The organism is Schaalia odontolytica (assembly GCF_002847525.1).
GTDB classification, from domain to species: domain Bacteria; phylum Actinomycetota; class Actinomycetes; order Actinomycetales; family Actinomycetaceae; genus Pauljensenia; species Pauljensenia odontolytica_B.
In genome coordinates this window covers 1-55,642 of sequence record NZ_PKKM01000011.1, presented here as the reverse complement: position 1 = coordinate 55,642, position 55,642 = coordinate 1, and the positions used below count along the sequence as shown (strand labels likewise).

The 55,642-nt window shown below is 65.7% G+C and carries 52 protein-coding genes and 1 pseudogene (1 of these 53 cut by a window edge); 31 read left to right on the top strand and 22 right to left on the bottom strand.

What is annotated here, in order from left to right:
- Positions 1-544 carry the 5' end (the start) of an exodeoxyribonuclease VII large subunit gene (xseA, locus tag CYJ22_RS08190; RefSeq protein WP_243390483.1) on the bottom strand. It extends 785 nt beyond the left edge of the window, so the window shows 544 of its 1,329 coding nt (coding positions 1-544); it begins with the start codon at positions 542-544; its stop codon lies off the left edge, out of view.
- A 129-nt stretch (positions 545-673) separates the two neighbouring features.
- Here xseA and CYJ22_RS08185 point away from each other — a divergent pair, with 129 nt between their 5' ends.
- Positions 674-1,741, top strand: a complete 1,068-nt coding sequence (locus CYJ22_RS08185) for a 4-hydroxy-3-methylbut-2-enyl diphosphate reductase (RefSeq protein ID WP_101602262.1) — start codon at positions 674-676, stop codon at positions 1,739-1,741.
- Positions 1,742-1,778: 37 nt separating this feature from the next.
- Positions 1,779-2,861: a redox-regulated ATPase YchF gene (gene ychF / locus CYJ22_RS08180; protein ID WP_009054517.1), complete on the top strand. Its 1,083-nt coding sequence runs from the start codon at positions 1,779-1,781 to the stop codon at positions 2,859-2,861.
- Positions 2,862-2,977: 116 nt separating this feature from the next.
- Here ychF and CYJ22_RS08175 read toward each other — a convergent pair whose 3' ends face one another.
- Genes CYJ22_RS08175 through CYJ22_RS08160 form a run of 5 tightly spaced genes read right to left on the bottom strand, consistent with a single transcriptional unit; the run spans position 2,978 to position 5,255 of the window.
- Positions 2,978-3,625 (bottom strand): hypothetical protein, encoded by a 648-nt coding sequence (locus tag CYJ22_RS08175; RefSeq protein WP_101602261.1) that lies wholly within the window; start codon positions 3,623-3,625, stop codon positions 2,978-2,980.
- A 13-nt stretch (positions 3,626-3,638) separates the two neighbouring features.
- Complete coding sequence (locus CYJ22_RS08170) at positions 3,639-4,187, bottom strand: DUF6286 domain-containing protein (RefSeq protein WP_101602260.1); 549 nt, start codon at positions 4,185-4,187, stop codon at positions 3,639-3,641.
- A complete protein-coding gene (locus tag CYJ22_RS08165; protein ID WP_101602295.1) occupies positions 4,184-4,597 on the bottom strand; it encodes a hypothetical protein in 414 nt (137 codons plus the stop codon). The genes CYJ22_RS08170 and CYJ22_RS08165 overlap by 4 nt, the downstream gene beginning before the upstream one ends.
- 5 nt (positions 4,598-4,602) lie before the next feature.
- Entirely contained in the window at positions 4,603-4,779 is a 177-nt protein-coding gene (locus CYJ22_RS10195) for a hypothetical protein (RefSeq protein ID WP_009057414.1), read from the bottom strand.
- A gap of 32 nt (positions 4,780-4,811) precedes the next feature.
- Positions 4,812-5,255: an Asp23/Gls24 family envelope stress response protein gene (locus tag CYJ22_RS08160; protein WP_101602259.1), complete on the bottom strand. Its 444-nt coding sequence runs from the start codon at positions 5,253-5,255 to the stop codon at positions 4,812-4,814.
- A 439-nt stretch (positions 5,256-5,694) separates the two neighbouring features.
- Here CYJ22_RS08160 and CYJ22_RS08155 point away from each other — a divergent pair, with 439 nt between their 5' ends.
- Together CYJ22_RS08155 and CYJ22_RS08150 are read left to right on the top strand one after the other, a co-directional pair.
- Entirely contained in the window at positions 5,695-6,552 is an 858-nt protein-coding gene (locus CYJ22_RS08155) for a DUF6318 family protein (RefSeq protein WP_101602258.1), read from the top strand.
- 361 nt (positions 6,553-6,913) lie between these two features.
- On the top strand, positions 6,914-7,480 hold the full coding sequence (locus tag CYJ22_RS08150) for a hypothetical protein (protein ID WP_101602257.1): 567 nt from the start codon (positions 6,914-6,916) through the stop codon (positions 7,478-7,480).
- Positions 7,481-7,499: 19 nt separating this feature from the next.
- On the opposite strand, the pseudogene CYJ22_RS08145 reads toward CYJ22_RS08150, so the two are convergent.
- Positions 7,500-8,371 (bottom strand): annotated as a pseudogene (locus CYJ22_RS08145) (EamA family transporter).
- A gap of 146 nt (positions 8,372-8,517) precedes the next feature.
- On the opposite strand from CYJ22_RS08145, the gene CYJ22_RS08140 reads away from it, so the two are divergent.
- The 3 genes from CYJ22_RS08140 (at position 8,518) to CYJ22_RS08130 (ending at position 12,366) form a co-directional block, all read left to right on the top strand.
- Complete coding sequence (locus CYJ22_RS08140) at positions 8,518-9,606, top strand: hypothetical protein (protein WP_101602256.1); 1,089 nt, start codon at positions 8,518-8,520, stop codon at positions 9,604-9,606.
- A 149-nt stretch (positions 9,607-9,755) separates the two neighbouring features.
- Positions 9,756-10,748 (top strand): hypothetical protein, encoded by a 993-nt coding sequence (locus CYJ22_RS08135; RefSeq protein WP_101602255.1) that lies wholly within the window; start codon positions 9,756-9,758, stop codon positions 10,746-10,748.
- Positions 10,749-10,878: 130 nt separating this feature from the next.
- Positions 10,879-12,366: an alpha-amylase gene (locus CYJ22_RS08130; protein WP_101602254.1), complete on the top strand. Its 1,488-nt coding sequence runs from the start codon at positions 10,879-10,881 to the stop codon at positions 12,364-12,366.
- A gap of 62 nt (positions 12,367-12,428) precedes the next feature.
- Here the strand turns inward: CYJ22_RS08130 and CYJ22_RS08125 are convergent, their stop codons facing one another.
- Positions 12,429-13,247, bottom strand: a complete 819-nt coding sequence (locus tag CYJ22_RS08125; protein WP_009054521.1) for a YbjN domain-containing protein — start codon at positions 13,245-13,247, stop codon at positions 12,429-12,431.
- 108 nt (positions 13,248-13,355) lie between these two features.
- Between CYJ22_RS08125 and CYJ22_RS08120 the strand changes: the two genes are divergently transcribed.
- Positions 13,356-14,441, top strand: coding sequence for an EcsC family protein (locus tag CYJ22_RS08120; RefSeq protein WP_243390482.1), 1,086 nt, complete (start codon positions 13,356-13,358; stop codon positions 14,439-14,441).
- Between the two features lie 65 nt (positions 14,442-14,506).
- The gene (locus tag CYJ22_RS08115; protein WP_101602253.1) at positions 14,507-15,583 is read left to right on the top strand and encodes an EcsC family protein; all 1,077 of its coding nucleotides are present in this window, start codon (positions 14,507-14,509) and stop codon (positions 15,581-15,583) included.
- 15 nt (positions 15,584-15,598) lie between these two features.
- Here CYJ22_RS08115 and CYJ22_RS08110 read toward each other — a convergent pair whose 3' ends face one another.
- Positions 15,599-18,349 (bottom strand): hypothetical protein, encoded by a 2,751-nt coding sequence (locus tag CYJ22_RS08110; RefSeq protein ID WP_101602252.1) that lies wholly within the window; start codon positions 18,347-18,349, stop codon positions 15,599-15,601.
- A 242-nt stretch (positions 18,350-18,591) separates the two neighbouring features.
- On the opposite strand from CYJ22_RS08110, the gene CYJ22_RS08105 reads away from it, so the two are divergent.
- Both CYJ22_RS08105 and CYJ22_RS08100 read left to right on the top strand, forming a co-directional pair.
- On the top strand, positions 18,592-19,218 hold the full coding sequence (locus tag CYJ22_RS08105) for a GNAT family N-acetyltransferase (protein WP_007588475.1): 627 nt from the start codon (positions 18,592-18,594) through the stop codon (positions 19,216-19,218).
- A gap of 137 nt (positions 19,219-19,355) precedes the next feature.
- Entirely contained in the window at positions 19,356-19,820 is a 465-nt protein-coding gene (locus CYJ22_RS08100; protein ID WP_101602251.1) for a MerR family transcriptional regulator, read from the top strand.
- Between the two features lie 92 nt (positions 19,821-19,912).
- On the opposite strand, the gene CYJ22_RS08095 is transcribed toward CYJ22_RS08100, so the two are convergent.
- Positions 19,913-20,977 carry a family 20 glycosylhydrolase gene (locus CYJ22_RS08095; RefSeq protein WP_007588510.1) on the bottom strand — a complete coding sequence of 355 codons (1,065 nt, stop codon included), beginning with the start codon at positions 20,975-20,977 and terminating at the stop codon, positions 19,913-19,915.
- Between the two features lie 274 nt (positions 20,978-21,251).
- Here CYJ22_RS08095 and CYJ22_RS08090 point away from each other — a divergent pair, with 274 nt between their 5' ends.
- Positions 21,252-22,745, top strand: coding sequence for a glutamine synthetase family protein (locus tag CYJ22_RS08090; protein WP_007588425.1), 1,494 nt, complete (start codon positions 21,252-21,254; stop codon positions 22,743-22,745).
- A 61-nt stretch (positions 22,746-22,806) separates the two neighbouring features.
- Here the strand turns inward: CYJ22_RS08090 and CYJ22_RS08085 are convergent, their stop codons facing one another.
- Genes CYJ22_RS08085 through CYJ22_RS08075 form a run of 3 tightly spaced genes read right to left on the bottom strand, consistent with a single transcriptional unit; the run spans position 22,807 to position 25,230 of the window.
- Positions 22,807-23,754 (bottom strand): hypothetical protein, encoded by a 948-nt coding sequence (locus CYJ22_RS08085; RefSeq protein ID WP_101602250.1) that lies wholly within the window; start codon positions 23,752-23,754, stop codon positions 22,807-22,809.
- A complete protein-coding gene (locus CYJ22_RS08080) occupies positions 23,751-24,329 on the bottom strand; it encodes a 1-acyl-sn-glycerol-3-phosphate acyltransferase (protein ID WP_101602249.1) in 579 nt (192 codons plus the stop codon). Before CYJ22_RS08080 ends, CYJ22_RS08085 begins: the two co-directional genes overlap by 4 nt.
- 46 nt (positions 24,330-24,375) lie before the next feature.
- Positions 24,376-25,230, bottom strand: a complete 855-nt coding sequence (locus tag CYJ22_RS08075) for a D-hexose-6-phosphate mutarotase (protein ID WP_007588403.1) — start codon at positions 25,228-25,230, stop codon at positions 24,376-24,378.
- Between the two features lie 237 nt (positions 25,231-25,467).
- Between CYJ22_RS08075 and typA the strand changes: the two genes are divergently transcribed.
- On the top strand, positions 25,468-27,387 hold the full coding sequence (gene typA / locus CYJ22_RS08070) for a translational GTPase TypA (protein ID WP_034465389.1): 1,920 nt from the start codon (positions 25,468-25,470) through the stop codon (positions 27,385-27,387).
- Between the two features lie 23 nt (positions 27,388-27,410).
- Here the strand turns inward: typA and CYJ22_RS08065 are convergent, their stop codons facing one another.
- Complete coding sequence (locus CYJ22_RS08065; protein WP_007588419.1) at positions 27,411-27,737, bottom strand: hypothetical protein; 327 nt, start codon at positions 27,735-27,737, stop codon at positions 27,411-27,413.
- A gap of 52 nt (positions 27,738-27,789) precedes the next feature.
- On the opposite strand from CYJ22_RS08065, the gene fdxA reads away from it, so the two are divergent.
- Positions 27,790-28,131: a ferredoxin gene (fdxA, locus tag CYJ22_RS08060; RefSeq protein WP_003790208.1), complete on the top strand. Its 342-nt coding sequence runs from the start codon at positions 27,790-27,792 to the stop codon at positions 28,129-28,131.
- Positions 28,132-28,150: 19 nt separating this feature from the next.
- Complete coding sequence (gene dapC / locus CYJ22_RS08055) at positions 28,151-29,296, top strand: succinyldiaminopimelate transaminase (RefSeq protein WP_101602248.1); 1,146 nt, start codon at positions 28,151-28,153, stop codon at positions 29,294-29,296.
- A gap of 78 nt (positions 29,297-29,374) precedes the next feature.
- On the opposite strand, the gene dapD is transcribed toward dapC, so the two are convergent.
- Both dapD and CYJ22_RS08045 read right to left on the bottom strand, forming a co-directional pair.
- Entirely contained in the window at positions 29,375-30,331 is a 957-nt protein-coding gene (gene dapD, locus CYJ22_RS08050; protein WP_007588487.1) for a 2,3,4,5-tetrahydropyridine-2,6-dicarboxylate N-succinyltransferase, read from the bottom strand.
- Positions 30,332-30,375: 44 nt separating this feature from the next.
- Positions 30,376-31,083, bottom strand: a complete 708-nt coding sequence (locus CYJ22_RS08045; RefSeq protein ID WP_007588517.1) for a Maf family protein — start codon at positions 31,081-31,083, stop codon at positions 30,376-30,378.
- A 226-nt stretch (positions 31,084-31,309) separates the two neighbouring features.
- Here CYJ22_RS08045 and CYJ22_RS08040 point away from each other — a divergent pair, with 226 nt between their 5' ends.
- The 6 genes from CYJ22_RS08040 to galE all read left to right on the top strand — a co-directional run bounded on the left by CYJ22_RS08040 (position 31,310) and on the right by galE (position 37,334).
- Positions 31,310-32,344, top strand: coding sequence for an adenylate/guanylate cyclase domain-containing protein (locus tag CYJ22_RS08040; protein WP_007588427.1), 1,035 nt, complete (start codon positions 31,310-31,312; stop codon positions 32,342-32,344).
- Between the two features lie 93 nt (positions 32,345-32,437).
- Positions 32,438-33,115 (top strand): response regulator transcription factor, encoded by a 678-nt coding sequence (locus CYJ22_RS08035; RefSeq protein WP_003794418.1) that lies wholly within the window; start codon positions 32,438-32,440, stop codon positions 33,113-33,115.
- Positions 33,116-33,139: 24 nt separating this feature from the next.
- Positions 33,140-34,468: a HAMP domain-containing sensor histidine kinase gene (locus tag CYJ22_RS08030; protein WP_101602247.1), complete on the top strand. Its 1,329-nt coding sequence runs from the start codon at positions 33,140-33,142 to the stop codon at positions 34,466-34,468.
- Positions 34,469-34,501: 33 nt separating this feature from the next.
- Positions 34,502-35,656 carry a 5-(carboxyamino)imidazole ribonucleotide synthase gene (locus CYJ22_RS08025; protein ID WP_101602293.1) on the top strand — a complete coding sequence of 385 codons (1,155 nt, stop codon included), beginning with the start codon at positions 34,502-34,504 and terminating at the stop codon, positions 35,654-35,656.
- Positions 35,657-35,720: 64 nt separating this feature from the next.
- The gene (purE, locus tag CYJ22_RS08020) at positions 35,721-36,275 is read left to right on the top strand and encodes a 5-(carboxyamino)imidazole ribonucleotide mutase (protein WP_101602246.1); all 555 of its coding nucleotides are present in this window, start codon (positions 35,721-35,723) and stop codon (positions 36,273-36,275) included.
- Positions 36,276-36,338: 63 nt separating this feature from the next.
- Positions 36,339-37,334 (top strand): UDP-glucose 4-epimerase GalE, encoded by a 996-nt coding sequence (galE, locus tag CYJ22_RS08015; RefSeq protein ID WP_101602245.1) that lies wholly within the window; start codon positions 36,339-36,341, stop codon positions 37,332-37,334.
- Positions 37,335-37,431: 97 nt separating this feature from the next.
- Here the strand turns inward: galE and CYJ22_RS08010 are convergent, their stop codons facing one another.
- From CYJ22_RS08010 to CYJ22_RS07995, 4 genes are read right to left on the bottom strand one after another with little or no spacing between them, the layout of a single operon-like run.
- Positions 37,432-38,826 (bottom strand): LCP family protein, encoded by a 1,395-nt coding sequence (locus tag CYJ22_RS08010; protein WP_101602244.1) that lies wholly within the window; start codon positions 38,824-38,826, stop codon positions 37,432-37,434.
- The gene (locus CYJ22_RS08005; RefSeq protein WP_034496407.1) at positions 38,823-40,145 is read right to left on the bottom strand and encodes an LCP family protein; all 1,323 of its coding nucleotides are present in this window, start codon (positions 40,143-40,145) and stop codon (positions 38,823-38,825) included. The genes CYJ22_RS08010 and CYJ22_RS08005 overlap by 4 nt, the downstream gene beginning before the upstream one ends.
- Entirely contained in the window at positions 40,135-40,605 is a 471-nt protein-coding gene (locus tag CYJ22_RS08000; protein ID WP_101602243.1) for a DUF2304 domain-containing protein, read from the bottom strand. The genes CYJ22_RS08005 and CYJ22_RS08000 overlap by 11 nt, the downstream gene beginning before the upstream one ends.
- Positions 40,602-41,282, bottom strand: coding sequence for a glycosyltransferase family 2 protein (locus CYJ22_RS07995; RefSeq protein WP_207760529.1), 681 nt, complete (start codon positions 41,280-41,282; stop codon positions 40,602-40,604). The genes CYJ22_RS08000 and CYJ22_RS07995 overlap by 4 nt, the downstream gene beginning before the upstream one ends.
- Positions 41,283-41,397: 115 nt before the next feature.
- On the opposite strand from CYJ22_RS07995, the gene CYJ22_RS07990 reads away from it, so the two are divergent.
- The 3 genes from CYJ22_RS07990 to CYJ22_RS07980 are packed head-to-tail and all read left to right on the top strand — an operon-like array spanning position 41,398 to position 44,145.
- Positions 41,398-42,063: an acyltransferase gene (locus CYJ22_RS07990; RefSeq protein ID WP_101602241.1), complete on the top strand. Its 666-nt coding sequence runs from the start codon at positions 41,398-41,400 to the stop codon at positions 42,061-42,063.
- The gene (locus CYJ22_RS07985) at positions 42,060-43,160 is read left to right on the top strand and encodes a DegT/DnrJ/EryC1/StrS family aminotransferase (protein WP_101602240.1); all 1,101 of its coding nucleotides are present in this window, start codon (positions 42,060-42,062) and stop codon (positions 43,158-43,160) included. The genes CYJ22_RS07990 and CYJ22_RS07985 overlap by 4 nt, the downstream gene beginning before the upstream one ends.
- Before the next feature lies 1 nt (position 43,161).
- Positions 43,162-44,145 (top strand): Gfo/Idh/MocA family protein, encoded by a 984-nt coding sequence (locus CYJ22_RS07980; RefSeq protein ID WP_207760528.1) that lies wholly within the window; start codon positions 43,162-43,164, stop codon positions 44,143-44,145.
- 9 nt (positions 44,146-44,154) lie between these two features.
- On the opposite strand, the gene CYJ22_RS07975 is transcribed toward CYJ22_RS07980, so the two are convergent.
- A complete protein-coding gene (locus CYJ22_RS07975) occupies positions 44,155-45,258 on the bottom strand; it encodes a glycosyltransferase (protein ID WP_101602238.1) in 1,104 nt (367 codons plus the stop codon).
- 90 nt (positions 45,259-45,348) lie between these two features.
- Here CYJ22_RS07975 and CYJ22_RS07970 point away from each other — a divergent pair, with 90 nt between their 5' ends.
- Positions 45,349-46,632, top strand: a complete 1,284-nt coding sequence (locus CYJ22_RS07970) for a lipopolysaccharide biosynthesis protein (RefSeq protein WP_101602237.1) — start codon at positions 45,349-45,351, stop codon at positions 46,630-46,632.
- Positions 46,633-46,653: 21 nt separating this feature from the next.
- Here the strand turns inward: CYJ22_RS07970 and CYJ22_RS07965 are convergent, their stop codons facing one another.
- Positions 46,654-47,850, bottom strand: coding sequence for a glycosyltransferase (locus CYJ22_RS07965; RefSeq protein ID WP_101602292.1), 1,197 nt, complete (start codon positions 47,848-47,850; stop codon positions 46,654-46,656).
- Between CYJ22_RS07965 and CYJ22_RS07960 the strand changes: the two genes are divergently transcribed.
- The 6 genes from CYJ22_RS07960 to CYJ22_RS07935 all read left to right on the top strand — a co-directional run bounded on the left by CYJ22_RS07960 (position 47,843) and on the right by CYJ22_RS07935 (position 55,512).
- Complete coding sequence (locus CYJ22_RS07960; RefSeq protein WP_101602236.1) at positions 47,843-49,147, top strand: nucleotide sugar dehydrogenase; 1,305 nt, start codon at positions 47,843-47,845, stop codon at positions 49,145-49,147. The genes CYJ22_RS07965 and CYJ22_RS07960 overlap by 8 nt on opposite strands.
- Positions 49,141-50,322, top strand: coding sequence for a glycosyltransferase (locus tag CYJ22_RS07955; protein ID WP_101602235.1), 1,182 nt, complete (start codon positions 49,141-49,143; stop codon positions 50,320-50,322). Before CYJ22_RS07960 ends, CYJ22_RS07955 begins: the two co-directional genes overlap by 7 nt.
- A 249-nt stretch (positions 50,323-50,571) precedes the next feature.
- Complete coding sequence (locus tag CYJ22_RS07950; RefSeq protein ID WP_007588483.1) at positions 50,572-52,632, top strand: N-acetylmuramoyl-L-alanine amidase; 2,061 nt, start codon at positions 50,572-50,574, stop codon at positions 52,630-52,632.
- A 218-nt stretch (positions 52,633-52,850) separates the two neighbouring features.
- Complete coding sequence (locus tag CYJ22_RS07945; protein WP_034496400.1) at positions 52,851-54,131, top strand: CorA family divalent cation transporter; 1,281 nt, start codon at positions 52,851-52,853, stop codon at positions 54,129-54,131.
- Positions 54,128-55,021: an NUDIX domain-containing protein gene (locus tag CYJ22_RS07940; RefSeq protein WP_101602234.1), complete on the top strand. Its 894-nt coding sequence runs from the start codon at positions 54,128-54,130 to the stop codon at positions 55,019-55,021. Before CYJ22_RS07945 ends, CYJ22_RS07940 begins: the two co-directional genes overlap by 4 nt.
- Positions 55,021-55,512, top strand: coding sequence for an HD domain-containing protein (locus tag CYJ22_RS07935; RefSeq protein WP_243390480.1), 492 nt, complete (start codon positions 55,021-55,023; stop codon positions 55,510-55,512). Before CYJ22_RS07940 ends, CYJ22_RS07935 begins: the two co-directional genes overlap by 1 nt.
- Positions 55,513-55,642: the final 130 nt, after the last annotated feature.

The following is a 55,642-nucleotide window of genomic DNA, read 5'->3' as shown; positions in this document are numbered from 1 at the left end:
CCTTCGCCTTCGCGTTGCGGCCACAGATCAGGCCGATCGTGCGCGGCAGGAACGGCAGCGGCTTCTTGCGGGCGTCCGCAAACAGGCCTTCTGCGGCCAGGCGGGCGCGCAGCGCCTCGATCTGGGCCAGCAGGTCGCCCACGCCCTGCAGGTGAATCTCCGCGGCCTGCAGGTTGAGTCGGCCCGAACGCTCCCAGAACACCGGCTTCACGCGCGTCACCACACGCGCGCCCTCGGTCAGGGGCGTGGAATCCATGACGCCCGCCCACGCGGTCACCGTCATCGACGTGTCCGTGTCCAAGTCGCGCAGCGTCAAGAAGTGCATTTTCGCGCCCGGGCGTACCTTGTACTCAACGACTTGGCCCTCCACCCACAGGGGGCTCATGCGGTCCACGTACACCTTGATGTTCTCCGTCAGCCTGCGCAGCGGCCACGGATTATCCCGTGTCGTATCAGCCGCCTTCGCGGCGGGCGGACGAGGCTGGGGCGAGCCGCCCGGAGGTGGCGCAGCAGGGGAAAGAGGCAATGTCACGCCACTCAGCATGCCACAGGAAAGTCCCCTCCGCGCTGCCGCACCGTACGCCTGTGGACAGCCCCGGCCTCGTCGATGAGGAGCGTGTGGGATTGCCACGAGCGCGCGCACGCCCCGGGCCGTGGGCGCTAGGGTGGACGCATGAATGAAAACGTCGACCTGCGAGCCAGCGCCGAATCCCCCCTGCCCTCCTCCCACGGTGAGGGTAGCGGCCGCATTCTCTTGGCGGCTCCCCGCGGATACTGCGCCGGTGTGGACCGCGCCGTCGACGTCGTCGAGAAGGCCCTCGAGCTCTACGGCGCGCCCGTCTACGTGCGCAAGGAGATCGTCCACAACAAGTTCGTTGTCGAGTCGCTGACCAAGCGCGGCGCGATCTTCGTCCAGGAGACCGACGAGGTGCCCGAGGGGGCCCGCGTCGTCTTCTCTGCGCACGGCGTCTCTCCGGCCGTCCACGAGGCTGCCGCCACCCGCCACCTCGCCACGATCGACGCGACTTGCCCGCTTGTGACCAAGGTGCACCGCGAGGCAGTGCGCTTCGCGAAGGAAGACTACGACATCATCCTCGTGGGACATCAGGGCCACGAGGAAGTCGAGGGCACGTTCGGCGAGGCCCCCGATCACATCCAGGTCGTCGGCACCCCCGACGAGGTCGATAACGTCGTCGTGCGCGACCCCTCGCGCGTCGTGTGGATCTCTCAGACCACGCTCTCCGTCGACGAAACCCGCGAGACCGTCGACCGCCTGCGCCAGCGCTTCCCGCAGCTCATCGACCCGCCGTCGGACGACATCTGCTACGCCACCCAGAACCGCCAGGGCGCGGTCAAGCACATCGCGCCCCAGGTCGACGTCATGGTCGTCGTCGGCTCGGCGAACTCCTCGAACTCCGTGCGCCTCGTTGAGGTCGCGCTCGAGGCCGGGGCGGGCGCCGCCTACCGCGTCGACAAGGCCGACGAGCTCGAGGAATCCTGGTTCGAGGGCGCCCGCACCGTGGGCCTCACCTCCGGCGCGTCCGTGCCCGAGATCCTCGTGCGCGAGGTCATCGAATGGCTGCAGGAGCGCGGATTCCCCACCGTCGAGGTGGCCCGCACCGAGACTGAATCCACGACCTTCGCGCTGCCCCGCGACCTGCGCGCCGACCTCAAGAAGGCCGGCATGGCGCCCGCGCGCCCCCACGCGCCCCGCGTCGCCGGGCCAAACCACACGAAGTAGGGCAACACCACCGGGCCTGCTCCGATAGGATGGGGGCGTGTCTCTTACTATCGGTATCGCTGGACTGCCCAACGTCGGCAAGTCCACCCTGTTCAACGCCCTGACCCGCGCGACCGTGCTCGCCGCGAACTACCCCTTCGCGACCATCGAGCCCAACGTCGGCGTCGTCCCCCTGCCCGACCCGCGCCTGAACAAGCTCGCGGAGATCTTCGGCTCCCAGCGCATCCTGCCCGCCACCGTGTCCTTCGTGGACATTGCGGGTATCGTGCGCGGCGCCTCCGAGGGTGAGGGCCTGGGCAACCAGTTCCTCGCCAACATCCGCGAGGCCGACGCGATCTGCCAGGTCACGCGCGCCTTCTCCGACCCCGACGTCGTGCATGTCGACGGCAAGGTGGACCCGGCCTCGGACATCGAGACCATCAAGACCGAGCTGATCCTCGCCGACATGCAGACCGTCGAGAAGCAGATCCCGCGCCTCGAGAAGGAGGTGCGCGGCAAGAAGACCGAGCCGATCGTCCTCGAAACCGCCCGCCAGGCTCTCGAGCTGCTGGAACGCGGCGAGCTGCTGTCCGGCCCCGAGGGGGCCAAGCTGGACCAGGACGCGCTGCGCACCTTCCAGCTCATGACCTCCAAGCCCTTCATCTTCGTGTTCAACATGGACGCCGCCGAGATGGACAACGAGGAGATGAAGGACGAACTGCGCGCCCTCGTCGCGCCTGCCGAAGCCATCTTCCTGGACGCCCAGTTCGAGGCCGAGCTGGTCGAACTGGACGACGAGGACGCCCGCGAGATGCTCGCCGAATCCGGCCAGGACGAGTCCGGCCTGGACAAGCTGGCCCGCGTCGGCTTTGACACCCTCGGCCTGCAGACCTACCTCACCGCCGGTGAGAAGGAAGCGCGAGCCTGGACGATCCACAAGGGCGACACCGCCCCCAAGGCCGCCGGCGTCATCCACACGGACTTCGAGAAGGGCTTCATCAAGGCTGAGGTCGTCTCCTACGATGACCTGGTCGAGGCCGGCTCCATGGCCGCCGCAAAGGCAGCCGGAAAGGTCCGCATGGAAGGCAAGGACTACGTGATGGAAGACGGAGACGTCGTGGAGTTCCGCTTCAACGTCTGATCGTTTCTGAACGAGGCAGTGGCCGGGTCGCGCGAGAGTGTGGCCCGGCTTTGCGAATGTGGGTGCCCTGCCCACAACAAACGTGGGGCAAGGCGACGCCCGCCCTGCCCCACGTCTCATGCGCCTGTTCCCGTTCCTGTGATTGCCGGCGACGGCTGGCCTGTGACGGCCTTCGATGTTGACGTCGAACTCACTGAGCGCGCCAGGCGTACGAGAACGTCGAGCTGCTTGGGAGGCGTTCCCAGAGACGTAGCCACGTCCTCGTTCAATAGCTTCCGGAGCTCGGTCACGATCCACTCGACCTCGCAGTCTGGTGCGACGCTCGTGTCCGTCTGAACCCAGAGCTTGCTCGGAGAACCGGTAACGAAGACGGTACAGCGCTCGACACCGGGAAGGTCCTGAACGCGCTCGGAGAGGGCTTGCGACAGGACATCGGGGGAGAGAGTAGCCAGCAGATCGCCATCGGAGCCGCTGAGCCTGAGCGGAGAATTCGCAGGCCTGCGTGGCACCTGCATGAGAAGCAGGAACAAGCCGACCATGAAGGTGATGACAGACATCAGAACGCCGAGCGGTAGAAGCCAGTGGGCCCGGGGTGAGAGTAATGCTCCGATCTCGTCCTGCGCCGCTGCAAGGTAAGCAGCGATGCTGGGTACCGAGTGGCCGATGTCGAGGCTGGACGCGAGGAACCAAGCGGACGCGCAGACGATAAGCAGTCCGAAGAACGCCAGGAGAACCCTGTTGAGAGCGGCAGAAACTGAACGCATAATCGGCTTTCTTTCAGCTCACACGCTTGGTGCGGATGCGGCTATGGGTGATGCCCTCGGGGTTGAAAATCTCCAGGGCCTCGTCGGTCTTCTTGGACGCGGCTTCGCGCACGGCGTCTAAGTCATCCGCGTCGCTGAAGACGACAACCTCGACTCGTGACCTGCGCACCGTGGCGGAAGCGGACCGAATCGTGGCGAGCTGTTCGACGTGCCTCTTCACGAGGATCGCCAGGTCAGAACGGTGAAGTGCTGTCTGCCCGGGGATATCGTCGGGAAGAAAAGCGACGTGCTTGGGGTGGCCAGGCCACAGTGCTGCGACAAGCATCAACAGGCCGCATACGGCTGCGATTCCGGCAGCAATAAGTGCTGCGATGGAGCTGAAGGACACCGTGCCGACCGCGTCGAGCGTGGCGACGGCGCGCTGCGGCCAGGCCCCAGTGAGAAGGCGGTATCCCGTCAGCCATGTGCTGAGTCCTCCGACGATGAGGAGCAGCAATGCTAAGACGGTGGCAGATGAGCTCCGGGTCGGGCGATAAACGAGTGCCGGTACGGGTACTCTCATCTCAGGCTCCTCCTGACATGATTGCTTGGGTTGAGCCACGAAATGTCGATGGACATCTTGGCGACGCGTACCCCACACAGCTTTTCGACGCGACCGCTCACGTGCGCGCGCAGGTCCTCGATAGTGGAGGACAAGGGGGTGGGGAAGACGAGGCCGAGGTCCAGATGGAGGATCGCGCGCTGCCCATAGAGTTGGCATGTGGCCTCGGGCCGAGACCCGAAGTTTCGGCGGGAGCCAATCCCGAGGACTCCACCTGCGTTCGAGCCGACGGCGGCAAATTCAAACGCGGCTTGAGCGGCGATTCGGGCGACGACATTGGCCGGAATAGTCGTGGTGCCGCGCTGCGTCAAGGAGGATTCCTTCTCGCGCGACGGCTTCGACTGCGTGACTGCGGAGTCAGGCGCGGCCACGCTCGTCACCTCTTTCGCCAATCGAGGATACGTTGGACATCGACCCGGCCCTCCAGATAGAGGCCCACTACCCATCCGACGACGCCGCACAGGGCAACGAGGACGAAGCTGGCGAAGGAACCGAACGCGAGAACGGCTCCCATGAACAGGCCCACCAGGAGAGCCAGGTGCGTTGTCTTCATGAGAATTCCTCAGATCCAGGCGTCGAGGTCGACTACTTCAGATCGGTTGAGTCGGAGGTGTTTGTTTCCTCCTCGGGCAGGTGGACGTCGGTGACGTCGATGTTGACCTCGACGACCTCCAGGCCGGTGGTTCCTTCGATCTGGTCGATGATGTTGCTGCGAATGTCGTTGCAGACGTTGATGATGGAGTAGCCGTACTCGACGACGACAGTGACATCAATGGCGGTCTGGGTTTCGCCCTTGTGTACGGTGATGCCGCCGGTGACGTTGGTCTGGGTGGTGGTGATGCGGTCAGTTACGGCGCTGAAGGCGCGGCGCACGGCGTTGCCCATGCCGTACACGCCGGGCACCTGGCGGGCGGCCATGCCGGCGATCTTAGCGACGACGTTTTCCTCGATGGTGGTCGTGCCGTGGTCGGTCTGGAGGGGACCCTCGGGGGTCTTTTCCTGGTCAACGTTCTCGTTGTTGTCGCTCATGTGAGCCTCTTTCATTGAAACGAAGGTGGGGGGCCGCTGGGTGATGCGCGGCTCAAGCAACAGGTCAGTGACGTGTCATCGTAGACACCGCGACCGGTCTGTGTGCCTCACCGGTCGCCCTGGTATCGCTCCCCGCGACCATTCTTCCGTGGTTTGTCGGATCCTGTTGATTGAAAAACGCTGTGACCTTGTTAAGTGAGGTGTGTCACCGGCGGGTGGTAAATAGTGATTACGAGGTCACGAGAATATTCGTCACGACGAGGCCGGGGCTCAGGTCTGCACATTCGTGCGGTTACGGGAATGTGGGTGGGAGGATTTGCGTGATGGTTGCGCAGCATTCTTAGTGTTTCGTGTCGGTTCTGCGCGTACCCTGACAGGGAAGGGTCCGCCCCCAACGGCGGGGGCGGACCACCACTCATCTCACCGTGGAGGGCACACCATGGAGAACTCACCCCTGTCCGATGGATCTGTTGCTGAGGAAGAAAACACCTCCTCCCTCGGCTCAACGTCGTGCCACACGCTCGACCGTGAGCTGCCCGCCAGCCGCACACACTCCCGGGGCGCGGGTACCCGCGTTGGTTCCTGGATGCGTGTTGGTGCTGTTGATTGGGGTATCCGCATCGCCGTTGTGGGGCTGGTGATTGGCGGTTTCTTCGCCGTCTATGTCAACGGTGTCGCCGGAGGCTGGTGGCATGCCTGGGGTGAGACACCCACCGTCGCGGCCACAGGCCCCACAGTGCAGCCCACGCCCGCCCCCACAGTGTCGAGCGAACCCGCCATGTCTGGCGGCTACGAGATCGGACCCGACGGCGTGCTCGTGCGCCCCGCCGAGTTCGCGGCAGACACCTACACCAAACCGGAGCTCCCAGAGGCGGCTAAGGAAAACACAGAACGAGGAGCAGAGGCCGCTGCAGAACACTACCTGGCTGTTGCGACTTACTCCTGGAATACGGGAGATACCGCTGCTCTTGCGGCACTCTCGGATGATATGAGTGGGTTCGCTCACTCGTTGATGAACAAGATTAACAATGATTATTCCAATGGCTGGGTCTATGGAAAGTCACTCACTGTCGATCATGTTCTTCTCCTGGAACCCGTGCCTGCCAACGGTTCCGATGTCCCGCCTAACACAATTGGCGTCAAGGTTAGCGTTACTGCTGTTGATGGAACGAAGTGCTCCGGCACGCGAATCGCAGTACGTAATGAGGAATACCAATCCACGATTTCCCTGTTTATGACATGGCAAGAGAACCGCTGGGTTGAAACGCAGGGAAGGGCAGAAGCCGATGAGCTCTAGACGTATTGGTCGCCGTTCAATACCCGTGTTTCTTGTAGCTATCTGTGTTGTTTGGAGCCAGGTGTCTGCTGCAGCGGCAAATGACTGGGATGAGACTTCCCATGACTGGGACCAGATGGTAGAAGCAGATGGGAATGACGGTATAAAAGTAAGCGCTGACGAAAAATGGGGACATCAGGCTGCTCCTGCAGAAGCTCCCCCTGCATCTCAATTTAACAATGTGGATGACACGATTCGTCTATCGAATTCCGCCGTGGTGAGTCCTGAGGCGGTGACGTCCATGGCGGGTTTGAATTGTGATGGCCAAGGACACACGGCCGTTGAGGCAGATGGCAGCACTGCACTGTATTCGTGTCGTCCTATGTTCCCCAAGAGCGGCGACGCTGGATGGACACCGACAACGCGCGAGATTCTGTACTACGCGGCCACGACCATTCACGCCGATGGTGCTGGCCTGCACAAGCGCCCCGCCGATGTGTCCTACACGAACAAGCACATCCCCACGCTCGTGGCCGCCACCCACCCCACGCAGACCCACGTCATCAACCTGCTGGGCCACGACATCACCATCACCCTCAGGGCCACGTCCTACACGTGGAGCTGGGGAGACGACACTCCAGACCTGACCACGACCTCGCCGGGTGTGCCCTGGCACAAAGGCATGAAGCCCAACACCGACCCCACCCTCATCCGCCACTACTACACACCACCAAACGGATGGCGATCCAGGTTCGATGGCCCCTACCCCAACGCCACGCGCACCATCACACTGACCACCACCTGGGCAGGAACGGCAACCAACCCCTTCACCGGAGAGACCCAAACCATCAACGGCCTCGTCACAACAAAAGAAACAACGGGCCCATTCCGCCTCAACCACCTCCTCATCAGCAACACCGACACCTGGGAAGAAAGCCAAGGACACTAAACGTGGCCCGCACAAACACCTATGCGACCACCATGGCCGCCGTCCCCGCGCACATGAGGGCCAAGCCGAGCAGGTAGCGCGGTGTGAAACGCTCGTGAAACGCCACGGCCGACACGGCGACGGTCACGAGGATCGACAGCGTATCGATGGGCACCACGACCGAGGCGGGACCATCCTTCAGCGCGTGATAGTACGCCAGCCACGACGCGCACGTCGCAGCGCCCGACGCGACGATAAACGCCAGCTCGCGGCCAGGAATCGACCGCACCTCGCCCAGGCGACCCTGCACGCCCACGATCACCCACGCCATCGCCAGCACCACCAGCGTGCGCACCGCCGTCCCCAGCGTCGGATCCACACCCGAAATGCCGACCTTCCCGAGGATCGACGTCAGCGCCGCAAACAGAGCGGACGCAAGCGCGAACGCCAGCCAGCTCCCGCCTCCGCGCAGCGCTCGAGGAAGACCCGCTAACTCAGAGGGTTCCACCATCAGGAGCGTCCCCGCCGTGATCGCGACAATCCCGGCCGCACCCCCACGCTCACCGGCTCGCCCAGCAGAATGAGCGCGAGGATGATCGCCAGGACCGTCGACAGCTTGTCGATCGGCGCCACGCGGGACACGTCCCCTCGAGACAGCGCCGCGAAGTAGCACAGCCACGAGGCCCCCGTCGCCAACCCGGACAACACCAGGAACAGCGCAGAAGTCCCGTCGATAGACGCGGTGCCGGAAGCCGTTCCCGTCAGCGCGGCCATACCCCACGCCCCCGCGGCCACGACAACCGTGCGCAGCGCCGTCGCAACCGTCGAACTCGTCGATGCGACGCCCGCCTTCGCCAGGACGGCGGTCAACCCCGCGAACAGGGCTGACAGAGCGGCGGTGAGGATCCACATGCGACCAGAGTATGTCCGTTCCGCACCTCCTCGCACCCGAGCAAAATGACGGTGTGTCATGAGCGCCATCACGAAGGACAACTAGGCTATAGTTGTCGCGTATCCAGACCTCGTGGTGAGGCGACAACGCTGTGTAAAGGAACAAGATGAGCGACAACCTCGACGAACTCGGCGTCAACGGGGAACTCGAAGAAGATGGTCGAGAATTCGTCTTCGACACGAGTGGTGAATCTGAGTCGACACACGAAACGGCAGAAGGTGTCGAAGATCTGAAAGAGAAGATCACAGAACAGAATGTGGACGCCGAAAAATACGCGATCGAGTTCCTCAAGAAGGTTGTGCGCATCCGCGGCGTACGCATCACCCGCGACGAGTTCCTCCGTCAGGAGCTGCGCAAACTCCACATGAGTGACGACGCGATCGCGCGCGCCGTCGACTCGAACCCTGTGCTCGCTGGCGTCTCCCTGACTGATCTCGACAAGCTCGCCGACGGCATCATCTCCTTCGAGACAAACAAGTCAGCGGCGATGTCCTTCGCGGCTGGTATCCCCGGCGGCCTCCTGATGGCGGGCACGATCCCAGCTGATTTGATGCAGTACTACGTGCATGCGTTGAGAATCATGCAGAAGCTCGCCTACCTCTACGGGTGGAGGGATCTTCTCAGCGATATGGACGAGGTTGATGACGAGACGATTGGTCTCCTTGCTCTGTTCTTTGGAGTCATGCTCGGAGTGGGCGGCGCGGCCCAGTCGCTGACGACGTTTGCGCGTTCGGTTGCCATGCCTGCATTCCAGAAGCAGTTTGCAAAGCAGGCTCTCACGAAGACCTCGTGGTATCCGGTCATGAAACAAACCCTGAAGTACATCGGGATCAAGGTAACCAAGGATGGGGTCGCTTCGGGTGCCTCCAAGGTTATCCCCCTGGTCGGTGGCTTCCTGTCAGGTGGCATGACCTTCGTGTCGCTCCAGTCCCAGTCCCACCGCCTCAAGAATCACCTGCGTGAGCTGCCGGCTCCCGGAGTGGATGCCGAAGTCTGGAAGCAGGCTGTCAGCGACGCGACTCCCGACGATCAGGAGTCGGGCGTGCTGGACAACGCCCAGCAGGTGTTCGAGAGCACGACCAAGGCCGTCGCGAGTGGCGCAAAGACTGCGGCTACCGGCATCGCCGATGGTGCGATGACCGCGGCCTCCGGCATTGCGGATGGTGTCAAGGGCATCTTCGGCCGGCGCAAGTAACGGTCGTCGGTCACGAGGCCGGGGCGGGGGATGCGTGACAGCGTGGCCTAGCCCCGGCCTCGTCAATCCCGGGCTGAGGGGAGCAGGAACCCGCTAAAGTGGGGATCACCCGCGCGCTGTCAGCGCGTCGTCAGACGAGGAGGAATCCGATGCCCGACACGACGAACGGCCGTGCCCGACATGGCGAAGCGATCGGCGATGCTTCGGGGCAGCAACCCGAGGTGGAACAGCGAGCGCTCGACTTCCTGGCGAAGGTCGTGCGCGTGCCCGGCGTGCGCGTCAACCGCGATGAGTTCCTGCGTCAGGAACTGCGCAAACTCCGCATGGATGAGGACGCAATTGCGCGCGCGATCGACTCGAATCCGCTGCTCGCCGGAGTTGCCCTGACCGAGATCGACAGGCTCGCCGAGGACGCAATCTCCTACGAGACGAACAAGTCGGCGGCCATCTCCTTCGTCGCGGGTATCCCCGGTGGATTTGCGATGCTCGGAACGATCCCCGCGGACCTGATGCAGTATTACGCGCACGCCCTGAGGATCATGCAAAAGCTCGCCTACCTGTACGGCTGGGGCGAGCTCCTCCCGAACGACCGTGATGCCGACGACGACACAATCGGCGTGCTCGCCGTGTTTTTCGGCGTCATGCTGGGAGTCGGCGGTGCCGCCCAGTCCCTGACGGCGTTCACGCGCGTTGCCGCGAAGACCGCCTACCAGAACCACGCGACCAAACGCGCCCTCATGAGCATCACCTGGTATCCGGTCGTCAAGCACAGCCTGCGTCTCATCGGCATCAACATCACGAAGAGCACCGCCGCCAAGGGATTCTCGAAGATCGTCCCCGTCATCGGAGGATTCGTGTCGAGCGGCCTGACTTTCATGGCGCTCCAGTCCCAATCCGCTCTCCTCAAGGGGCACCTGCGCGAGATCCCGCCTCCCGGCGTCGATGCCGACGAGTGGGATCGGCATCGCCTCGGCGCGACCAGGCAGGGACAGACACCTGAGACAGGGACGACTATCAAGAAGGGCCTGCGCGGCAAAGCGAAGGTCGTGATGGTCGGCGCAAAGAGCGCGGCCTCGGGCATCGCCGACGGCGCCTCCAGCCTCTCCGGGGGCCTGAAGGGGCGTCTCGGGCGCCGCAAGTAACGACATCACCGACGAGGCCCGGGCCGGGATCGCGCGCATCAGCGGTACCCAGCCCCGGCCTCGTTACCGTGTATACCCCGCCACTGTTTGCCCTCCTCACGCGCCCGGGGGAGGGAAAACCTGCCACGATATGCGGGTGAGTGAGACGACTGAAACGGCCCTGGCCTCGTCCCTGACGGAGGCGGGTCCCCTGATCCTGCAGGCCTTCGCCTGGGACATGGTCCCGGACGCCAGCCACTGGCGCTACCTCGCCGAGCATGCCCAAGAGATCGTGGACCTGGGCGTCACCATCATCTGGCTGCCGCCCGCCTACAAGGGCCACGCGGGTATCAACGACGTCGGCTACGGCGTCTACGACCTCTACGACCTGGGCGAGTTCGACCAGAGGGGCTCCGTGCCCACGAAGTACGGGACGAAGGACGAGTACCTGGCAGCCATCGAGGCTCTGCACGAGGCGGGAATCGCCGTGTGCGCCGACATCGTCCTCAACCACCGCATGGGCGCCGACGCGTCTGAGACCGTGCGAGCCACTCCGATCAATCCCCATAACCGTCATGAGGCGATCGGGGAGCCCGAGACGATCGAGGCGTGGACGCGCTTCACGTTCCCGGGGCGCGCGGGCGTGTACTCGGACTTCACGTGGGACTGGACGTGCTTCCATGGCATCGACTGGGACGAGGCCACGAAGCGCAGCGGCCTGTGGCTCTTCGACGGTAAGCAGTGGAACGAGTCCGTCGACACCGAGTTCGGCAACTTCGACTACCTGATGGGCTGCGACGTGCACGTCACCGACCCCCGCGTCAGCGAGGAGCTGGACCGCTGGGGCAAGTGGTACGTCGAGACGACCGGAGTGGATGGTCTGCGCCTGGACGCCGTCAAGCACGTGGGCTCCGACTTCTACGCCCGCTGGCTCGAAGACCTGCGTGCCTCGACGGGGCGCCGCCTGCCCGCCGTCGGCGAGTACTGGAGCGGCGACGTGCGTGAACTCGAGGACTACCTGGCGCGAGTCTCCAACGTCATGCTCTTCGACGTCCCCCTGCACTACCACCTCCACCAGGCTTCGGTTTCGGACGGCAACGTGGATCTTGCTCGCCTGTGGGAGAACACGCTGACGGCCTCCCGCCCCGACAAGTCCGTCACCTTCGTCGAAAATCACGACACGCAGCCAGGACAGTCCCTGGCCTCCACGGTCGCCCCCTGGTTCAAGGCGGCTGCCTACGCCCTCATCCTCTTCAACGAGGCCGGGGTTCCCTGCGTGTTCTGGGGTGACCTCCTGGGTTCCCCCGAGTCTGACGACCTGCCTGCCGTGCGCGAGCTGCCGATCCTCATGGGGATCCGGTCCCGAGCGGCTGTCGGCCCGCAGCACAACGCCTTCGACGATCCCGACGTGGTCGGCTTCGCCCGCGAAGGCAAGGACGAGATCCCCGGCTCCGGCTGCGCCGTCATCCTCTCCGACCGAATGGGCGCCGAGAAAACCCTCTACGTGGGCCAGCGTCACGCGGGCCAGGAATGGGAGTGCGTTATCGGCGGCCACCCGTCCGTGCGCGTCGCGGACGACGGAACGCTCACCGGTGTGGTCAGCGACGGCGGCCTCAGCGTCTACGTGCCGCGCGCCTGAGCGCATAACAAGCCCCGGCCTCGTCCATGGTGACGAGGCCGGGGAACGTTGAAGTACGTGCCCTACTCCTGGGTGCCGCCCAGGGCGGGGATGCGTTCGATCTGATCCTTGAAGAAGGCCTCAGCCGAGGCGACGAAACGCTCGATGCTGGTCGAGACCTGCGCGTCCGTCAGGCCGTAACGGGCAGTCACGAACTGCTCGGCGCACAAGCGCTGACGGCCGTCGTCCAACGACGCCACGTAGACCTTCGGCCACGTGGTGGCTCCGTTCCAGTCATTGCACGCCTGGATGAGGCGCTGGCGCAGCTCCATCGACACGTCCTCCGGGATCGCGGCCCACATGCTCAGGTCCGTACCCTCATTCGCGATCGAGAAGATGAAGTAGCCGCGACCGATGCCCATGTGCAGGCTCTGGTCTTCCACCCTGTAGTTAAAGTCGTTGCGATCGAAGTAATCGATGAGTCTTTGCACCTCGAGGGGGCGCACGACCGTGCGGCGCTGAATGGCAGCCTTGCACTCGGCGATGATTTCCGGCGCGTCCTCGTTAGACGGATCCATGGCGAGGCACTGCTCCAGGTACGTCAGGGCGCTCTCCTCCTGGTCCTGCCAGTACAGGGCCGTGCCGATGCGGTAGTACCAGCGTGGATCCGCCATGCCTTCAGCCTCGACACTGCGCAGTAGTTCGATGGCGTGCTTAATGTGATCGCGGAAAGAATCCATATAGGGCTGCGCGTAGTTGATGTAGGCGCGCGCCAGCAGGCTCGTCAGCTCGTAGTCCATCGCCGAGGGAGGCTGCCCCTCGATGAGCGCGATGATCTTTTGGTGTTCCTTCTCCTCGTGCAAGAGATTAATCTGGTCGATAAGCGACGAGCGAGAATCCACGGAATCTCCTCCAAACGATGCCGAATGTGACTGCCAGGTCACAAGCATAACAGGGTAGGTGCAGGCGCCGAGGCTCCTAAAGGAACGCTCACTGTGTAGGCTGACAGGATGGACCAGATCGGTATGAACGAGCACCGCATGAACGATGACCTGCGTGCGCGCATGAGTGAGGCCGACGCAGCCCAGTGGGACGAGATCCAACGATGGAAGGCCGCTCAGCTCAGCTATAAGCGTCCCCACGCCATCACCGAGAAGATGAAGTCCGCCGCACTGGTGCCCGTGAGCAAAGCAGTCTCCATCGCGCGCAAAGTCCCCGGCGGTGAAGCGCTGACCCGGACCGTGTCCTCCGCCGCCCTCGGGCTCGTTGAATTGGCGGCTTCCGCCTCCGAGGCATCGGTGAGGCGCAAGCGCATCCTCAAGGCCTACCGCGCCGCCGGGCACGACGTGAATACGCTGCAGGATATCCGCGCGCTGCCCCTGGATCAGGTGCTCGCGGTGAAACCGCGCCTGATTCTCGCATATTCGGGCACGGCAGCCGCTGAGGGAGCCGTCAGCGGTGTCTTTGCTTCCGGTGGATCCGTCGCCGCCGTTCTCGGTATGGGCGTGGCATCGGCGCCGGGCGTGGGGGTCACGGCCTCGGCAATGGCCGTCGATGTGACGACCTTCCTCGCCGCGGCCACGCGCCTCGTCGCCCACACGGCCGCCTATTACGGCTACGACTCAGAGGACCCCACCGAGCGACTCTTCTCCACGATGGTTCTCTCCCAAGCGATCGATCCCGCCGGAGCGGGGCGCGATTTCATCGTTGAAAAGCAGGCGACCATGCTCGCTTTCAACAAGGTGATGCAGGATCTGGCTCGTCAGGGATCCGTCGAAATGCTGGGAGGAAGCGCTATCGTCAGCGCCATGAAATCGCTGTTTTCGGCGATGGGTGTTCGCCTGGCCACCCGCAAGCTCGCGCAGATCGTCCCTGTCGCCGGAATCGTGGTGAGCGCAGGCCTGAACGCCGCGCTCATGCGCACCATCGGGGAAACGGCCGACCATCTGTACCGGGAGCGTTTCCTGGCGGAGCGCTACGGCCACGTTCATGCGAGCGGCGCGTCGACGGACCTCGTACCGTCGACCGGGTCTCAGGAGCTGAGCATCGACGTCGCGCGTTACGTCGAACTCGCTGAGGGCGAGAGCCGCCCGTAGGAGAGCGGCCGTCCCGCTCGCTCGAGGCTGTGGGCCGCTTTATCTCGGTCGGGTAGGCTTGAGGTATGACGGATCAGCCGGAGGAAGACCACAGCACGCGCGACGATATTCGTCAGCGCATGACCGACGACGATCGCGCGCAGTGGGATGTAATCCAGGAATGGAAGGCCGCCCAGGTCAACCCGCGCAGCCCTCGAGTTATCACACAGCGCATCCGCTCGTACGTGCTCACCCCTGTGAAAAAAGTGGTTGGCCTCGTGGGCAAAATCCCCGGCGGGGCTGCGATTGCAGGCTGGATCTCATCGGCTGTCCTGGGGCTTGTCGAGAAGGCGACATTAGCCGCCGAATCCTCGGTTCGACGCGAACGAATTGTGAAGGCGCATCGCAGGGCCGGTAACGACGTGGAGTGTCTTGAGGACATCCGAAACCTGAACCTGGCAGAGATCCAATTGGTCAGGCCCCACCTGAAGGTTGGATATGCCGCCGTTACCGCGACGGAAGGAGCGGTGAGCAGCGTATTCGCGACGGGAGGGGCGGTCGCGGCCATCCTCGGTCTAGGCATCGCTTCGGCACCCGGTATCGGCGTGATTGCAGCGGCGATCGGGCTTGATATCGCGACGTTCCTGATCTCCTCTGCGCGCCTTGTGTCACACACGGCTGCGTACTACGGGTATGACACGAGGGAACCGACGGAAAAGCTCTTCTCCGCGATGGTTTTATCCCAGGCGATCGCCCCGCGAAGCTCGGCTGATGACCATGCCGTCGAGAAGGAGACCTCGATGCGTATATTCAACAAGGTGGTGCGCAAGCTCACCAAACGCGGATCGATGGAGAGCGTCGGGAACAACGCGCTGACCGCGTCTGTGAACTCCTTATTCGCGGCCCTCGGAGCTCGTCTCGTCGGCATGAAGATGGCGCAGATCCTGCCGCTTATCGGCATCATCGTCGGCATGGTCCTCAACGCGTCCCTCATCCGTACCATCGGTGTGACCGCCGACCACCTCTACCGTGAACGTCTTCTGATCGAGCGATACGGACAGGACGACTCCGCGCCCGATCATGAAGAAGCAGACGATGAAGATGATCTGGATACGGAAGTCGCGCGCTACATCGAGCTCGCCAAGGCGGAAAAGCGTCGCTAGCGCGCCCCGATGGGGTTAGCTCCTCGAGTTCCAGTTCTGCCAGTCATTCCAGTCGTCGTCCTGAGCGTCGACTGAAATCATCGGCATGCGCGCAGACGCGCTCTGCTCCTCGGTCTCTGACTCGATGGGCTCCTTGTTGTCCTCGCGCTGCTTGCGGCGTTTGCCCCAACCCCAGCGCTTGCGACGCTTCGACTCGCCTTCCTGCTCGCGGCGCGCCTCCTCATTCCACGAGAACTCGGAGTTCCAGTCTTCCTGGAGCGGGGCGGGCATTGCCGGTGCCTGCGGTGTCACTGGGGCCTGCGGCATTGCCGGTGCCTGCGGTGCGGCAGGGGGCTGGGGCGCGAACGGCGCCTGGGCGGTCTGGGGTGCGACCGGGGGCTGCTGCATCGGGATGGCCTGAAGAGCAGCGGGCACGTAGGGCGCCGCCGACTGAGCCTGCACCGCCGGTGCTACGGGAGCGCTTTCCTGGCTGGGAGACGCTGTCGGGGGAGTCTGCGTAAAGGCTGATGCGGGCTCGGCTGCTGTGGGTGCGGACTCGCTGCGCGTGTTCGTGGACCAGGCGCTGGAATTCACCCGACGAACACGCGGGAACTGCGCGGTCGGCATCTCGCCGTCATCGTCCACCGAAACGAACGAGGCCGACTCAGGTTCGGGGACCACGACCGGTTCGGGTTCGGGTTCGGGTTCGGGAACGACGACGGGCTCGGGTTCGGGAACGACGACGGGTTCCGGTTCGGGAACGACGACGGGCTCGGGTTCGGGAACGACGACGGGCTCGGGTTTTGGAATTGCGATCGGTTCGGGTTCGGGGACCACGACGGGTTCGGGTTCGGGTTCGGGAACGATAACGGGTTCGGGTTCCGGAATTGCGATCGGTTCCGGCTCGGGAATGACGACCGGTTCGGGTTCGGGTTCGGGAACGACAACGGGTTCGGGTTCGGGGACCACGACGGGTTCCGGCTCGGGAACGGCGACGGGTTCGGGTTCGGGGACCACGACGGGTTCGGGTTCGGGTTCGGGAACGACGACGGGTTCGGGTTCCGGAATTGCGATCGGTTCCGGCTCGGGAACGACGACCGGTTCGGGTTCGGGTTCGGGAACGACGACGGGCTCAGGTTCCGGAATTGCGATCGGTTCCGGCTCGGGAATGGCGACGGGTTCGGGTTCGGGAACGACGACGGGTTCGGGGACCGGAACGACTGCGTGCTGAACCTTCGGAATCAGCATCGTCTCCGGAGCATCCTCCACGCTTGGAGGTGGAACGGGCACGGAAGACGAATAAGAAGAGTCGGTGGGTGAGTGCTCAATTGCGGCGACAGCCTCCTGCTGATCAGCCTCGTGAGCGTGCCCTGCGATCTCCGAGACTCCACGGCTCGGAATCCCGCGTGCGGGTGTGGGAATATCCTCAGGAGCAGGAGCAGGAGCAGGAGCAGGAGCAGGAGCAGGAGCAGGAGTCGCTGGGACTGCCGGTGCATAGCGGTCGGCCGAATCCTGAGGTGCGTGGGCAGCAGAGGACGCTCCCTGGCCCTGGGGGAAACTAGGAGCGTAGTGTGCAGCGGCCGCGTTCGGTTCCTGCATCGGTTGCGTCGGCTGCATAGTCTGCATCGGCTGTGCCGGGAACACGGCAGGACGGTGCCCATCACGTGAACGCTTGCGCTTCGGTGGCTTAGTCGCCTGAACAGGGTCGCTGGGCGCGGGAGCTGTGGGAGCGGGGCGGGACTTATGCTCCCAGACAAAGCCGGTGTCACGCGGCTTGGGCTGCGGAAGCGAGGCGAGATCCTGCCGTGCTGAATTCGTTGACGGAGCACGTCGAGAGGCCTCGGGTGAGGAAGTGCCTCCTCTGCCCTGATTGATCACTGGGGCGGGGCTGCTCTGCGCCGGGACGCCCATTGCTTGCCCCGGCGCATAGGGTGCAGAAGCCCCCGTGCCCCGAGGTGCGGACGGGCGTCGCACATGTGAGGGGGCAGTGCTGTGCTGTGTGCTCTCAGTGGGCTGCGTCGAGCGCTTCGAACGAATCACGTAAATGACGATGACGACAACCAACACGATGACGATGAGGCCGACGATCAAACCGATGAGGAGCCCGAGCGGGGGATCCGAAGGAGAATCGGATGCAGCAGAGGATGCACTATCGGACGAGTTTTCGTTTCCGGGGATGGGCGTTGCGCCCCAGGGATCCTTCAGAGCATTGGCGCCATCCGCTGCGGCCGGATTTCCGCCGGGAGCAAGTGTGCCGTTGACCGTGATGACCTGCGGGACAGTATCCGTCCACGTTGACACGGACAAGGCTCGCCCCTCGTAGGTCGTCGCCGACGTAGCAGCACCAGACGTCGCCGACTTGACTTCCCCTTCGACGCTCAGGGAGACGGAAGCGAAGGACAGGGAAGAGCCGAAGGCCTTCCGATATTCGGCCAGGGTTTGGTCGGTACGTGCCGAGAGTACGAACGCCCCCGAGTCCTGAATAGTGAACTCGGATTCGTCCTGGGCTCGGGTGTACATGAGCTGCATGTGGCAGACCGTGGCGTCGTCGCGCGTCACAAACTCGACGTGTTGGTCTGTGGAGCTACCGGCGTACGGCGTGCATGCGGATTCGCTCATCGTGCGAGAAGGGTCGACGACGGTCAACGTGTCAACGAGCTGGCCGTCCTTGGTCAGGACGTAGGCCTCGGATAGCGTCGGTCCGTCCGCGGCGTGAGCGCCGAATACGACCGTCGACGTGATGAGCAAAGCCCCGAGCGTGGCGCACAGGGCGCGAAAGAATCGCATGCAGTCCTCCTGATATGAACCACTCGATTATCGTCTCTTCGTGGATACAAAGCAACGAGTGGCCGCAGGTGCGCGATTGGCTGACCGATCGTCAAATGAAAAAGAGAGCCGTTTCAAAGGTAAGTGGCCCCGATTGACAAGGTGAGATTGCGATCCGTCACGTAGTATGACAGGTATCTACCTAAGGTCAGGTTTTCGATAGTTGGTTTCGTAAAAAGCTGAACGAGTTGAGGAGGGGCCCTATGAAGTGTCGGCTTGCCACGCGTGCTGACATCCCTGAGATGACGCGTATTATCACCGAGGGATTCCTCGATTATCCCCTTCATGTCATGCTCGAACCGTACCTCTACCGCCCGGAGCGTTACCCGGAATGTCTCGCTGCCATCAATCGGATGCTCGCTGCTTCGTATCAGAGGGTCCGACACGCTCTCGTCGTCGAGCACGAGGGGCGGATCGTTGGAACTGCGCTCATGCATGACCGCAAGGTGGGGGTCCTGCAGAGCTTCCTCAATGGAGGCTATGAGTTCTATCGATACGCGTCGCCCCTGCTTGTCAAGGATTTTTCTGACGTTGTTGATCGTGCTGATCAGGTAACGATCGATAAAGGTGACTTTGATTGGTATCTCGAGGTGCTCTCGGTTGATAAGAGCATGCGGGGGCGCGGGGTTGGTCGATGGCTGGTCTCCCAGGTGCTGCCGGACTATGTGGCGAAGCGCGGTGGGCGCGCATACGGCTTTGTTACCTCCACTGAAAAGAATGCCCGCTTCTACCTCAATGGCGGGTGTGAACTCCTCGATCGTTTCGATGTGCAGATGCGCGAACAGACCTGTCCGATCTGGTCCTTCCAGAGGCGCGCCGAGCTCCTCTGAGGATTGCTCGCGCAATCTGATCGCCGTGAGCTGTGTTTACGGCTGTGAAAACCTGTTTTTTTGCAGGTCGCAGCGCGTGATGCACGTCCCGCAGTTCCGCTTGACTTCAAGGGCTTGAGGTCTTTTAGGGTGAAGCTATGGCAGGAACCGGCTCTGGGCGCACGTACTCCATTAAGGAGGTAGCGGCGCTCGTTGGGTTACCCGCGTCCACCCTGCGTTACTACGAAGATGTCAGCGTTATTCCGGCCATTGCTCGCGATGCCTCCAGTGGTCACCGTACGTACACCGAGGATGATCTTGAGCTGCTGACCTGGGTGTCGTGTCTCTCTGCGTCCGGAATGTCGATTGCGGACATGCGTGAATATGTCCGATCAGGCTTGGGCGGGGAGAGGGATATCTCCGAGTTTGTGACCCTGTTGGAGCAGCAGGATGCGCGCCTTCAGGAGGAAGCTCAGATTATTGAGCTTCGCCGTGAGTTCTTGCGCACAAAGGTTGCTTACTGGCGCGCGATTAAGCGCGATGATGTCGCAGAAGCTGAGCGCTTGGATATCGACGCGCGTGCGCTCGCGGAACGCCTGAAGAAGTGGTCCTTGCGTTCATGAAAGCCTAGTGGGGCGGTCTTCATGCCTGCTCCGAACTCCGCCCCGCTAGGGGGCACGGGGCCGCGTATCCGGGTTGGATGCGCGGCCCTCAATTACGTCCGTTGGGGAGTCCAGTAGGGGATGCGCTGGCGCAGATAAGCCATGTCTCGGTCGATGAGTGGGGCAAGTTGTTCCCATGGGAGGGCGTCGTCGCCGTGCCATGCGATTTCGGCGATGACGAGGAGTCGGGGGAGTAGGTGGTAGAAGAGGAGATCTGGGCTTGTGACCGACGTGGACCATGCGACAGCTTCGATTCCCTTGAGCCGTTCGCTGTGTAGTGCCTGAGGCAGCAGTTCATAGAGCTGGCGTGCGGTCGCAGGAGATGCTGTGGGTGAGCTGGGGCGCGTGGGATGGCTGAGTGTGAGGAGGGGTGAGTCTGCCAGAACCCAGGGGGCGCCCGACGAAGAGGCTTCGGTGGTGTGCGATCCGCTGTGGCGTGATGAGAGAAGGATTGTTCCTGGGGGTGGGCAGTTGTATGCGCGAGTCACGGTGTCCCAGGTGGCTGCCCGGCGACCGTGGAAGTGGAGTGTGCGCATTGCTCGTTCGATGAATAGGCGCTCGATATCTCGCCCAGATGTCAGGCCTGCGCGCTCGAGTGTGGGGTCATTTTCCCACGGACTCCAATCGGTTTTGGGTGCGCCGATATGAATAATGGGGGAGGGGAATAGGTCGCACACGTGGTGGAGGGCTGCCTCGATGAAGTGGAGAGATGAGGCGATGGGCCATAGTGTCGTGTTGCGTTCCTGTATGGGTGCATGGGCGAGGGCGGGGTTTCCCACGTGCGGGTATGCGCGGATTGCGGCACCGGCGCAGGAAGGAATCGAGATCTCCGGGATGATGCGGATATTGCGCTGAGCGGCGAAGCGGACGAGGTGGCGAATGTTTGCGTCAGAATAGAAGCCTTGTGATGTGCGTGCGGGCGACGTGCGCCATGTGCCTGACCGTTCTGGCGCGCAGGCATGGTCGTACCAGTCTTCCGGGGCTCTTGGAATCTGCGCCCCGATGGATGTGAGGGCAGGGTAGCCGGGGATGGGGACGCGCCAACCTGCGTTGTCAGTCAGGTGCCAGTGCAGCACGTTCAGACGGTAGCGGGCCATGACGGTGATGATGAGTTCCATGACCGGGACGGTCCAGAATGTACGCGCGGAATCGATGAGGAGGCCGCGCCATGAGCAAGAGGGGGGTCTGGTGGGATCGTGAGGGAGGGGAGAGGGTGTTGTCGCCATTGCGGTTCCTAAGAGTGGGCTACTCAAAGTGTAACAAGCGTCACTAAACTGGTGGGGTGGTTTCGCGATGGGTAACGGTGTCAATTGAGTTGTGTTCGGGCTGCCTCGTGGTGCTCGAGTGTGTCACAATTGTGTGAAGCCAGTCATGCTCGAAGAGGAGTGATTCATGCTGTCGACCGACACGGTGTCTCTTAGCCCCAACCCGCTCGTTCAGGCCCTTGGAAAGCCTGCCAAGGAATTCACGAAAGCCGACATCATCGGCTATATCGAGGACAACGGCATCCAGATGCTCAACCTCCGCTACGTCGGAGGGGACGGACGCCTGAAGACCCTGAACTTCGCGATCCAATCCAAGGCCCACCTCGATCGGGTGTTGACTCTCGGAGAGCGCGTCGACGGTTCCTCCCTGTTCACATTCGTCGAGGCGACCTCCTCGGACCTGTATGTCGTGCCGCGCGTGGCTACCGCGTTCCTCAACCCCTTCTCGCATATCCCAACCCTCGATATCCTGTGTGGCTTCTACGATGTTGACGGCCGCCCCCTGGCCTCTGCGCCCCAGGAAATCCTGCGGAAGGCTCAGCGAGCGCTCAAGGAGGAGACGGGCTGCGAGCTGCAGGCCCTCGGTGAACTCGAGTACTACCTCTTCTCGGAGGAAGAGGAGCTGTTCCCCGTCGAGCCTCAGCGCGGCTACCACGAATCTGGGCCCTTCTCCAAGTGGGAGGAAGTACGCACGGAGACTCTCGCGCACCTCGTTGCCATCGGCTGCTCGGTGAAGTACGCCCATTCCGAGGTCGGCAACTTCGTCGCCGACGGGCGTCAGATGGTCCAGCAAGAGATCGAATTCCTGCCCGTCGATGCGCTCGATGCTGCCGACCAGATGGTGCTCGCCAAGTGGGTGCTGCGCGAAGTTGCCCATTCCTATGGCATTCATGTCTCCTTCTCGCCGAAGATCGCCGTGGGGCAAGCCGGATCGGGCATGCACTTCCATACCCGCATCGTCAAGGACGGCGTCAACCAGTTCTCGACGGGATCTGGTCTGACGGACACCGCGCTCAAGGTGATCGGAGGCTACCTGTCGCACGCAGCATCGCTCACAGCGTTTGGTAACACCGTCCCCACCTCGTTCCTGCGTCTTGTTCCCCATCAGGAAGCGCCAACCTCGATCTGCTGGGGCGACCGCAACCGCTCCGTTCTGGTGCGCGTACCTCTCGGCTGGCAGAACATCGATGATTCGATGTTCCGTGATGCCAACCCCATCGAGCCTCCGATTGCCGACCTGCCCAATGACTCTCAGACGGTGGAGCTGCGCAGCCCCGACGGGTCCGCAGCGGTCCACCTGCTCCTTGCCGGCATTGCCGTCGCCGCGCGTATTGGCCTGACCGCGCCGGGCATGGAAGAGTACGCGCGTGAGCGTAAGGTCGACGGCGACGCGTCGCAGACCCCCGGCCTCGACCAGCTGCCCGCATCCTGCTTCGAGGCCGCCGGTAGGCTCCTCGCCCAGCGTGAGGACTACGAGGCGAAGGACGTCTTCCCCGCGGGCCTCATCGACTCGTGGGCATCGCGCCTGATCGAGCTGGGAGACGAACACCTGCGTGATGACCTGGCGGACTCGCGTGTCTCTGTCGAGGAACTCGTGGAGCGCTACTTCCACATCGGCTGAGGCGCCAACATGTGGCCCCGACCTCATCGCTGAGGTCGGGGCCGCCGTGGTCAATGGCCGCCTACGAGTGGTCGGGCGGGGAAAAGCGTTCTGCGCCCGACTGTGCGTCAGAACGGTCGCGGGCCTGCGCGCTCGCGGGTGTATTCTCCTCGGACGTTGACGAGGTCGGAGCGAGAGACCGCCTCCCGTAGGGAGCGGCAGCGCTCTTTCGTGCGGAGGCGGAACGTCGCTGTGCCTCACGCAGAGCCGCATCACGCGCGAACTGCGCGTCGGCGGCGGCCTGGCGGGACTTCCATGATCGGCGCACGAGGCCGGTGATGGCGGCGATTAGGAGAACTCCTCCCGTGATCGCCACGATCGGGGTCAGCGAACGTGCGGTGGAGGTGTGGCCTCGTTCCTGAGTGGAGGCGGAATTGGCCGATGGAGATGGTGAGAGCGTAGGGGAGGGGGACATGGAGGACGCGTTGGCGTCGACGGTTCCCGTCGCGCTCACGTTAGAGGTGACGTGATGCCAGGTGACCGTGCTTGCGTCCGTCTTTGTCGATGCCCCGGGGGTGATGATCTGTCCGCCGTCAGAGGCCTCGATAACGAGAGAACTGTGCGCAATCAGGGTGACCGACTCGATGGAGGCCGACGCATCGGGAGACGAGAACCCCTCGAGCAGACGGGCTGACGTCGATTCGAAATGGAAGACACCGCCCTCGTCAACCGAGACGACCTCGGCGCCACCGTCCTCAAGTTCCCAGGTGAAGCGGCATCCGTCCACGCCGTCAACGCTCACGAGGAGTGACGACGTGGCCTTGGCTGCCGTGCCCATCGACTGACACTGCTCACCGATCAGAGGCTGAGACGTCGACAGTGTTACCTGGTGGATCGCGCTCACCCCCGGCGTCATCTCATAGACCTCGACCAGTCGGATCTGCGTCGGGTCGTCGGCGAGTGCCGCTGCGCCGCCCGCCGTCAGGGCAAGCGCCCCAGCGGTGCCGAGCAACGCTCGCGCGAGCCTCATTCGGCCTCGTCCTCCGAGCGCAGGCGCGGAACCGAGGTCTTCTCCGGGCGGATACCGACCTTGTCGGCGTAAAACGCGCGGATCACTTCCATGTCGGCGCGCACGTCGCCCGTCAGCTGGTATGTCGGACCCCAGCCGAACGTGCGGGTGTTGCGGTCGATGAAGCCCAGCTGGATCGGCACGCCCGCCTCCATTGCGATGCGATAGAAGCCGGACTTCCAGAAATCGCGCGGTGAACGAGTGCCCTTCGGGGTGATGCACAGCGTGAACGTGTCCGCCTCGCGGATGCGCTGTGCAACCTGCTCGACCAGGCCGTGCGAGGCGCTGCGTTCCACGGGAACCGCGCCGATCTTCTTCACGAACCAACCCAGTACCGGGGCCTTGACGACGGAATCCTTCACCAGGAACGAGAACGTGCGCCCAGACTTCCACATGGAAATCGCCATGAAGACGCCGTCCCAATTCGACGTGTGTGGGGCGCCGATGACGATGACCTTGTCAGGCAGGGGCTGCGTGGACAGCTTCCAGCGGGAAACGGACAGGTACGCGGACGCGATCGCGGAAGTGAGAGCCATGAGGGCCTTTCTGGTCGTAGCTGGAGCCAATCCTACCCGTGGCCTGTCAGTCCAGCGTCTCCACGGCAAGGGTCTGCGTCATGATGTGGGGGTGCCCCGGCCACAGCGTCAGAGCGCGCTCGCGCACCGCCGCGGTTTCCACGCACACGAAGTTCTGCCACTCGCCCTCGCCAATGTCGCTCATCGTGGCCGCACCCTGCGACCAGGGGTTCCACACGATCGTCGAGCCCGAACCGTTCTTGTCCACGATGATGCGTCGCCCCAGCTTCGGGTCAACGACCTGGACCTGCTGGGTCGACGTGTAGACGCGGTCCGTCGGGCCGATAAAAGTCACGTCGCCGGTCTGGGTGGCGTAGCGCTCGCGGACCTTGTCGTAGTAGCGCTCCCCGTCCAGGCCCTCCACCGTCACGTCCTTGACGTCGCCAACGTGCAGGTAGGTGTGCAGGGCGGCCTCGATAGCGAAGGGGTGGTCGTCCTCGTTCGTGAGGGTCAGGGTCGCGTTCAGCTCGGCTCCGGCGGTGATGTCCAGGCGCGCGCAGAAGGAGTGCGGGTAGAGGGCGGAGGTCTCGCCCGTGTGGTGCAGTTCGAAGGAGAACGAGGCCGGCGCGTCGTTCGCGGGCTGGGTGCTTCCCAGCAGCGTCCAGGGACTCGTGCGGGCGAACCCGTGGGCGCCCGCTCCCTGGCCGGGCCTCGTCGGGGAATCGGTGGGGCTGCCGAACCAGGGCAGGCACAGGGGGATGCCGCCGCGGATCGCCTTCGTACCGTCCAACACCGCACGGGAGGACAGCCACAGGACGTCCGGGTGGCCCGCAGGACGCCACGACAGCAGGTGCGCGCCGAAGGGGGTGACAAGGGCCGAGGCCGTGGAAACGTCTGCGCTGAGCGTGGCGATGTCAGTCATACAAGCCAGTTAACGCCATTGCTTATGAACGAGCAAATAGACGGGCCGATGGGCCCTCAGATCTCCGCCACGTGTCCACGACGTGGTGGAATTCGCAACACGGGGATCGCGTTGCCCCTCGTTCAGCCGATATTCTTAGAGGCATATGTGCGTGAAATCGGTTCGAACCGGTCGTGTCTGCGGCTTCCTTGCCCCCTCACACGCATAAATCTGTATCCACATTTGAGGAGTCCACATATGTCCACGCGTCCCGACCTGCGAAATGTCGCCATCGTCGCGCACGTCGATCATGGCAAGACCACGCTGGTTGACGCAATGCTCTGGCAGTCCGGAGCTTTCTCCGAGCGTGACACGGTCGAAAAGACCGGCGAGCGCGTCATGGACTCCGGCGACCTCGAGCGCGAGAAGGGCATCACCATTCTCGCCAAGAACACCGCCGTCCACTACACCGGCCCCGCCGCGCAGGCCCTGGGCCTCGAGGATGGCGTCATCATCAACGTTATCGACACCCCCGGCCACGCCGACTTCGGCGGCGAGGTCGAGCGAGGCCTGTCGATGGTTGACGGCGTCGTCCTCATGGTCGACGCCTCCGAGGGCCCGCTCCCGCAGACCCGCTTCGTGCTGCGCAAGGCCCTCCAGGCCCACCTGCCCGTCATCGTCGTCGTCAACAAGGTCGACCGCCCCGACTCGCGCATCGAAGAGGTCGTCTCCGAGACGACCGACCTGCTCCTGTCGCTGGGTGAGGACCTCATGAACGAGGGCATCGACATCGACGTGGACTCCCTCATGGACGTCCCCGTCGTCTACGCCTCCGCTAAGGCCGGCAAGTGCTCGCTGGAAAACCCCGGTGACGGCCAGCTGCCCACCGAGAACCTCGAGCCCCTGTTCGAGACCATCCTGAACCGTATCCCGGGCCCCACCTACGACGAGGACATGCCGCTGCAGGCCCACGTCACCAACCTGGACGCCTCCCCGTTCCTGGGCCGTCTCGCCCTGCTGCGCATCCACAACGGCACCCTGAAGAAGGGCGCTGACGTGGGCCTGGCGCGCCACGACGGCACCATCCAGCGCGTCCACATCTCCGAGCTGCTGGCCACCGAGGGCCTCGAGCGCGTGTCCACCGACTCCGCCGCCCCTGGTGATATCGTCGCCGTCGCCGGCATCGAAGACATCATGATCGGCGAGTCCCTCGTCGACCTCGAGGACCCGCGTCCCCTCCCGCTCATCACGGTGGACGACCCGGCCATCTCCATGACCATCGGTATCAACACCTCGCCCATGGCCGGCCGCGTCAAGGGCGCCAAGGTGACGGCCCGCCAGGTCAAGGACCGCCTCGACCGCGAGCTCATCGGCAACGTGTCCCTGAAGGTTCTGCCCACCGAGCGCCCCGACGCCTGGGAGGTCCAGGGCCGTGGCGAGCTCGCCCTGGCGATCCTGGTGGAGCAGATGCGCCGCGAGGGCTTCGAGCTCACCGTCGGCAAGCCGCAGGTCGTCACCAAGGAGATCGACGGCGTGCTCAGCGAGCCCATGGAGCGCATGACGATCGACATTCCCGAGGAGTACCTGGGCGCCGTCACGCAGCTCATGGCCGCCCGCAAGGGCCGCATGGAGACCATGGCGAACCACGGTTCGGGCTGGATCCGCCTCGAGTTCGTGGTTCCCGCCCGAGGCCTCATCGGCTTCCGCACGCGCTTCCTCACCGAAACGCGTGGCACCGGCATCGCCTCGTCCATCTCCGAGGGCTACGCCCCCTGGCAGGGTTCCATCGAGCAGCGCCTCACCGGCTCTCTCGTCGCCGACCGTGCTGGTCAGGCCACCCCGTACGCGATGACGAACCTGCAGGAGCGCGGCTCCTTCATCGTCGAGCCCTCCTCCGAGGTCTACGAGGGTCAGGTTGTGGGCGAAAACCCGCGCGGCGAGGACATGGACGTGAATATCTGCCGTGAGAAGAAGCAGACGAACACGCGTAGCGCGACCGCCGACGTGTACGAGTCGCTGACCCCCTCGCGCAAGCTGACCCTTGAGGAGTCCCTCGAGTTTGCGGCCAACGACGAGTGCGTTGAGGTCACGCCCGAGGCCGTGCGCGTGCGCAAGGTCGTCCTGGACGCCCAGGAGCGCTTCAAGATCGCTGCTCGCGAGCGCCGCGCCAACCGCTGATTGCCGCTTCCTTCCCCCGCTCGCTAGATGGTGGGCGGGGGAGGCACGCGCTTGCCCGTCACCATCGTGCGGGCATCCACGCGAACCGGCCCACGCCTCGTCGCGACCGTGACGTGCGTGGGGGCCACCTCGAGCGCCTCTCCCAGGGCGTCGTGCAGGCCGTCTGCCAGGCGGTAGCGGATGACGATCCTCTCGCCGACCGCGAAGCTCATCCACGGCAACTGGGGAATTGCGCCAGGCGCGCGTGTGGAAATTTCCTCGCGCGCCCCTTCGGTCTCGGTGTGCTGAATCGGCGTATTCTCGCCGCTCGCAGCGCTGTTGGTGACGCGGGGTGACTCGGGGCTACTCATACGTGAATAATAGAATCAACGAGTCTTTAGAACTGACCAGGAGGAACGTCTCATGACCTACGTCATCGCGCAGCCCTGCGTGGACGTCAAGGATCGCGCATGCGTGGACGAGTGCCCCGTCGACTGCATCTACGAGGGTGCCCGTTCGCTCTACATCCACCCCGAGGAGTGCGTGGACTGCGGCGCATGCGAGCCCGTGTGCCCGACCGAGGCCATCTTCTACGAGGACGACCTGCCCTCCGAGTGGTCCGACTACCTGCGCGCCAACGTCGACTTCTTCAACGACCTGGGCAGCCCCGGCGGCGCACAGAAGACCGGCGTCCAGGACTTCGATGATCCGATGATCGCCGCACTGCCGCCTCAGAATGAGGAATGGAAGGCCGAAAATCTCTGACAGTCGATAGGGTAGGGGTATGACAACGATCCTTCCCCGCCCTCTTGACCTGCCCGAATTCCCCTGGGATCAGCTGGCGCCCGCCAAGGCGCGCGCCACTGAACATCCCGGGGGAATGTGCGATCTGAGCGTCGGAACCCCGGTCGACGACACCCCCGCGTTCATCCGCGAGGCACTCGCTGACGCCTCCAACGCGCACGGCTACCCGACGGTGATCGGCACCGCCGAGGTGCGCGACGCGATCCTCGCATGGGGACAGCGCCGAGGCATGGTTGACGTCGGACACGGCGGCGTGATCCCCACGATCGGCTCGAAGGAGGCCGTCGCCTGGATTCCTGCGCTGCTGGGCGTGCGCCCCGGCGACACGGTTCTCGTGCCCGAGGTTGCCTACCCGACCTACGACATTGGCGCCAGGCTGGCCGGTGCCACACCCGTCGCCGTTGACCCGACGAACCCCGACGCCTGGCCCGATGCCGCCCTCGTCTACTTGAACTCGCCGGGCAACCCCGACGGGCACGTCATGAGCAAGGACGAGCTGCGCGCCGTCGTTGTCTGGGCGCGCGCTCACGGCGCCGTCGTCGTCTCCGACGAGTGCTACGCGGCCCTGCCCTGGTCGGAGCCCTACGTGAGCGAGGGAGTGCCCTCCCTGCTCGATACGGACGTGTGTGACGGCGACGCGAGCGGCCTCCTCGTCCTGTACTCGCTGTCCAAGCAGTCGAATCTTGCCGGCTACCGCGGTGCCCTCATCTACGGTGATCCCGCCCTGGTCGCCCCGATCGTCAGCGTGCGCAAGCACTCCGGACTCATGGTGCCCGCCCCCGTCCAGCACGCGATGGCGGTCGCCCTCCGCGACACCGAGCACGTGGAGCGCCAGCGCAGCGTCTACGCCGTGCGTCGCGCCCTCCTCCTCGAGGCGCTGACCGACGCCGGTCTCAACGTCGATCCCGACACGGCGGCCGGCCTGTACCTGTGGGTCTCGGACCCCGCGAATCCGAGCGACTCGTGGGCCCTCGTCAACCGCCTGGCTGATCTTGGTATCCTCGTCGCCCCCGGCGACTTCTACGGCACGGCAGCCCACGGGCGCGTCCGCGTGGCCCTCACCGCCACCGACGAGCGCATTCAGGCCGCTGCGAGCCGCATCCGTGAGGCCTGGACGGCGCGCTGACACATCAGCCACATAACGAGGCCGGGGCCACCTTCGCGCACTGCGCGTGGGCGGCCCCGGCCTCGTTGGTGAGAAGACTCAGTTCGAAGCGTGCAGCGCGTCGTTGAGCTCGATACCCACGACGCCCGCGCGGGCGATGGCCTCGATGCGGCCCGTCTGGGAGTTGCGGCGGAACAGGATGTTCGACGCGCCCGACAGCTCGCGCGCGGCAACCGTGCGCGGCTCGGCCTCGCCGGAAGAATCGATGAGCGTGACCTTCGCGCCGGCGGTCACGTACAGGCCGGCCTCGACGACGCAGTCGTCGCCGAGCGCGATTCCCAGGCCTGAGTTTGCACCCAGCAGGCAGCGCTCGCCCAGGCGCACACGCTGCTTGCCGCCGCCCGAGAGGGTGCCCATCGTGGAGGCGCCGCCGCCCACGTCCGAGCCATCGCCGATGACGACGCCCTGCGAGACGCGGCCCTCGACCATCGAGCGGCCCAGCGTGCCCGCGTTGAAGTTGACGAAGCCGGCGTGCATGACGGTCGTGCCCTCGGACAGGTAGGCGCCCAGGCGCACGCGCGTGCCGTCGGCGATGCGAACGCCGGAGGGCAGCACGTAGTTGACCATCGGCGGGAACTTGTCGACGCCCTGCACGGTCACGGGGTGACCGTCGCGAGCGCGCAGGCGCAGGCGGGTGGCCTCGAAGTCGGCAACGGCGCACGGGCCGGCATCCGTCCACACGACGTTGGGCAGCACCGCGAAGATGCCGTCGAGGTTGATCGTGTTGGGCTGTACCAGGCGGTGGGAAAGCAGGTGCAGACGCAGGTAGGCGTCCTCCGTCGAGGCGGGGGCCTCCTGCAGGTCAATCGTCGTGGTCACGACGACGGTGCGCACGCGGCGCGCGTCATCGACGCGCTCCAGCACGGACAGCGAGGTCGCCAGCTCCTCGTCGGTCCCGGGCTCGCCCAGGTGCGGGGCGGGGTACCACGTGTCGAGTGTCGTGCCGTCCAGAGTGATCGTAGCGAGGCCGATGCCCCATGCAGTGCTGTTGTCCATGCCCCTACAGTACGGCGCGATGGGTGGGTGATTGGCACCGAAACTCAGGGGCGCGGCGCATCCCACAGGTCCGGCCAGAACACCCCAAGCTCGGTGGCCATGGAACGCAGTAGCGGCAAAGAGATACCGACGACCGAGTGATAATCGCCCGTCACGCCCTCGATGAAAGGGCCTCCCAGTCCGTCCACCGTGAAGGAGCCCGCCACGTGCAGGGGCTCGCCGGTGGCCACGTACGCGTCGATCTCGGCATCCGAGATGTCCCCGAAGTGGACCTGGGTCGAGGCAGAGCGGGTGACGGTTGCGGTGACCGTGCGTTCTCCTGCCGTTCCACCGTGCGGCGAGGCCGGGGCCAGGATCGCTGCCGAGTGGCCCGTCCACAGGGTTGCGCTCGTGCGGCGCATGGCGCGGATGCGCTCGCGGGCCACGTCGGGGGTGTGGGGCTTTCCGAGCATCTGGCCGTCGATCTCGAGCATGGAGTCGCAGCCAACGACGAGGACGGACTCGCCCTCGGGCAGGTCGGCGTTGGCGCCGGGTGCTCTCAGGGCCTCGCAGACGTCGGCGCACTTGGCCGCGGCGAGCGCTGCGACCTCGTCGGCGGGGGTGGTGGTGCCGCCCGAGAACGCGCGCCCTCCGGGCAATGCGGCGAGGATGGCGTCCTCGTCGACGGTGGACACCTGGACAATCGGTGTGATGCCCGCCGCAATGAGTGTTGCTCGGCGGGCGGGGGAAGCGGAGGCAAGAACAAGGCGCATGAGGACATTCTCTCCCAAGGCATCTCAGATGCGCAGACAAGCTGCAATTTGGTGCAGAAATCTCGGTTTTCGCAGGTAAACGTGCAATTCTCTAGAGAAAAACTCATCAGACTACTACAATTGTCAATGTTCGAGGTCACAATCCCGATGTGACTTTGAAAAGTGATCTGATATACCGTTACCCGCTGATGTGGTGTTGAGTCAGCCCAAAGAGGAGGGATTTGCGATGGATGAGCACGCGGCTTCGTCCCCTGCAACTCCTGATGACCTGACCGCAACAAGCTACGTTCCCCAGCTGCTCGGTGGTCATCTGACGTATTCGGCCCGCGATCTCGCGGAGATGACGAATACGCCTATCGAACGCGTCTTCCGTTTCTGGATCGCCCTCGGCTTCCAGGCTCCCACCGCCGATGACAAGGTTTTCTCTCAGCGTGACCTGGACGTTTTCAGTCGCTGGCACGACCTCGTCGAATCTGGTGGCATTGACACGGCAACCTCTCGCTCTCTCCTGCGCGCCAACGCCCACCTGGCTGATCGCCTGGCCCTGTGGCAGTTCGAAGCACTAGTAGAAGATTCGATGCGTCGTCTGATGCTGGATGACACGACGGCCCGCATGTACGTGCTGGACCATATGCGCGAGTACATCGACGTCTTCCAGGAGATGTTCACATACGCCTGGCGGCGTCAGCTCGAGGCAACCCTGTCCCGTTTTGATCGCGAGGTATCCCAGCGCGGGCATGAGGAGCGGCATAACCGCTTCCCGCTCAACCGCTGTCTCGGCTTCGTCGACATGGTGTCCTATACGTCGTCCTCGACGATTCTCGGCGATGCCCTGGTGGGTCTCATCGAGCGCTTCGAAGAGGAGAGTCGTAACGCCGTCATCGAGGAGGGTGGTCGCGTCGTCAAGATGATCGGTGACGCCGTCCTCTACATCGCCGATGACCTGCCCACCGGCCTGCGTGTGGCCACGGCCCTCATCGAGCGACTGAACGCCGACGACGAAATGCTGCCCGTGCGTGCGTCTTTCGTGCGCGGTGATGTGTTCTCGCGGTCGGGTGATGTCTTCGGGCCCACCGTGAACCTTGCATCTCGCCTCGTGGACATTGCTCCGGTGGGTAAGATCCTCACTGATCCGACGACTGCTGCCGCCATCGCCGCTGGCGAGGTGGGAGATGGGTATGAGCTCGAAGAGTTCCCGACCGCGGACTTGCGCGGTTTTGGTCCGGTCTCACCGTACCTGCTCTCGAGCGTTGTTAAATAACGTTCATCTCGCAGTGTGAACGGGTGCCTGACCTGCCCGCATAACGGGTCAAGAAAGGTGCAAGTTTTGGTTCAGAATTGCTAAGATGTAAGCGTGACTACAGTTCTCCTCGTTGAAGACGATCCGGCCATCTCCGAGCCCCTCGCCCGTGCACTGGGCAGGGAGGGCTACGACGTGCGTGCGCACGCGACAGGCGCTGAAGCCCTCGCGGATGTTCGCGGTGTTGACCTGGTCGTCCTGGACCTCGGTCTGCCTGATATGGATGGCCTGGATGTCGCCCGCGAGATCCGCTCCTCCGGTAACCGAGTTCCGATTCTGATCCTTACTGCGCGCACGGACGAGGTCGACATGGTCGTCGGCCTGGACGCGGGCGCTGACGACTACGTGACGAAGCCTTTCCGCCTCGCGGAGCTTCTCGCTCGCGTGCGGGCCCTCCTGCGCCGCCAGGCCGCTGAGCCCGCCGAAGGCGAGCTGCGCGCCCAGGACATCCGCATGGATGTTGCCGCGCACCGCGCGTTCGTCGGTGACGTCGAGCTGAGCCTGACGGCCAAGGAATTCGACCTGCTTCGCGTGCTGCTGCGCGAGGCCGGGTCGGTCGTCGCGCGCGACACCCTCATGCGCGAGGTGTGGGGCTCGGACCCGACCGGCTCCACGAAGACCCTCGATATGCACGTGTCGTGGCTGCGCCGCAAGCTCGGAGACGACGCGACCGACCCGCACTACATCACGACAGTGCGAGGGATGGGCTTCCGCTTCGAGAACGCGCGCTGAGCGCGTCGCTGAGACAGGCCCGCCATGCGCGCCCGCGCGGTGAGGATGATCGTCTCCATCGTCGCCGTCGTGTGCGTGCTGATGGGGCTCCCAGGCGCGTTTTTCGCATCGGCGTCCATCTGGTCGTCCGAACAGCGCAACCTTGACGTTCAGGCGCAGCTGATCCTCCAAAACATCGAGCGCAGGCGCGCCGTGGGGGAGGGGATCGACCCGGCGACCCTGGCAGCGCTTGTCGCGGATCAAGCGAACAGTCGTGGCGATGAGCTGAACTATCGAATCAAGGTGCCCGAGGCAAACCTGGTCACCAACGGCAAGGTGATCCCCGGGCGGACCATGAGTTCGCTGGCGTCATCGCCGAGCGGCGTATCCGTCCAGCTCACCGCGTCCGCATCGAACGCGGTGACTCGCATCGCCTGGACCTGTGGCCTCTTTGGCGGAGGCATGCTCGCATCCATGCTGATTGGCTGGTTGCTCGCGCGTTCCCTATCGCGTGAACTGTCCGCCCCGCTCATCTACCTGGCAGCCCAGGCAGAGCAGATCGGCTCGGGTGGCGTGCGCGCCCGGGTGGAAAAGTCCGGTATTGAGGAAATCGACTTGGTCTCCGAGGAGCTCGCTCGCACTGGCGAACGCATGGCGGGCCGACTCGCAGCCGAGCGACAGGCAGCTGCCGACGCCTCCCACCAGCTGCGCACGCCGCTGACCGCCCTGTCCATGCGCCTGGAGGAAATCGAACTCATCTCCACTGAGGACGAGGTACGCGCCGAAGCCCGCACCTGCCTCGAACAGGTGGAGCGCATGACGAACGTCGTCACGGAGCTGCTTGACGTCTCCAAGCGCCAGACCAGCCAGACCGAGGCCATTCACATTCTCGAAGTCTTCAACACGGCACGCGAGGAGTGGGAGGACCAATTCGAGGCGGCTGGGCGTCCCCTCGTCTTCCTTGACGAGGCCGAGCGTCCGATCCTGGCCGACGCCGGAAAGCTTGGGCAGATCCTGGCGACCCTCATCGAAAACTCGCTACGCTACGGCGACGGAACTACGCGCGTATGGGCACACGCAGGCACCTCCAAGCGCGGCGTCGTCATCGAAGTGAGCGACGAGGGCGACGGCATCGACGAGTCCCTAGCCCCCGACGTTTTCGAAAAAGGTGTCTCCGGGCACGGCTCGACGGGCATCGGCCTGGCCCTCGCCCACGACCTCGCGCAGGCGATGGGCGGGCGCCTCGAACTCAAGACCAACAAGCCGCCGGTATTCACCGTCTCGGTCGCTGCGATCCCCGCGTCCCTCGACCCTGATCGCGTCATGCCCGAAGGGCCCCTCATGTCCATGGGACGGCGCTCGCGGCGCTTCTAGCAGCGGAGTACATTGAAAGGCGTGGAACACGAGATGTTGACCCCTCCCACCGTTGCCGTCATTGGCGGCGGACAGCTGGCGCGCATGATGCAGGAGAGCGCGGTCGCGCTCGGCATTAATCTTCGGGCCCTCGTTGAGGCCTCGGATGGGTCGACCGGTCAGGTGACCGTCGACAAAGCGGTGGGCGAACCCGCCGACTTGGACGCGGTCCGCGCGCTCATCGATGGCGCGGATGTCCTCACCTTCGAACACGAGCACATCCCGGCCCCCACGATGGAGGAGGCGGCACGCCTCGTCTCCGTTCAGCCCCCGGCGAGTGCCCTCCTCTACGCTCAGGACAAGCTGGCCATGCGCGAGCGCCTCACCGACATGGGCATCCCGTGTCCCGCGTGGGCGCGCGTCGAGGACGAGGCCCAGCTGGCAGAATTCGGCGCCACGATCGGCTGGCCCCTCATCGTCAAGACCCCGCGCGGCGGATACGACGGGCACGGCGTGGCAGTCGCCCACAGCCCCGCAGACGTGGCCTCCTGGTGGGGCAACGGCCCCCTCCTGGCCGAGGCGTTGGTTCCCTTCACCGGCGAGGTGGCGGCGCTCCTCGCGCGCACCCCCTCGGGCGAGATCGCCTCGTGGCCCGTCGCCTCCACCGTACAGGTGGACGGCGTGTGCGCCGAGGTGACGGTTCCCGCGGTTGGTATCAGGCCCGAGACGGCCGCCGAGGCGCGCCGCATTGGTGAGCGCATCGCCGCTGAGCTGGGCGTCACCGGCGTCCTCGCCGTGGAAATGTTCGTGGTCGGTGAGGGCGCGGACGAACGCGTCCTCGTCAACGAGCTTGCCATGCGCCCCCACAACACGGGGCACTGGACCATCGACGGGGCCGTCACGAGCCAATTCGAGCAGCACCTGCGCGCCGTCCTCGACCTGCCGCTCGGCTCCACGCAGCTGCGCGCCCCGGGTACGCACGTCGTCATGGTCAACCTGCTGGGCTCCTCCCACGCACAGCCTGCGCGCGCCCTCGCTGCAGCCTTCGCCGCCGGGGGAACGGACGCAAAGATTCACCTCTATGGCAAGGAAGTACGCCCCGGACGCAAGCTCGGCCACGTCACCGTCGTCGATGCGGATCCCACCCGTGCTCTTGATCGAGCCCGGGCAGCTGTTACCGCCCTGAAGGGCGAGGCACCCGCCGACTAACCCTCCCACCATCCGCGGCCGAGGGACCAGGTGCCCCGGCCTCGTCCCCCCGAAAGGACCGCTCATGACCACCGAGCTCGACATTCAGCTGACCGCCACCGGCGACAACCCGCTCGTCGGCGTCGTCATGGGCTCCGACTCCGACTGGCCCACCATGGAAGCAGCCGTCGGTGCCCTCGCCGAATTCGGCATCGCCTGCGAGGTTGGTGTCGTCTCCGCCCACCGTATGCCCGAGGACATGGTCGCTTACGGCCGATCCGCCTCGGCGCGCGGCCTGCGCGTCATTATCGCCGGAGCCGGGGGAGCGGCCCACCTGCCCGGCATGCTCGCCGCACTCACCGAACTACCGGTCATCGGCGTGCCCGTGCCCCTCAAGCACCTCGACGGTGTCGACTCCCTGCACTCCATCGTCCAGATGCCCGCGGGCGTGCCCGTCGCGACCGTCTCCATCGCAGGAGCGCGCAACGCGGGACTGCTCGCCGCGCGCATCCTTGGAGCCGGCGAAGGAGAGCGTGCTGAATCGTTGCGTGCCTCGATGCGCACCTTCCAGAAGGACCTACGCGACGTGGCCAGCGCAAAGGGTGCTGCCCTCGCCCAGCGCGTCTCCCAGGCGCGCTGAGCGACGCGAACACAAGTCCCGCGTGGGTAGCCGCAGGGGCCTTGTACAGCGTATCCTGAACCTATGAGCATTCTCGTTTGTGGCGGCGCCGGCTACATCGGCGCACACGTTGTCCGCCTCCTGCGTCAGCGCGGGGATCGCGTCGTCGTCGTCGACGACCTGTCGAGTGGCAAAGCATCGCGCATCGGCGACGCCAAGCTCGTGAAGCTCGACGTGACCCTGGATGAAGCCCGCTCGGCGCTGTCCACCCTCATGGTGGACGAGGACGTCACGGCCGTCATCCACTTCTCCGCGCGCAAGCAGGTCGGCGAGTCGGTCGCCCGCCCCGCCTGGTACTACCAGCAGAACATCGGCGGCATGGCTAACGTCCTCCTCGCGATGGAGGACGCCGGCGTCGACCAGATGATCTTCTCCTCCTCGGCAGCCGTTTACGGCACGCCCGAGGCCCCCGTGGTCACGGAGGATATGGCCGGGCACCCCATCAACCCCTACGGCGAGACCAAGCTGATCGGCGAGTGGCTGATGGCCGACTGCGAGCGAGCCTGGGACCTGAAGTGGATCGGCCTGCGCTACTTCAACGTGGCTGGCGCCGGATGGCCCGACCTGGCCGACGACGCCGTCATGAACCTGATCCCGATGGTGCTGGATCGCGTTGAGCGCGGCGAGAGCGCCAAGATCTTCGGCACCGACTACGACACCCCCGACGGCACCTGCATCCGCGACTACATCCACGTCCTGGATCTCGCCGAGGCGCACATCGCGGCCCTCGACGTGCTCGCCGAGGGGCGTCAGCCTGACCACCACACCTACAACGTGGGTACTGGCCTGGGCACCTCCGTCCGAGAGATCGTCGACGGCCTGCGCCGCGTCATGGGATGGGAGTTCCCCGTCGAGGAGCTCGATCGCCGCGCCGGTGATCCGCCCAAGCTCATTGGCGACCCGCTCTCCATCGGCGTCGACCTGGGCTGGAAGGCCAACAACGGGGTTGAGGAGATCCTGACCTCCGCGTGGGAAGGCTGGCAGGCGGGTCCCCGCCCGATCACCGTTCCCGGAGCCTGAGGGCGCCCGTAGAGCTGAGAGACCCCCGGCCTCGTTCCCTGTGAGGGACGAAGCCGGGGGTCTTACCGTTGTCGGTACGCGACCGTGTGGGGCGGTCCTACAGTCCGTCGACCTGGTTGAGGTCCGACGTCGTGAGGGTGCCCGCACGGAGCTTGGCGAAAAAGTCGTCCGCGGTCGTGTCACGCAGGAGTACCGCCGAGGCGCCCGCGTTCGTCGTGAAGTTCAGCGACTCGATCGGGGGAACACCCATCATCTGATTCGACGACGCGCTGCGCAGCGCCCACACGAGCGAGGCAACCGTGAGGACCGAGGAGTCCTCGTCGACCGTGAAGGAATGGGAGCCGGCGCGCTCCACGCGGAGGGTCTTCGCGGGATTAACGAGGGTCGAGGGCGAAGCCGCCGAAGAAATAACCTTCGAAATCACCTGACGCTGGCGCTTGGTGCGGCCGATATCGCCCTCGGGATCCTGATAGCGCATGCGCGAGAACTGCAGGGCGGTCGTGCCATCCACCGTGTGGCATCCAGCGGTCCACTTCAGACCGGAATACTGGTCGTCCGCGTCGTTGTCGTAGCACAGCTCGACGCCGCCGACGGCGTCCACCATGTCGGGCACGGCGCCCATACCGATCTGGACGAAGTAATCGACGGTCAGGCCCGTCAGCTTTTCCACGGTCTCCACGAGCAGCTGCGGGCCGCCGTAGGCGTAGGAAGCGTTGATCTTGTCCCAGCCGACTCCCGGGATCTCTGCGTAGGTGTCGCGGGGAATCGAGAGCGCAACCGCCTGCCCGTTCGGGGCAACGTTGACGAGCATGATCGAGTCGGCGCGTTCGGACTCATCGAAGCCATCCTTGACGGCACCGTCGGCGCGCGAGTCAGACCCGGCCAGCAGGTACGTCGTTCCCGCGGTGTCGGCAGCCCCCGACAGGGCGCTCACGCGGCCCATGTTGGTGTTGGCGTCCCATATGAGGAAGCCGCCCCACGCGAGGATGATAACCAGAATGAGGCACAGGGTCTTCAGGATTGGGTGGCGGCGCTTCTTACGCCGCGGCTTGGCAACCGGAGCGGTGGGAGCGACGGGTACCGCGGCGGGGGCGGGGGCCGCGGCGGGTGCGCTCTGGGAGCGATTGATCGTCACCTGACGAGGCCCGTTCCCGGACGGAGCATAGGTGTTCGAGCCTGAGGAGGAACCAGACCCCGGCGCGTACGACGGTGGGTTCGACGCCGAGGCCGGCTGGAAGGATGGCGGCTGCTGAGCCTGAGTGCGACGCGGGAAAATCGACTGAGACTCGCGCTGCGGCTGGTCCAGCGTGCGCGGCATCAGCGGACGCGAGGCGTCGACCTCGTCGTCGGAGATCCTCCACATCTGCGGTGCCAGGGCCTCGGGCGGGGGAGTGGGGGCGCCACCGCGCAGCTGCTCACCGACGACGTGGGCGTCGTCGGATCCGGGGCGGCGCCGCTTCGGGTCGGGCGTAAACGAGGGAGGAGTGCTCATTGGTTCTTCGGCGGGCAGGTAGCGGCTGTCTGCTTGGCAGCTTCCTCGTTGGCCGCGTTATTCGCGACGGAGGCGGACTGCTCGGTGTTATCTGTGGAGGTTGCATCCGAACCGGGATCGGTCGTCGGAGCCTGCGTCGGAGCGGACGTCGAAGGGGCTGTCGTTGCCGTCGGGTCGGGGACCACGAGCTGTGCACCGTTGCCGTCAGTGTAGGTTGTGCCCACGGGCAGGGCCTGATCGTTCTTCAGAGCGCTCCACACGTTGCGGGCCATCGGCTCAGAGGGGATGCGGCGGTTGGGATCCCAGGAGGGTTCCTCGACCGGCATCGTCACGAACTGAATGTTGGTGCGGTCGACCTTTTGTAGCACGTTGATGAGAAGGGACGCGTCCGAGCTTGCATCACCCAGATTATTGGAGACATTCACGGCGGAAATCGCGGCCTGCAAGAAGTTGATGAGCGAGCCGGGATCCGTCACGTAGTTCTTGTTCTGGAGCTCGCGCAGCATCGCGGAAATCAGCTGCTGCTGGCGGCCGATACGGGAAATGTCGGAGCCGTCGCCCTGGCCCTTACGCGAGCGCATGTAGGCCAGTGCGTGCGTGCCCGACAGCTTCCAGCAGCCCTCATCGATGTAGAGCTGGGCGGAGTCGTCGTCGATGCGCTCGGGGATGTTGAACCAGACGCCGCCCAGGGCGTCGATCATGTTAATAAAGCCAGCGAAATCAACGACCATGAAGGCGTCGATGGACATGCCGGAGAGCTTTTCGACGGTCGAACGCACGCACGCGATGCCGGGGGCAATGTCCTCCGGGTCGTCGCCGCCGTTCGCGCCGTAGACCATCGCGTTGTTGAACATGTCGTCGGTGGTCGGTTCGCTGGTGGTCCCGTCGCGGTGCTTACACGCCGGGATGTCCACGAGGGTGTCGCGGGGGATGGAGACGATCTGCACGCGCGAGCGGTCTGCGCTGACGTGAATCACCATCGTCGAGTCGTTGCGCAGGCCGGGAACGTCATCTGCGTCGCCCGCGCCGAGCTCGCCGCTCGCGCCGTTACGCGAGTCGGTGCCGACCACGAGGATGTTGACGGCGCGTCCTTCAAAGGAGTCCGGTGTTGCCTTGTTCTGTTCGTCGCTCGCGTAGGCGTCGATGTTGACGACGCGGTTGGCGAACTGGCTGCTCAAACTGGCGTACACAAACCCCGCCGATGACACCACGAAGAGCACGCCGGCCAGGAGCACGGCGAGTGCGCCGCGCAGGAGGCCGAAGCGTCCGTAGTTGACGGCCGAGTGCTGGATCGGTCGCAGATTCACGTTACTCATCATTTGTAACCATATCGTTATCTGGTGAGTTTGTCGGGGAATCAGGGCCGTTAGCGGCGCGTTCCACTCCGTGCGTATCGCTGTCTGTGCCGGTCATAGCCCCGTTGTTATCCACCTGAGCATCGGGCGGAAGGACGTGCGCGAGGGCAAGCGAACGGGCCAAGGTCGCCATGCGTGCCTCGGCTCTTGCCTCGCGCCGATATCCGGTCACCATCTGCGCGATGAAAGCCACGACCAGGCCGTAGACAATCAGGTTGACCCCTCGCTCTACGCCGATGGCGCGCGCAACGGTGTTCGCCAGCGAGGGGACGAGGATCGCCACGATGGCCGCCACCACGAGGATGCCAATGCCGATGCGGCGCAGAGCCAGCGACGAGGCCGAGGATACTGGGCGCACCAGCCACCACGCGGTGATCGCGAGGGCGATGAGCAGGAGGACGCGAATGGCGAGGTAGGCGCTCATCGTCCCCCCAACGCCAGATCGACGACGATGTTGACGGAGTTGAGCAGGGGTTGACCCTTGGCACGCGAGTAGTCCGTGTAGGAAATAGTCACGGGGTGCTCGGCACCGGGCAGGCTGGAGTCCGCGAGCTGAGAGACGATCTGCGAGGCGTGCGCCATGCGCGCGTGGGTGAGGTGAACGTAGGCGAGAGCGTCGGCGCGGAGGACACGCAGGCCGTTGTGCGTGTCCGTGAGAGCCATGCCCGTGCGCGCGCGGGCGGCCAACGCTCCCAGGCGCAGTATCGCACGCTTGACCGCGCCGACGGGGGCACGCGCACCGTCGAGGAAACGAGACCCAAGGACGAACGCGAGATCCTCCTCGCGCGCTCGATCCACCATCGCTGCCGCATCGGCCGGTTCGTGCTGCCCGTCGGCGTCGAAGGTGACGACGTAGCGGGCACCGCGCGCGAGGGCCGCCTCAAAGCCGGTCTGCAACGCCGCGCCCTGGCCGAGGTTGACGGGATGGGAAGCAGTAAAGGCGCCCGCAGCGCGGGCGAGAACGGCAGTGTTATCGGTCGACGCGTCATCGACGACGAGCACACGCGGGAAAAGGGCGCGAACGCCCGCGACGACGCCCCCGATCACGGGCGCCTCGTTAAACGCGGGGATGATCACCCACGTGTCGGAGCGCATCTGCATTCGATTAGTGTCGCACATCGGGATGGGCGCGCGCCTATAGTGTTGGGTATCTGAGAGGGTGGCGAGCACCCCGATGCGCACCCGCACGCGTGAGCGACAATGAGAGGGAGACACCGTGATCGAGCCCAGCGCCGACGTGGCGCCCAGCGCGATTGTCGCGCCCAGCGCCCGCGTGTGGCACCTTGCTCAGGTACGCGAGGAAGCCCGCATTGGCGAGGAGACGATCGTCGGACGCGGCGCCTACATCGGAGAAGGCGTGAGAGTTGGCGGGCGCTGCAAGATCCAGAACTACGCCCTCATCTATGAACCCGCATCCCTGGCGGATGGCGTCTTTGTCGGCCCCGCGGCCGTCTTCACGAACGACCACTGCCCCCGCGCGATCAACGCCGACGGCACTCTGAAGAGCGCGAGTGACTGGGAACGCGTCGGCGTCACCGTCGAGCGCGGCGCCGCCATCGGCGCGCGCGCCGTCTGCGTGGCGCCCGTGCGCATCGGCGCGTGGGCATCGGTCGGCGCGGGTGCCGTGGTTACCCGAGACGTGGCCCCCTACGCGCTCGTCCTCGGCGTCCCCGCGCGCCGCGTTGGGTGGGTCGGCGAGGCCGGGGTACCCCTCGTGGCCGCCGATGACACAGCCAGCGAGGCCTCGGAACGCGCGTGGGTGTGTCCGGCCTCGGGGCGCCGCTACGTCGAGCGAGACGGTGCCCTGTTGCCCGAGGACACCCGGGCCTCGTCCTCGAATGCCCCCGATGCGCCCGACCACACCCGTGAGGACCAACAGTGACGCAGCCGTTCATCCCACCCGCACGCCCGCTCATCGGCGAGGAAGAGATCGATGCGGTCGCAGCCGTCATGCGCACGGGCATGATCGCCCAGGGCCCCCAGGTTGCCGCCTTCGAGGAGGAGTTCTGCGCCGCCCTGGTGCCCGGGACACGGGCCGTCGCGGTTAACTCGGGAACCTCGGCCCTGCACCTGGGCCTGCTCGCCGCTGGGATCGGTCCGGGCGATGAGGTCATCGTCCCCTCCTTCACCTTCGCGGCCACCGCCAACTCGGTCGCCATCACGGGCGCTACCCCTGTGTTCGCCGACATCGACCCGCTCACGTTTACCCTGTCGCCTGCCGCCGTCGAGGCCGCGATCACGCCGCGCACTCGGGCCATCATGCCCGTTCACCTCTACGGCCACCCCGCCCCCATGGACGCCCTGCAGGAGATCGCCGACGCGCATGGACTCATGGTCTTCGAGGACGCCGCCCAGGCGCACGGTGCGAGCCTGCACGGGCGCGCGGTCGGCTCTTTCGGCGCTTTCGCGGCCTTCTCCTTCTACCCGACGAAAAACATGACCAGCGGCGAGGGCGGCATGGTCACCTCGAGCGACCCCGAGATCATCCGCGGCGTCAAACTCGCGCGCAACCAGGGCATGGAGACGCGCTACGCCAACGAAATCGTGGGCCTCAACAACCGCATGACCGACATCCACGCCGCCATCGGACGCGTGCAGCTCACCAAGGTTGGCGCGTGGACCCGCGCGCGCCAGGACAACGCCGCCTTCCTGGACGCCCACCTGCGAGGCGTCACCGTCCCGCACGTCGCGCCCGGCGCTACCCACGTGTATCACCAGTACACGATCCGCGTGGCCGAAGACCGCGACGGCTTTGCCGCCGCCCTGCGCGAGGAATACGGCGTCGGCTCGGGCGTCTACTACCCGATCCCGAACCACGAGCTGCCATCCCTCGCCCGCTTCGCCCCCGGCCTGGAGCTGCCGGCCACGCGCGAGGCCGCCGACCAGGTTCTCTCCCTGCCGATCTACCCGTCCCTGACGCCCGCCGAGCTGGAACGCATCGCCGAGGCCGTGAATGCGCTCGCGGAAGCGGGGGCCTGACATGAGTATTCGCCTCGGAATCCTCGGCATCGGCTCGATGGGCCGACACCACGTGCGCAACGCTCGTGCCACGCAGGGCGTGGAGCTCGTCGCGCTGGCTGACCCGGGCGGCGACCGCTTCGGTGTAGCCGGCAACCTGCCCGTCCTGGGCGGTGTCGAGGAGCTCATCGAAGCCGGCATCGACGCGGCGATCATCGCCGCTCCGACCGCCCACCACGAGGCCGCAGCCCTGGCGCTGGCCGAGGCCGGGGTGCACACCCTCGTCGAAAAGCCCCTCGCCACGAGTGTGGAGGCGGGCCGCCGCATCCGTGACGCCTTCGCGGCCGCGGGCCTCGTCGGCGCCGTCGGCTACGTCGAGCGCTGCAACCCGGCGCTCATTGATATGCGCAGGCGGATCGCGGAGGGGCAGCTCGGCGAGATCGAGCAGATCGCGACGCGCCGCCAATCGCCCTTCCCCGCCCGCATCAGCGACGTCGGCGTGGTGAAAGACCTGGCCACGCACGACGTGGACCTGGCCGCGTGGGTTGCCGGTGCCCCCTACGAGAGCATCTACGCGCGCACGTCCGCGCGCTCGGGGCGAGAGCACGAGGACATGATGGTCGCCTCGGGCGTGCTTGCGGGCGGCATCCTCGTCAACCACCTCGTCAACTGGCTGACCCCCTACAAGGACCGCACGACGATCGTGACGGGGGAGCGTGGCGCGCTCGTTGCCGACACCGCGATGGGGGACCTGACCTTCTACGAGAACGGCCACGCGCCCCTGCAGTGGGACGCCATCGCCGCCTTCCGCGGGGTGAGCGAGGGCCAGGTCGTGCGCTACGCGCTCACCAAGCGCGAACCCCTGGCGCTCGAGCACGAGCGCTTCCGCGACGCGATCCTCGGCGTGGGAAGCGAGCACGTCACCATGGACGAGGCCCTGGACAACCTGCGCGTCGTCGAGGCCATCCTCTCCTCGGCAGCCTCGGGGCGTTCTGTCGACCTGTAGGGAGCGGCGCTAGGGCGTCAGATCGGCGTAGATGGCGCGCAGTTGTTCGGTTGACGCCCGCAGCGAGCGTTCCTTGTCCACCCACGCGCGGCACTGTGCCCCGCGGTCCGCGCGTTCGTCCTCCGACCAGGCCAAGGCCTCGTCGATGGAGCGGGCGAGAGCGTCCGGCGAGCGCTCCTGTGTGAGCAGCGAGGCCCCGGGCGCGATCATCTCCGGCGTACCTCCCGTGGAATAGGCGATGACGGGAACGCCGCACGCCTGCGCCTCGAGGAGGACGAGTCCCGCGGCCTCCTGCCGCCCCTGCGTCGGCTTCGTGGGCAGGACGAGGACGTGGGCGCGGCGAATCCAGTCGCGCACCCCCTCGCGATCCAGCCGTCCCGCGAACGTCACGTGGGCAGGAGCGAGTTCGCGCAGACCCGCCTCCAGTGGCCCGTCTCCAACGAGCACGAGGCGATGCGGGCGGTTCCCCACGAGCGTGGCGGACGCCCGTGCCAGGTCGTCCACCCCCTTCAGACGGCTGAGCGCGCCCACGAACAGGACGACGGGCTCCTCGCGCGATTCTGCTGCGTTCGGGGTGGGCGTCCACCAGTGCGTGTCGACACCCTGATAGTGGACGCTCAGCCGCGCCGGATCGACGCCCGCACCCAGCGCGACGTCCGCCAGGTACCGGGTGACGGCCAGCAGCCGACTCGCGCCCTCGAAGGCCGCCTTCCGGTTGCGTGCGTTCCACGCGGCGCCCGCGCCGCGCCCGAGCCTCGGGTAGGCGTCCCCGCCGTGCAGCGTCACCACGAGGGGTGCGCCCGTGTCGCGTGCGGCCCCCACAGCCGGCAGGGACCAGGTCGCCTGATGCTGGTGAATGACGTCCGGATTCCAGGCGGCGATCGCGCGGCGCATCTGGCCCAGGCCTCGTGCCTGCGCGGCCACGCGAAGCGGGAGGGGGCTGGCGAGCGCGCGCGGAGCGGCCTCGTCAATGGGGACCGTGACGGCCGGATCGGTGATGCGCGCCGCGAGCGTGAAAGCCCGCCAATCGAGCTCCGGCATCGCGAGGGCGTGCGAGAGCGCGAAGTAGGTCGGGGGAACCAGCAGGGTTCCCTTCGTCAGGGCGACCCTCATGATTTCCACCCGAGGGTGGGCGTGGATCGGTGAGCGGGCATGCCACCATCCTAGGGGCAAGCCGCGCGCCCCAGGTGATTAAATGAGTCCATGATGAACGCCCCTGCCCGCCCCGCCCGCTCGGGCGTCCTCGCGCAGGTGCTCACCCTCCTTGGCGGCACCCTCCTCGCCCAGGTCATCGCCTTCGTCGCCCAGATCGGCGTCGCCCGCCTCTACACGGACACGGACCTGGGGTATCTGGGCATCTTCACGTCCGCTGCAACGCTCGGCGCTGCCGTCGCGGGTGCCCGCTTCGACCTCAGCATCGTCCTGCCCGCCCCGGGGGACGAGGCCTCGGCCCGGTCCCTGGCTCGCCTCGCCTCGCGCTGCGTGCTCGTCGCCTCCGCACTGGCCACCCTGATTGCGGCCGCCGCATGGCCGTGGGTGAGCGCGCGCTACGGAAGTGCGCTCGCGGGCTGGATGCTCGCCGTTGGCGTCTCCGTCCTCTTCCTGGCGCAGGGGCAGGTGTGCTCCTACTGGCTGACCCGACACCGCCGCTTCCAGGCGATCGCTCGTTCCTCCGTCGTGCGTGCCCTGGGGATCGCGGTCCTGCAGCTGGTGTGCGGTTTTGTGGCTGGTGGCGGCCTGGGTGCAGCGATTGGGGCGACGATCGCGGGCCAGGGTATCGCCGTCGCCTACCTGTCGTGGCGCGCCCGCGACGCCCGCGAGCGTCAGGCTGAGGATCCGACCCTGTGCGAGGTGGCCTCGCGCTACCGCAAGATGGCGCTCGTGGGCGTGCCCAACGTCGTCGTCGACGCGCTGCGCACGAGCGCGATTCCGATGCTCATCGCCACGTATTCCGTGGCCTCGCTCGGCCAGTTCAACATGGCGTGGCTGGCCCTGCAGGCCCCGGTCGCCCTCATCGCGGGGGCGCTGTCGCAGGTCTACCTGCCGCGCCTGTCGGACACCCCGCCCGGTGAGATGACCCGAGTCGTCGTGCGTGTTGGTGGCATCGCCTTGGGATGCTCGATCCCCGTGTTCGCGATGCTCGCGTGGGTGAGCCCGGCACTCTTCCCCCTCGTGTTCGGGGTGCGCTGGGAGGCTGCCGGATACTTTGCGCGCTCCCTGGCCCCGTGGCTAGCCCTGACGGTCGCGACCTCACCGCTGTCGAATGTCTTCGTTGCGACCTACCACCAGCGGCGCATGCTGGCCTTCGCGTGCGTGTACTGTGCGGCGCCGCTGATCTGGCTCGCGTCCAGCCCCTACGGAGTGGAGACCACGGTTGCCGTGCTGGGCGTCCTCATGGCTGCGCTGCTGGTGGGCATGCTGGCGATGGCGTTCCTGACGGCGCGCGCCTACGACCGCGGGGACGGGCAGCGGCCTCAGGCCTCGTGAAACCCTTGTGAAACCTGTGTTTTATGGGCGGGCTCGCGCGGCGAGGGCCCGCTCGTAGGCCTCGCGCAGGCGCGCGGCACCCTCCTCCCAGGTGGGGATCGTGGGCGCGGTGAAAGCCCCGATGTCCTCGCGCGTGATGGACTCCAGGGCCCCGATGAGGTCGCGCTCCGGATCCTCCAGCACCCACGTGTCGGCCTGATCGCCCAGGTATCGGCGGGCCTCGGACAGGGGAGAACACAGCGCGGGCACCCCGGCCGCGAAGGCCTCCATCATCTTGTTGGGCGTGGACATGCGGTGCGACAGGCACCCCGACTCGATGAGGCACAGCGCGACGTCAGCGCCGCGCGTCATAGCCAGCACCTGATCCGGCTCCACGGGCGGCAGGCGGTGGATGTTCGTGTGCTGCGCTGCGGCCCGCTCGACCTCGGGAAGAAGCGCGCCCGCTCCGACGAAAACCACGTGTGCGCTTGTCACCTGCTCAAACGCGCGCAGAATCAGGGGAATATTGCGCCCGGGCGCCAGGTAGCCCGAATGCAGGTACAGGAGAGCGCCCTCGGGGATCCCCAGCTGCGCGCGCAGGTCGATGACCCCGTCCGCGCCCGTCGGGGCATTTGTCACGACGACGGGATCCACGCCCGGGTAGGCCTCGCGGTACCACTGCGCGATCGACTCATTGACCACGGACACCACGTCCGCACGCCGGATATAGCGGCGCTCAATGACGCGCTGGAGGCGCTGGCGCAGGCCTGCCGACCCAACCGTCTCCGTCTCCAGCTCGTGCGCGTTGTACGCAAATACCGCGCCCGTGCGCCGCGCCAACGCGTGCGCGAGGGGAAGCAAGAACAGGTTCTGCGCGGAGACGGCCGCGACGCGCTGCCTCGCGAACCGCCGGTACACGCGGGCGCCCCACGCCACGACGACCCTCGGACCACCCAGGGGCGCACCCAGGGAGGCTCCCCGAATCCGCGTGAGGCGCACGGTGGGGGCCACGGCCTCGTCCGTGGGGAGCCCGCCCTGATCGATGCCGACGACGTGGGTGCGTGAGAAAAGCGGGGACAGTGAACGCGCGATCTTCACCAGGCGACCGGGCGAGGCCAGGTTCGACGGGTAGAGCAGGAGATTGAGCGCGCGATCCACGCCCCCATTGTAGGTGGGGCGGGGCACTACACTGGAGGGGAACAACGAGGCCGGAGACGGAAAGGGGAGCCACATGCGCATCGCGGTCGTCGGCATGGGCAAGATCGGTTTGCCGCTGGCGGTGCACTACGCGCGCGGCGGGCACACCGTCGTTGGCGTGGATGTGAACCCCAGCGTGGCCGCCCTCATTAACGAGGGGGTCGAACCCTTCCCGGGTGAGGCGCACCTGGCCGAGTACCTGCCCCCGCTTGCTTCCTCCGGCACCCTGCGTGCCACCACCGAGTACGCCGAGGCGATCCCCGGCTCCGACGCGGTCGTCATGGTCGTGCCCCTCGTCGTCGATGACGAGAGCCGCCCCGACTTCCGCATCATGGACGCCGCCACCCGCTCCATGGCCGAGCACCTGACGCCCGGCACCCTCGTCTCCTACGAGACCACCCTGCCCGTGGGCACGACGCGCGGACGCTACAAGCCCCTCATCGAGGAGGTCTCCGGCCTGGTTGAGGGCCGCGACTTCGATGTCGTGTTCTCGCCCGAGCGCGTCCTCACCGGCCGGGTTTTCGCCGACCTAGCACGCTACCCGAAGCTCGTGGGGGGCCTCAGCGAAGCCGGCGAGGCGCGCGGCGTTTCCTTCTACGAGGCCGTCCTCTCCTTCGATGAGCGCGACGACCTGCCGCGCCCGAACGGCGTGTGGTCCATGGGCGGGGCCGAGGCCGCTGAAATGGCCAAGCTTGCCGAGACTACGTACCGGGACGTCAATATCGGCTTGGCCAACCAGTTCGCGCGCTACGCGGACGCGGTCGGCATCGACGTCGCTCGCGTCATCGAGGCCTGCAACTCCCAGCCCTACTCCCACATTCACCGGCCCGGCATCGCGGTCGGCGGCCACTGCATCCCTGTCTATCCGCGCCTCTACCTGGCCGGGGACCCGGACGCGACCGTCGTGTCCGCCGCGCGTGCCGCGAACGCCGCCATGCCCGCCTACGCGGTCTCGCGTGCCGCCGCCCTGCTGGGGTCCCTGGAGGGCCTGCACGTCGCGGTCCTGGGCGCCGCCTACCGCGGCGGGGTGAAGGAAACCGCCTTCTCCGGCGTCTTCGGCGTCACCTGTGCGCTGCGCGAGGCCGGGGCGCAGGTGAGCGTGCACGATCCGCTCTATTCCGACGATGAGCTGTCAGCCTTCGGGTGGGACGCCTACCACCTCGGAGAGCCGGTGGACGTCGCCATCGTCCAAGCCGACCACGTCGCCTACCGGGACCTGGTGCCCGCTGACCTGCCCGGCGTGCGCCTCCTCGTCGATGGCCGCGCCATCACCTCACCCGAGGCGTGGGCTGGAACACCGCGCATCACCATCGGCGGGGGAAGCACTCCCGAATGCTAGTCACTCTCGCAACCCGCACCTTTACACCCGAGCCGACGGCCGCCGCGCTGCGCCTCGGGGCACTTGCTCGCGCGCTCGCCGCAGGCGGAGACAGGGTCCGAGTCCTCACCTCGCGCCTGGCTCCCTCCGTCGCCCGCGACGCCCGTCAATCCGCCGGACGTGGCGCCGATCCGGGGGACGGGGCAGACCTCGTCGAGGTTCGCCGCGCCCCCGTCCTGCGCGACCGCACGGGAGCGGTTCGCGGATACGTGTCCTACATGTCCTTCGATGTTCCCCTCGTCGCCCGGCTGCTCACCGGTCCGCGCCCCGACGTGGTTGTCTCCGAGCCTCCGCCCACGACCGGAGCTGCCGTACGCATTGCATGCGCGGTGCGCCGTGTCCCCTACGTCTACTACTGCGCCGACATTGTCTCGGATGCCGCCGCGCTCGCGGGCGTGCCCGGCCTCGTCGTGCGCACGGTCGCGGGGCTGGAGTCTTTTGCGCTGCGCGGTGCCCGCCGCGTCATCGCCGTTTCCGACGGGGTCGCTTGCCGCGCCCGTGACCTGGGGGCTCGGGACGTCACGGTCGTTCCCAACGGGGTACGCGTGCCAGACGCGGTGGCCACCGGCGCTCCCGAAGGATTCCCCACCTGCGACGGCCCCGTCTTCGTCTACGCGGGAACGGTCGCCCAGTGGCTGGCCCCCGAGGTCTTCGTCGATGCCTTCGAGCGCGCGCGAGCGCGGCTCGGGGACGCGCGCCTCGTGTTCGTGGGGCAGGGGAGCGGATGGGATGCCCTCGCCGAGCACTGCCGAGGCGTGGCCGGCGTCGACATGATCCCCGCCGTCAGCGCCGAGGAAGCGGACCGGTGGATGGCACGAGCCGCCGCGACGCTCGCCTCGCTGCGACCGGGCGGGTACGACTACGCCTACCCGACGAAGATTCTCGCCTCCCTCGCGCAGGGCACTCCCGTCATCTACGCGGGTCCGGGCCAGGCCGCCCGTGACATCGCGGAGGGGGAACTCGGAGTCGCGTGCAACCTCGACGCTGATGAGGTCGCCGAGGCCATGGTGGCCTGTGCGTCGGGCACTGCCGCCTGGGTGGGTGCTGAGGGTGCGCGCGCCTGGGTGAGCGCGCATCGGTCAGTCGAGGCCTCATCGCGCGCTGCGGCCGCGGTGGTTCGGTCGGCGCTCGCGTAGGCCTTCGGTTTTCTCCCTCGGGTTGACGCGGCTGAGTGGCGTTATTCCTGGCCATGAGTGCTGTCGATGGCGCGTCGGTGCGTCCCGATGTGCTTACGCATTGGTGGAGGAGGCTCCGGCCTCGTCTCACATGCAAAAAGCTATGACTTCAGTTTATGCCGGTTCATGCGTGTAACTATTCTCATGTTTACAGTTACAACATAAGCACCTACAATCACGACTGTCACATCAGCAACTTGAAGGATCACTATGCGCTCCTCGTGGAGGACCATCGTCGCCGGGCTCACCCTGGCCCTCGGCGCAGCCGCAGCGGCCCTCGTGCCGCCCGCGCACGCAGCAGGCATCACGATCGCCATCGACCCCGGGCACGGCGGCTCCGACCCCGGCGCGGTCGCAAACGGCCTGCGTGAGAAGGACCTGACCCTCGCGGTCTCGCTGGCCCTGAAGGAAGAACTGGAAAGCTACGACGGCGTCCGCGTCGTTATGACCCGCACGACGGACACCCGTCCCTCGGAAAACATCAGCACCGACCTGTCGAGCCGCGTCGAGATGGCCGCAGCCGCGGATGCGGACGCCCTCGTCTCCATCCACTTCAACTCGGGCGCGCCCATCGCGAAGGGCGCGGAGGTCTGGTACGCGAACTCTTCCTCGTACAACTACGGCACCCACACGCAGGGCCGCACCCTGTCCAACGCCATCCAGAAGCAGCTGACCGGCCTTGGGCTGGCTGATCGCGGCATCAAGACGCGTGACAACCCCTACTACGACTACCCGGATGGCTCGACCGGCGACTACTACGCCATCATCCGCCAGGCTCGCGAAGAGAACATGACCGGCGTCATCGTCGAGCATGCCTTCGTGACCTCTGCATCCGACGCAGCCCTCCTGCGCGATGAGAACTTCGTGCGTTCCCTCGGTATCGCCGACGCGACCGGCATCGCCCAGGCGTACGGCCTGAGCAAGGGCACCTGGCGTGCCACGGGCGACTCCTGGAGCTTCATCTCCAACGGCGCGGCCAAGACCGGCTGGTTCTCTGCCGGCGGTCGCTGGTACTGGGCTGGCTCTAACAAGCAGACGATCCGCGGATGGTCCACCATCAACGGTCGCCGCTACTTCTTCGATGACTCCACCGCCATGGTGACGGGCTGGAAGAAGGAAGACGGCAAGTGGTACTACCTGCGTCCCGCCGGCGACATGGCCACCGGCTGGGTGAAGGTCGCCGGCTCCTGGTACTACATGAACGCCGACGGCGTCATGGTCACCGGCTGGCTCAAGGATGGCAACGACTGGTACTGGCTGCGCGCCAACGGTGCGGCCGCGATTGGCTGGACCAACGTCGATGGCGCCTGGTACCTCTTCGAGGAGGACGCGCGCATGCTCACCGGCTGGCAGCTGACTGAGGATGACAACCGCTGGTACTACATGCGATCCAGCGGCCAGATGGTCACCGGCTGGCTCCTCGACGCCGGCAAGTGGTACTACCTGGATGGTGAGGGCGCCATGATGACCGGATGGACCAAGGTGGGCGACACCTGGTACCACCTGAACTCCTCCGGCGCGATGAGCACCGGCTGGCTCCTGGACGGTGCCTGGTACTGGCTGGACCCGAACTCGGGCGCCATGGCGACGGGTACGGTCACCGTTGAGGGCCGCGCATCGAACTTTGCTTCCTCCGGCGCGTGGCTGGGCTACGCGGACGGCAGCGAGGCTCCGGCGGCCTCCCGCAGCGCCTCGCGCAGCGCCTCCGTCACGAACGCCTCCGGTCAGCGCCTCATCATGAGTGCCCCCACTGCCTCGCGCGCGGAGATTATCGACGCGATGGAAGATGCCTGGGATCAGGCCGGCTACAGCTACCCGAGCGCCCTGGCCGCTGGCGGTGCGCCGACGATCCGCGACTTCGCGTCCATCGTCTACGACGAGGCCGTGGCCGAGGGCGTGTCCCCCGAGCTGGTCTTCGTCCAGGCGATGAAGGAGACGGGCTGGCTGCGATTCGGCGGCGACGTGACCGTCAGCCAGTACAACTTCTCCGGCATTGGCGCGGTCGGCGGCGGCGCGAAGGGCGCCTCCTTCCCGGACGTTCGCACCGGCATCCGCGCCCAGGTCCAGCACCTGCGCGCCTACGCGGACTCCTCGGCGACCACGGCGTCGCTCGCGAACGCGGTCGTCGACCCGCGCTTCACCTACGTGCGCAAGGGCGCGGCCCCCGTGGTCGAGTACCTGGGCATTCAGGAGAACCCCAACCGCACCGGCTGGGCCGCAGCCAAGAACTACGGCTACGACCTGGTGTCCATGATGAAGGCGTACTTCTGAGAGTTCTTCCGTGACGAGGCCGGGGCCGGCTGCGCGATTCAGCGTGGCTGGCCCCGGCCTCGTTTATCTGCGGCGCGCACATATGGTGCCCTCCGGTGCGGCATCTGCGTGACCGACTACAATCTCAAAGAGCAGTGTGTTCCCACGGCCTCGTGCTGTGGACCGCCTGAGCTGCGGACAACTACGTGTCAACGACTTCGAATGGAGGTGCCCGGGCGATGAGCTCCTACAGCAAGACGTACGCGTCTGATCCTCAGCTCTGGGACGCGGACGCGAGCTTCCTGCTGAAGTGCCAGTACACAGACGGGACGCAGGCAGTCATCCTGTCCGGATGGCACCGCCGGGCCATGGAATTCGAGAATCCGATCGTTCTGCCCCCGCTGGACGATGGTGAGAGCTACCGGTACTGCCCCATCGGCGCAGATCCCCATCGCGAGAATCCGTGGAACGACATCGACAGGTACGAGCTCGAGGTGTCGCTCGATGGCGCGCACGACGGCGAAATCTCCTCGCTCCTCGACAAGCTCATGGCGCCGACCGTCGCTCACGCGCTGATGGCTTCCATGCCGGAGATGATCCAGCGGGTGTCGGCGAACAAAACGAACGTGCCCCTGCAGATCGATGACGACACGAGGATTAGGTACGTCGATCTGCTGACCCAGAACCTGCCGGCCCGATCCGGTGATACCTCCGAGCCGCTTCGCGCCCTTCATCGCTGGTGCCGGATTTTCGACATGGGCAACGGCACCGTCTCGATCTATCAGCCGGTCTCGCCAGACCAGCTCGACAACCTTCGCTGGCCACACAACGGCATCTGGCTGAACCGCGGACAGGCATACTTCACCGAGCTGTCGGACGTGGGCAACATCGTTGAGGCATTCTCGATCCCCATCAAGTACGAGCAATACAACCTCGAGAACTGGCGGATTGAGTTCGAATTCTGGGAGAACGAGCCCTTCCAGATCATGATCAGCGACGATTCGGAGGAAGCCACGCAGCGCCTCGGGCGGGCGCAGCGAGAAATCGGCGTACTCTCGCAGTTCGTGACCACGGCGTTCCTCGTGTCCAGGAACCTCGAACGCCGTTCCAAGGTCAACGAACTCGTGACCGGGAACGAGGCCCTGCAGGGCCTTGCGACGCGCAAGGTCGCCGAACTCAAGGCGACGATCGAAGAATACCGACGGCTGCTCGAGCGGGCGTCCGGCCTGCTCGCGAACACCGCTCAGTCCGTCCAGGCCGTCGCGAACCAGGAAAACGCCGAGGCCGCGCAGCGAACGAACACGTTCCTCACCTTCGCGTCCGCAGTCTTTTTCGTCCCGACGCTCATCATCTCTTTCTTCTCGATGTCCATCATTGGCCTCAACCAGGGCGAAACTCTTCCCTCGCTCTGGTTCGTGCTCGCCCTGTGCCTGGCGAGCGTGGTCGTCGCGATCGGCGTTCTCGTTGTCTTGAGGCGTCAGCTGAGGAAGAGTCGACACAAGGCCCCAAGGAGGCGATGACGATGTTCTCCACCATCACGTCAGGCGAGATCCGGCAGGCGCTGGAGCACGTGTCGCGCCAGTACCTGGCGGGCAACCTCTCTCGGCCCCAGGCGGTCGCACACTACGACACGAGCGATCTGGAAATCGGGATCACGTCCTATTCCGACGATGCGAGCGAGCAGCCGCACTTTCATACGCAGGCCACCGAGTACCAGTACATGCTGTCCGGGTGGACACAGTACCTGGACACGGACACCGGCGAGGAGCACGAGTTCCGTTCGGGCGACTTCTACGTCATCGAACCCGGGACGACATACGCGCAGCGCTCGAAGCGGGGGACGCAGATCCTCTTCATCAAGGTTCCCTCCACGAATGACAAGAACGTCGTCACCCCTGGCCCGGATGTCGAGGCCTGGCTGGCCTCGGCCCTGAGGACGACGCGCGTGGACTACTCGCACGCTCCCGATGCGCCGGCTGCCAACTCGATCGTCCCCGCCGCAGCGGTCGCCATCGAGCGCGAGGGGCACATCCTCATGCTCCAGCGCCGAGATAGCGGGAATTGGGCGCTCCCGGGCGGCACCCTCGAACTCGGCGAAAGCCTCGCCGAGTGCGCGGTCCGCGAGCTCAAGGAGGAGACCGGCCTCGACGTGCGGGTGACCGGGATTGTCGGCACCTACACGGACCCGGACGTGCGCATCGCATACTCCGACGGGGAAGTGCGCCAGGAGTTCACCGTCGTTTTTCACGGGGTGTCTGAGGGCCACGAGGTGTCCCTCGACTCTGAATCCACGGGTTTCCGATGGGTGCCGAAGGAGAAGCTCCTCGATCTGAGCCTCGCGGACTCTCAGCGTCGCAGGCTCGAGGATCTCCTGCGGTATCTGGCCGACGGTACGCAAAGGATCGCATGATGAACGACTCGACGCCGGCAATCGGCATGGATGAGAACCGGCTGCGCCACTGCCGCGGCGTGGGGATGAAGGCCTCCGAGCTGGGGCGGACCCTGTTTGGCTGGTCGGACGACAAGTGCCGCGAGATGTTCGTGATGGGCTACCTGCATGATGTCGGCTATCAATTCGCTCAGGAACAGTCCGAGCACGAGGAACTCGGAGGTGCGCTGCTGCGCTCCCTGGGGTTCACGTACTGGGCGGAGATCTTCCATCACGGCGATCCCGACAGCAACTACCAGTCGGATGAGCTCCTGGTGCTTAACCTGGCGGACATGTTGACGTCGAGGGACGGCAGCGCCACGACCATCCCTGCGCGCCTGACGGACATCGCGAGTCGCTACGGCGTTGAATCAACGCAGTACGTGGCGGCGAAGAAGCTTGCAGACGTGCTCGTCGCGCAGGTGCGGGAGATCGACGGTTCGCAGGAAGTAGCGTCCCGCATAGTGGTGTAACCGTGGGTGGTCGGCCCGTTTGATATGGGTGCGGTCACCGTGTGATCCTTCGAGAAAGCTCTCTACTTCTGACTCGAAACGATTTGGAGGCACAACGATGACCGCTCCTCATATTATCGACCCTGCTGGC

What these genes read in the sequence shown, in the direction of transcription:
- dapC (WP_101602248.1), top strand. Translation starts at nt 28,151, where the DNA reads ATGACAACGATCCTTCCCCGCCCTCTTGACCTGCCCGAATTCCCCTGG.
- CYJ22_RS07980 (WP_207760528.1), top strand. Translation starts at nt 43,162, where the DNA reads ATGAGTATTCGCCTCGGAATCCTCGGCATCGGCTCGATGGGCCGACAC.
- CYJ22_RS08105 (WP_007588475.1), top strand. Translation starts at nt 18,592, where the DNA reads ATGAAGTGTCGGCTTGCCACGCGTGCTGACATCCCTGAGATGACGCGT.
- CYJ22_RS08170 (WP_101602260.1), bottom strand. Translation starts at nt 4,187, where the DNA reads ATGAGAGTACCCGTACCGGCACTCGTTTATCGCCCGACCCGGAGCTCA.
- CYJ22_RS08115 (WP_101602253.1), top strand. Translation starts at nt 14,507, where the DNA reads ATGACGGATCAGCCGGAGGAAGACCACAGCACGCGCGACGATATTCGT.
- CYJ22_RS08085 (WP_101602250.1), bottom strand. Translation starts at nt 23,754, where the DNA reads ATGAGGCTCGCGCGAGCGTTGCTCGGCACCGCTGGGGCGCTTGCCCTG.
- CYJ22_RS08025 (WP_101602293.1), top strand. Translation starts at nt 34,502, where the DNA reads ATGTTGACCCCTCCCACCGTTGCCGTCATTGGCGGCGGACAGCTGGCG.
- CYJ22_RS08135 (WP_101602255.1), top strand. Translation starts at nt 9,756, where the DNA reads ATGCCCGACACGACGAACGGCCGTGCCCGACATGGCGAAGCGATCGGC.
- CYJ22_RS07995 (WP_207760529.1), bottom strand. Translation starts at nt 41,282, where the DNA reads ATGCAGATGCGCTCCGACACGTGGGTGATCATCCCCGCGTTTAACGAG.
- galE (WP_101602245.1), top strand. Translation starts at nt 36,339, where the DNA reads ATGAGCATTCTCGTTTGTGGCGGCGCCGGCTACATCGGCGCACACGTT.
- CYJ22_RS07960 (WP_101602236.1), top strand. Translation starts at nt 47,843, where the DNA reads ATGCGCATCGCGGTCGTCGGCATGGGCAAGATCGGTTTGCCGCTGGCG.
- CYJ22_RS08185 (WP_101602262.1), top strand. Translation starts at nt 674, where the DNA reads ATGAATGAAAACGTCGACCTGCGAGCCAGCGCCGAATCCCCCCTGCCC.
- CYJ22_RS08090 (WP_007588425.1), top strand. Translation starts at nt 21,252, where the DNA reads ATGCTGTCGACCGACACGGTGTCTCTTAGCCCCAACCCGCTCGTTCAG.
- CYJ22_RS07950 (WP_007588483.1), top strand. Translation starts at nt 50,572, where the DNA reads ATGCGCTCCTCGTGGAGGACCATCGTCGCCGGGCTCACCCTGGCCCTC.
- CYJ22_RS08100 (WP_101602251.1), top strand. Translation starts at nt 19,356, where the DNA reads ATGGCAGGAACCGGCTCTGGGCGCACGTACTCCATTAAGGAGGTAGCG.
- CYJ22_RS08130 (WP_101602254.1), top strand. Translation starts at nt 10,879, where the DNA reads ATGCGGGTGAGTGAGACGACTGAAACGGCCCTGGCCTCGTCCCTGACG.
- CYJ22_RS08155 (WP_101602258.1), top strand. Translation starts at nt 5,695, where the DNA reads ATGGAGAACTCACCCCTGTCCGATGGATCTGTTGCTGAGGAAGAAAAC.
- CYJ22_RS08010 (WP_101602244.1), bottom strand. Translation starts at nt 38,826, where the DNA reads ATGAGCACTCCTCCCTCGTTTACGCCCGACCCGAAGCGGCGCCGCCCC.
- typA (WP_034465389.1), top strand. Translation starts at nt 25,468, where the DNA reads ATGTCCACGCGTCCCGACCTGCGAAATGTCGCCATCGTCGCGCACGTC.
- CYJ22_RS07970 (WP_101602237.1), top strand. Translation starts at nt 45,349, where the DNA reads ATGATGAACGCCCCTGCCCGCCCCGCCCGCTCGGGCGTCCTCGCGCAG.
- CYJ22_RS08030 (WP_101602247.1), top strand. Translation starts at nt 33,140, where the DNA reads ATGCGCGCCCGCGCGGTGAGGATGATCGTCTCCATCGTCGCCGTCGTG.
- CYJ22_RS07940 (WP_101602234.1), top strand. Translation starts at nt 54,128, where the DNA reads ATGACGATGTTCTCCACCATCACGTCAGGCGAGATCCGGCAGGCGCTG.
- CYJ22_RS08005 (WP_034496407.1), bottom strand. Translation starts at nt 40,145, where the DNA reads ATGATGAGTAACGTGAATCTGCGACCGATCCAGCACTCGGCCGTCAAC.
- CYJ22_RS08080 (WP_101602249.1), bottom strand. Translation starts at nt 24,329, where the DNA reads ATGGCTCTCACTTCCGCGATCGCGTCCGCGTACCTGTCCGTTTCCCGC.
- CYJ22_RS08095 (WP_007588510.1), bottom strand. Translation starts at nt 20,977, where the DNA reads ATGGAACTCATCATCACCGTCATGGCCCGCTACCGTCTGAACGTGCTG.
- CYJ22_RS08065 (WP_007588419.1), bottom strand. Translation starts at nt 27,737, where the DNA reads ATGAGTAGCCCCGAGTCACCCCGCGTCACCAACAGCGCTGCGAGCGGC.
- CYJ22_RS08120 (WP_243390482.1), top strand. Translation starts at nt 13,356, where the DNA reads ATGGACCAGATCGGTATGAACGAGCACCGCATGAACGATGACCTGCGT.
- CYJ22_RS08075 (WP_007588403.1), bottom strand. Translation starts at nt 25,230, where the DNA reads ATGACTGACATCGCCACGCTCAGCGCAGACGTTTCCACGGCCTCGGCC.
- CYJ22_RS07975 (WP_101602238.1), bottom strand. Translation starts at nt 45,258, where the DNA reads ATGAGGGTCGCCCTGACGAAGGGAACCCTGCTGGTTCCCCCGACCTAC.
- CYJ22_RS08045 (WP_007588517.1), bottom strand. Translation starts at nt 31,083, where the DNA reads ATGCGCCTTGTTCTTGCCTCCGCTTCCCCCGCCCGCCGAGCAACACTC.
- CYJ22_RS07965 (WP_101602292.1), bottom strand. Translation starts at nt 47,850, where the DNA reads ATGCGCATGTGGCTCCCCTTTCCGTCTCCGGCCTCGTTGTTCCCCTCC.
- CYJ22_RS07935 (WP_243390480.1), top strand. Translation starts at nt 55,021, where the DNA reads ATGAACGACTCGACGCCGGCAATCGGCATGGATGAGAACCGGCTGCGC.
- CYJ22_RS07945 (WP_034496400.1), top strand. Translation starts at nt 52,851, where the DNA reads ATGAGCTCCTACAGCAAGACGTACGCGTCTGATCCTCAGCTCTGGGAC.
- CYJ22_RS07955 (WP_101602235.1), top strand. Translation starts at nt 49,141, where the DNA reads ATGCTAGTCACTCTCGCAACCCGCACCTTTACACCCGAGCCGACGGCC.
- CYJ22_RS10195 (WP_009057414.1), bottom strand. Translation starts at nt 4,779, where the DNA reads ATGAAGACAACGCACCTGGCTCTCCTGGTGGGCCTGTTCATGGGAGCC.
- CYJ22_RS08160 (WP_101602259.1), bottom strand. Translation starts at nt 5,255, where the DNA reads ATGAGCGACAACAACGAGAACGTTGACCAGGAAAAGACCCCCGAGGGT.
- fdxA (WP_003790208.1), top strand. Translation starts at nt 27,790, where the DNA reads ATGACCTACGTCATCGCGCAGCCCTGCGTGGACGTCAAGGATCGCGCA.
- CYJ22_RS08175 (WP_101602261.1), bottom strand. Translation starts at nt 3,625, where the DNA reads ATGCGTTCAGTTTCTGCCGCTCTCAACAGGGTTCTCCTGGCGTTCTTC.
- purE (WP_101602246.1), top strand. Translation starts at nt 35,721, where the DNA reads ATGACCACCGAGCTCGACATTCAGCTGACCGCCACCGGCGACAACCCG.
- CYJ22_RS08040 (WP_007588427.1), top strand. Translation starts at nt 31,310, where the DNA reads ATGGATGAGCACGCGGCTTCGTCCCCTGCAACTCCTGATGACCTGACC.
- CYJ22_RS08150 (WP_101602257.1), top strand. Translation starts at nt 6,914, where the DNA reads ATGTTCCCCAAGAGCGGCGACGCTGGATGGACACCGACAACGCGCGAG.
- CYJ22_RS08140 (WP_101602256.1), top strand. Translation starts at nt 8,518, where the DNA reads ATGAGCGACAACCTCGACGAACTCGGCGTCAACGGGGAACTCGAAGAA.
- CYJ22_RS08110 (WP_101602252.1), bottom strand. Translation starts at nt 18,349, where the DNA reads ATGCGATTCTTTCGCGCCCTGTGCGCCACGCTCGGGGCTTTGCTCATC.
- CYJ22_RS08000 (WP_101602243.1), bottom strand. Translation starts at nt 40,605, where the DNA reads ATGAGCGCCTACCTCGCCATTCGCGTCCTCCTGCTCATCGCCCTCGCG.
- dapD (WP_007588487.1), bottom strand. Translation starts at nt 30,331, where the DNA reads ATGGACAACAGCACTGCATGGGGCATCGGCCTCGCTACGATCACTCTG.